Source organism: Geminisphaera colitermitum TAV2, assembly GCF_000171235.2.
Lineage (GTDB): Bacteria > Verrucomicrobiota > Verrucomicrobiia > Opitutales > Opitutaceae > Geminisphaera > Geminisphaera colitermitum.
Genome location: NZ_ABEA03000040.1, coordinates 1 through 57,671 on the forward strand (window position 1 = coordinate 1; position 57,671 = coordinate 57,671).

General features: G+C 60.0%; 43 protein-coding genes and 2 pseudogenes (1 of these 45 running past the window's edge). 17 read left to right on the top strand and 28 right to left on the bottom strand.

Annotation, left to right across the window (positions count from 1 at the left end):
- Positions 1-151: 151 nt before the first annotated feature.
- A complete protein-coding gene (locus tag OBACDRAFT_RS04130; protein ID WP_043583050.1) occupies positions 152-568 on the top strand; it encodes a VOC family protein in 417 nt (138 codons plus the stop codon).
- 7 nt (positions 569-575) lie between these two features.
- On the opposite strand, the gene OBACDRAFT_RS04135 is transcribed toward OBACDRAFT_RS04130, so the two are convergent.
- The 4 genes from OBACDRAFT_RS04135 to OBACDRAFT_RS04150 all read right to left on the bottom strand — a co-directional run bounded on the left by OBACDRAFT_RS04135 (position 576) and on the right by OBACDRAFT_RS04150 (position 4,771).
- Positions 576-1,415, bottom strand: coding sequence for an ABC transporter ATP-binding protein (locus tag OBACDRAFT_RS04135; protein ID WP_081721802.1), 840 nt, complete (start codon positions 1,413-1,415; stop codon positions 576-578).
- Positions 1,409-2,506, bottom strand: coding sequence for an ABC transporter permease (locus OBACDRAFT_RS04140; protein WP_052361075.1), 1,098 nt, complete (start codon positions 2,504-2,506; stop codon positions 1,409-1,411). The genes OBACDRAFT_RS04135 and OBACDRAFT_RS04140 overlap by 7 nt, the downstream gene beginning before the upstream one ends.
- On the bottom strand, positions 2,503-3,360 hold the full coding sequence (locus OBACDRAFT_RS04145) for an MBL fold metallo-hydrolase (RefSeq protein ID WP_052361076.1): 858 nt from the start codon (positions 3,358-3,360) through the stop codon (positions 2,503-2,505). The genes OBACDRAFT_RS04140 and OBACDRAFT_RS04145 overlap by 4 nt, the downstream gene beginning before the upstream one ends.
- Positions 3,361-3,586: 226 nt before the next feature.
- On the bottom strand, positions 3,587-4,771 hold the full coding sequence (locus OBACDRAFT_RS04150) for an ABC transporter substrate-binding protein (protein WP_052361079.1): 1,185 nt from the start codon (positions 4,769-4,771) through the stop codon (positions 3,587-3,589).
- A gap of 276 nt (positions 4,772-5,047) precedes the next feature.
- Here OBACDRAFT_RS04150 and OBACDRAFT_RS30530 point away from each other — a divergent pair, with 276 nt between their 5' ends.
- The 4 genes from OBACDRAFT_RS30530 (at position 5,048) to OBACDRAFT_RS04165 (ending at position 8,442) form a co-directional block, all read left to right on the top strand.
- Complete coding sequence (locus tag OBACDRAFT_RS30530) at positions 5,048-5,173, top strand: hypothetical protein (protein WP_269799051.1); 126 nt, start codon at positions 5,048-5,050, stop codon at positions 5,171-5,173.
- On the top strand, positions 5,173-6,057 hold the full coding sequence (gene argB, locus OBACDRAFT_RS04155; RefSeq protein ID WP_043583051.1) for an acetylglutamate kinase: 885 nt from the start codon (positions 5,173-5,175) through the stop codon (positions 6,055-6,057). The genes OBACDRAFT_RS30530 and argB overlap by 1 nt, the downstream gene beginning before the upstream one ends.
- 305 nt (positions 6,058-6,362) lie before the next feature.
- Positions 6,363-7,469, top strand: a complete 1,107-nt coding sequence (locus tag OBACDRAFT_RS04160; RefSeq protein ID WP_081721804.1) for an aspartate aminotransferase family protein — start codon at positions 6,363-6,365, stop codon at positions 7,467-7,469.
- 52 nt (positions 7,470-7,521) lie between these two features.
- Positions 7,522-8,442 (top strand): phosphoribosylaminoimidazolesuccinocarboxamide synthase, encoded by a 921-nt coding sequence (locus tag OBACDRAFT_RS04165; protein ID WP_043583052.1) that lies wholly within the window; start codon positions 7,522-7,524, stop codon positions 8,440-8,442.
- Between the two features lie 147 nt (positions 8,443-8,589).
- On the opposite strand, the gene OBACDRAFT_RS04170 is transcribed toward OBACDRAFT_RS04165, so the two are convergent.
- The 3 genes from OBACDRAFT_RS04170 to ychF form a co-directional block, all read right to left on the bottom strand.
- Positions 8,590-9,051, bottom strand: a complete 462-nt coding sequence (locus OBACDRAFT_RS04170; RefSeq protein WP_198529846.1) for a type 1 periplasmic-binding domain-containing protein — start codon at positions 9,049-9,051, stop codon at positions 8,590-8,592.
- Positions 9,023-9,786 (bottom strand): IS5 family transposase gene (locus tag OBACDRAFT_RS26185; protein ID WP_088179267.1). Its coding sequence is split into 2 segments (ribosomal slippage): positions 9,023-9,414 and positions 9,414-9,786, totalling 765 coding nucleotides; the frame shifts between segments, so codons are not numbered across the junction. Before OBACDRAFT_RS26185 ends, OBACDRAFT_RS04170 begins: the two co-directional genes overlap by 29 nt.
- Before the next feature lie 172 nt (positions 9,787-9,958).
- Positions 9,959-11,062, bottom strand: coding sequence for a redox-regulated ATPase YchF (ychF, locus tag OBACDRAFT_RS04185; protein ID WP_043583054.1), 1,104 nt, complete (start codon positions 11,060-11,062; stop codon positions 9,959-9,961).
- A gap of 371 nt (positions 11,063-11,433) precedes the next feature.
- Between ychF and OBACDRAFT_RS26190 the strand changes: the two are divergent.
- Together OBACDRAFT_RS26190 and OBACDRAFT_RS04195 are read left to right on the top strand one after the other, a co-directional pair.
- Positions 11,434-12,104, top strand: a pseudogene (locus OBACDRAFT_RS26190) (IS5 family transposase).
- Between the two features lie 107 nt (positions 12,105-12,211).
- Complete coding sequence (locus OBACDRAFT_RS04195; protein ID WP_043583132.1) at positions 12,212-13,324, top strand: LacI family DNA-binding transcriptional regulator; 1,113 nt, start codon at positions 12,212-12,214, stop codon at positions 13,322-13,324.
- Between the two features lie 16 nt (positions 13,325-13,340).
- Here the strand turns inward: OBACDRAFT_RS04195 and OBACDRAFT_RS04200 are convergent, their stop codons facing one another.
- The 5 genes from OBACDRAFT_RS04200 to OBACDRAFT_RS04220 form a co-directional block, all read right to left on the bottom strand.
- Positions 13,341-15,896 (bottom strand): hypothetical protein, encoded by a 2,556-nt coding sequence (locus OBACDRAFT_RS04200; protein WP_043583058.1) that lies wholly within the window; start codon positions 15,894-15,896, stop codon positions 13,341-13,343.
- Positions 15,893-18,580: a hypothetical protein gene (locus OBACDRAFT_RS04205; RefSeq protein ID WP_043583060.1), complete on the bottom strand. Its 2,688-nt coding sequence runs from the start codon at positions 18,578-18,580 to the stop codon at positions 15,893-15,895. The genes OBACDRAFT_RS04200 and OBACDRAFT_RS04205 overlap by 4 nt, the downstream gene beginning before the upstream one ends.
- Before the next feature lie 12 nt (positions 18,581-18,592).
- Positions 18,593-19,252 carry a hypothetical protein gene (locus tag OBACDRAFT_RS04210; protein ID WP_043583062.1) on the bottom strand — a complete coding sequence of 220 codons (660 nt, stop codon included), beginning with the start codon at positions 19,250-19,252 and terminating at the stop codon, positions 18,593-18,595.
- Positions 19,253-19,344: 92 nt separating this feature from the next.
- Complete coding sequence (locus tag OBACDRAFT_RS24950) at positions 19,345-20,001, bottom strand: type II secretion system protein (protein WP_081721806.1); 657 nt, start codon at positions 19,999-20,001, stop codon at positions 19,345-19,347.
- A 36-nt stretch (positions 20,002-20,037) separates the two neighbouring features.
- A complete protein-coding gene (locus tag OBACDRAFT_RS04220) occupies positions 20,038-21,006 on the bottom strand; it encodes a PEP-CTERM sorting domain-containing protein (RefSeq protein ID WP_043583064.1) in 969 nt (322 codons plus the stop codon).
- A gap of 404 nt (positions 21,007-21,410) precedes the next feature.
- On the opposite strand from OBACDRAFT_RS04220, the gene OBACDRAFT_RS04225 reads away from it, so the two are divergent.
- Entirely contained in the window at positions 21,411-22,523 is a 1,113-nt protein-coding gene (locus OBACDRAFT_RS04225) for a LacI family DNA-binding transcriptional regulator (protein WP_081721814.1), read from the top strand.
- A gap of 507 nt (positions 22,524-23,030) precedes the next feature.
- The gene (locus OBACDRAFT_RS04230) at positions 23,031-25,352 is read left to right on the top strand and encodes a hypothetical protein (RefSeq protein ID WP_052361130.1); all 2,322 of its coding nucleotides are present in this window, start codon (positions 23,031-23,033) and stop codon (positions 25,350-25,352) included.
- Between the two features lies 1 nt (position 25,353).
- Here the strand turns inward: OBACDRAFT_RS04230 and OBACDRAFT_RS24955 are convergent, their stop codons facing one another.
- Positions 25,354-27,474 carry an alpha-galactosidase gene (locus OBACDRAFT_RS24955; protein WP_052361100.1) on the bottom strand — a complete coding sequence of 707 codons (2,121 nt, stop codon included), beginning with the start codon at positions 27,472-27,474 and terminating at the stop codon, positions 25,354-25,356.
- A gap of 67 nt (positions 27,475-27,541) precedes the next feature.
- Between OBACDRAFT_RS24955 and OBACDRAFT_RS04240 the strand changes: the two genes are divergently transcribed.
- Positions 27,542-28,384 (top strand): TatD family hydrolase, encoded by an 843-nt coding sequence (locus tag OBACDRAFT_RS04240; RefSeq protein WP_043583071.1) that lies wholly within the window; start codon positions 27,542-27,544, stop codon positions 28,382-28,384.
- Between the two features lie 48 nt (positions 28,385-28,432).
- Here the strand turns inward: OBACDRAFT_RS04240 and OBACDRAFT_RS04245 are convergent, their stop codons facing one another.
- The 5 genes from OBACDRAFT_RS04245 to OBACDRAFT_RS04270 all read right to left on the bottom strand — a co-directional run bounded on the left by OBACDRAFT_RS04245 (position 28,433) and on the right by OBACDRAFT_RS04270 (position 37,012).
- Positions 28,433-29,581 (bottom strand): LacI family DNA-binding transcriptional regulator, encoded by a 1,149-nt coding sequence (locus OBACDRAFT_RS04245; protein WP_232766628.1) that lies wholly within the window; start codon positions 29,579-29,581, stop codon positions 28,433-28,435.
- 925 nt (positions 29,582-30,506) lie between these two features.
- Positions 30,507-32,468 (bottom strand): GH39 family glycosyl hydrolase, encoded by a 1,962-nt coding sequence (locus tag OBACDRAFT_RS04255; protein ID WP_043583073.1) that lies wholly within the window; start codon positions 32,466-32,468, stop codon positions 30,507-30,509.
- A gap of 43 nt (positions 32,469-32,511) precedes the next feature.
- Positions 32,512-33,978 (bottom strand): GH39 family glycosyl hydrolase, encoded by a 1,467-nt coding sequence (locus OBACDRAFT_RS04260; protein WP_232766630.1) that lies wholly within the window; start codon positions 33,976-33,978, stop codon positions 32,512-32,514.
- Between the two features lie 15 nt (positions 33,979-33,993).
- Positions 33,994-35,451 (bottom strand): GH39 family glycosyl hydrolase, encoded by a 1,458-nt coding sequence (locus OBACDRAFT_RS04265; RefSeq protein ID WP_232766631.1) that lies wholly within the window; start codon positions 35,449-35,451, stop codon positions 33,994-33,996.
- 19 nt (positions 35,452-35,470) lie between these two features.
- Positions 35,471-37,012 carry a beta strand repeat-containing protein gene (locus tag OBACDRAFT_RS04270; protein WP_232766632.1) on the bottom strand — a complete coding sequence of 514 codons (1,542 nt, stop codon included), beginning with the start codon at positions 37,010-37,012 and terminating at the stop codon, positions 35,471-35,473.
- A 415-nt stretch (positions 37,013-37,427) separates the two neighbouring features.
- On the opposite strand from OBACDRAFT_RS04270, the gene OBACDRAFT_RS26195 reads away from it, so the two are divergent.
- Genes OBACDRAFT_RS26195 through OBACDRAFT_RS04285 form a run of 3 tightly spaced genes read left to right on the top strand, consistent with a single transcriptional unit; the run spans position 37,428 to position 39,256 of the window.
- Positions 37,428-37,829 (top strand): nucleotidyltransferase family protein, encoded by a 402-nt coding sequence (locus OBACDRAFT_RS26195; protein WP_157836917.1) that lies wholly within the window; start codon positions 37,428-37,430, stop codon positions 37,827-37,829.
- Positions 37,830-37,845: 16 nt separating this feature from the next.
- On the top strand, positions 37,846-38,184 hold the full coding sequence (locus OBACDRAFT_RS04280) for a HepT-like ribonuclease domain-containing protein (RefSeq protein ID WP_052361107.1): 339 nt from the start codon (positions 37,846-37,848) through the stop codon (positions 38,182-38,184).
- A 16-nt stretch (positions 38,185-38,200) separates the two neighbouring features.
- Positions 38,201-39,256, top strand: coding sequence for a LacI family DNA-binding transcriptional regulator (locus OBACDRAFT_RS04285; protein WP_043583075.1), 1,056 nt, complete (start codon positions 38,201-38,203; stop codon positions 39,254-39,256).
- A gap of 49 nt (positions 39,257-39,305) precedes the next feature.
- Here OBACDRAFT_RS04285 and OBACDRAFT_RS04290 read toward each other — a convergent pair whose 3' ends face one another.
- The 3 genes from OBACDRAFT_RS04290 to OBACDRAFT_RS04300 form a co-directional block, all read right to left on the bottom strand.
- A complete protein-coding gene (locus tag OBACDRAFT_RS04290; RefSeq protein ID WP_081721815.1) occupies positions 39,306-40,094 on the bottom strand; it encodes a type II secretion system protein in 789 nt (262 codons plus the stop codon).
- Between the two features lie 464 nt (positions 40,095-40,558).
- Positions 40,559-42,595, bottom strand: a complete 2,037-nt coding sequence (locus OBACDRAFT_RS31040) for a polysaccharide deacetylase family protein (RefSeq protein WP_052361114.1) — start codon at positions 42,593-42,595, stop codon at positions 40,559-40,561.
- Between the two features lie 35 nt (positions 42,596-42,630).
- Positions 42,631-43,950 (bottom strand): hypothetical protein, encoded by a 1,320-nt coding sequence (locus OBACDRAFT_RS04300; protein WP_232766640.1) that lies wholly within the window; start codon positions 43,948-43,950, stop codon positions 42,631-42,633.
- A 166-nt stretch (positions 43,951-44,116) separates the two neighbouring features.
- Here OBACDRAFT_RS04300 and OBACDRAFT_RS04305 point away from each other — a divergent pair, with 166 nt between their 5' ends.
- Positions 44,117-46,315 (top strand): DNA gyrase/topoisomerase IV subunit A, encoded by a 2,199-nt coding sequence (locus tag OBACDRAFT_RS04305; RefSeq protein WP_052361116.1) that lies wholly within the window; start codon positions 44,117-44,119, stop codon positions 46,313-46,315.
- A 192-nt stretch (positions 46,316-46,507) separates the two neighbouring features.
- On the opposite strand, the gene lpxA is transcribed toward OBACDRAFT_RS04305, so the two are convergent.
- Both lpxA and OBACDRAFT_RS04315 read right to left on the bottom strand, forming a co-directional pair.
- On the bottom strand, positions 46,508-47,290 hold the full coding sequence (lpxA, locus tag OBACDRAFT_RS04310; protein WP_043583077.1) for an acyl-ACP--UDP-N-acetylglucosamine O-acyltransferase: 783 nt from the start codon (positions 47,288-47,290) through the stop codon (positions 46,508-46,510).
- Positions 47,291-47,350: 60 nt separating this feature from the next.
- A complete protein-coding gene (locus tag OBACDRAFT_RS04315) occupies positions 47,351-48,688 on the bottom strand; it encodes a bifunctional UDP-3-O-[3-hydroxymyristoyl] N-acetylglucosamine deacetylase/3-hydroxyacyl-ACP dehydratase (protein WP_043583078.1) in 1,338 nt (445 codons plus the stop codon).
- 236 nt (positions 48,689-48,924) lie between these two features.
- On the opposite strand from OBACDRAFT_RS04315, the pseudogene rpsR reads away from it, so the two are divergent.
- A pseudogene (rpsR, locus tag OBACDRAFT_RS04320) lies at positions 48,925-49,056 on the top strand (30S ribosomal protein S18); the annotation flags it as partial.
- 112 nt (positions 49,057-49,168) lie between these two features.
- Positions 49,169-50,290 carry an L-threonylcarbamoyladenylate synthase gene (locus OBACDRAFT_RS04325; RefSeq protein ID WP_081721809.1) on the top strand — a complete coding sequence of 374 codons (1,122 nt, stop codon included), beginning with the start codon at positions 49,169-49,171 and terminating at the stop codon, positions 50,288-50,290.
- Here the strand turns inward: OBACDRAFT_RS04325 and OBACDRAFT_RS04330 are convergent, their stop codons facing one another.
- The 4 genes from OBACDRAFT_RS04330 to OBACDRAFT_RS24960 form a co-directional block, all read right to left on the bottom strand.
- On the bottom strand, positions 50,291-52,543 hold the full coding sequence (locus tag OBACDRAFT_RS04330; RefSeq protein WP_043583082.1) for a GumC family protein: 2,253 nt from the start codon (positions 52,541-52,543) through the stop codon (positions 50,291-50,293).
- Between the two features lie 9 nt (positions 52,544-52,552).
- Positions 52,553-53,143 (bottom strand): polysaccharide biosynthesis/export family protein, encoded by a 591-nt coding sequence (locus tag OBACDRAFT_RS04335; RefSeq protein ID WP_043583084.1) that lies wholly within the window; start codon positions 53,141-53,143, stop codon positions 52,553-52,555.
- A gap of 90 nt (positions 53,144-53,233) precedes the next feature.
- Entirely contained in the window at positions 53,234-54,367 is a 1,134-nt protein-coding gene (locus OBACDRAFT_RS04340) for an outer membrane beta-barrel protein (RefSeq protein WP_043583085.1), read from the bottom strand.
- A gap of 49 nt (positions 54,368-54,416) precedes the next feature.
- Positions 54,417-55,385, bottom strand: a complete 969-nt coding sequence (locus tag OBACDRAFT_RS24960) for a hypothetical protein (protein ID WP_125069435.1) — start codon at positions 55,383-55,385, stop codon at positions 54,417-54,419.
- A 102-nt stretch (positions 55,386-55,487) separates the two neighbouring features.
- Between OBACDRAFT_RS24960 and OBACDRAFT_RS04350 the strand changes: the two genes are divergently transcribed.
- Entirely contained in the window at positions 55,488-57,188 is a 1,701-nt protein-coding gene (locus tag OBACDRAFT_RS04350) for a tetratricopeptide repeat protein (RefSeq protein ID WP_052361120.1), read from the top strand.
- Positions 57,189-57,217: 29 nt separating this feature from the next.
- Here OBACDRAFT_RS04350 and OBACDRAFT_RS26200 read toward each other — a convergent pair whose 3' ends face one another.
- A protein-coding gene (locus OBACDRAFT_RS26200) for an N-acetylglucosamine kinase (RefSeq protein ID WP_081721810.1) crosses the window boundary here: on the bottom strand, positions 57,218-57,671 show its 3' portion. 443 nt of this gene lie beyond the right edge of the window; only the last 454 of its 897 coding nucleotides appear in the window; its start codon lies beyond the right edge, outside the window; it ends in the stop codon at positions 57,218-57,220.

Sequence of the window (57,671 nt, forward strand, 5' to 3'; positions counted from 1 at the left end):
CTGACATTGGATGTTCGATGTTCAGTGTTGGATGTTCGATGTTCGCGCGCAGCGCGCCCCTCCCCCCCCCCCCCANACACACCGCCACAGCCACCGCCCCGCGAAACAAGTTTCGCCAACGCCACCGACATCATCACTAAATCGAGCCACCATGCCCATTACCACCCTCGCCCACGTCTGCCTCAAGACCACCGACCTCGAACGCACCCGCGCGTTTTACTGCGACGCCCTCGGTCTCGAAAAACAATTTGATTTCATCCGCAACGGCGTCCCCGTCGGCTACTACCTGCGCGCTGGCAACCGCACCTTCATCGAAGTATTTTTGTCCGACGCCATCGAGCCGCTCGGCAAGCAACCCATCCACCACCTCTGCCTCGAAACCGACGACCTTGCCGCCCTCCACCGCCGCCTCCTCGACCGCGGCCTCAAGCCCCGCGACATCAAAACCGGCTCCGACCACTCGCCCCAATTCTGGATCACCGACCCCAGCGGACTCGGCGTCGAGTTTCAGCAATACACCCCTCAAAGCGCCCAGCTTACCGGCCAGGATGTAGTGGTAAACTGGTGACGCACTCTCAGATCGACGGATCGCGGTCCTCCACCTGCGACGGCGCGAAGTGCAGCAACTCCAGCACGCGCGACCGCAGCGTCGTGAAATCCGGCGCGGTGCGGCTGCGCGGATGCGACCAGTTGACCGGAAACACATGCTCGATCCGGCCCGGCCTCGGTGAAAACACCAGAATGCGGTCGCTCAGATACAACGCCTCGTCGATATCGTGTGTCACCAGCAGCACAGTCGCGCCGCGCTGCTTCACCAAGCCCAGCAACTCATCCTGCATCGCCATGCGCGTGAACGCATCCAGCGCCCCCAGCGGCTCGTCGAGCAGAAGCACCTCGGGACTGTTCACCAGCGCCCGCGCCAGCGCCACGCGCTGCGCCATGCCGCCGGAAAGATGATGCGGCAGCGCATGGGCGAACCGGGCCAGCCCCACACGCTCGATCAGATCGTCCACCGCCTCCGGCAAATGCCGCCGCCCCGTGCGCAGACTGGGGCCAAAACCAATGTTGTCGCGCACGCTCAACCACGGAAAAAGATTCGGGTCCTGAAACACAAAACCCACGCGCGTATCCGGCCCCGTGACCTCGCGCTCTCCCAGCCGCACGCTGCCCGAAGTCGCGCGCTCCAGCCCGGCCACGATGCGCAGCAACGTCGATTTGCCGCAACCGCTCGGACCGACGAGCGACACAAATTCGCCCGGCCTCACCGACACATCCGCCGCGTGCAACGCCACCGTGCGCCCGCCGTCGAACGCCGGGAACACCTTGCCCACGCCGCTAATTTCGATCGCCGCTCCCGCCACTCCCGCGGGCGCGGCCTCCGTCGCCTGTATTTTATTTTCGATTACAGCTACCATTTGATCAATCCTTGCTGCCAGCGGAGCACGCGGTCGCGGAATTTAAAGAGTGCCGTCATGATACCCGAAAAAAACAACGACATGATGACGAGCGCCGCATAGACCTTGTAATACTCCATGTAATTTTGCGCCCAGGTGATATACCATCCCAGCCCCGCCTTCACCCCGACCATCTCGGCCACGACGAGCGTGAGAAACGACGCCGACAACCCCATGAAAAGTCCGACAAAAATCGTCGGCAACGCGGACGGAATCGCAATGCGCCAGATGAGCTGCCGTTGCGTTGCTCCGAGCATCCGGGCCACGTCGAGATGACTCTGCCGCACACTGGCGATGCCCGAACTCGTCAACACCGTCATCGGGAAAAAACTCGCCAGCGCCACGAGAAACGCACCCGCCGTGAAGCTCGTCGGGAAGAGCACCATCGCCAGCGGAATCCAGGCCGTGGCCGGGATCGGTCCCAGCGTTTTCAAGACCGGTTGCCCCCAGTAACGCACGTGCCTGCTCCATCCGAGCGAGAGCCCCGCGAGGAAGCCACTGAGCGCGCCGGCCACGTAGCCGATTACGAGCAGGCGAAACGAATGCCCCGCGCTCAACCCGATCAAAGGCAAATCATCACGAAACGTGGAAAGAATGCGATCGGGCCCCGGGAAATACGGCATGGGTAACACCCCCGCCTTGGCCGTGAGAATTTCCCAGATGACCACGAGCAGCGCGCCCGCCGAAAACAACGGACCGTAGTGAGAAACCCATGACTTCACTCCCGCGACCAAAACACCCGCCGCCAGGGCGCCGCCCCACGCCAGCAATGCCGCGAACAGCAGCCGTCCGTAGAGCGGATCGGGATCGGTGAATCCATCGGTCTCCCATAGAAAATGCACCGCCAGCGCCACGCCGAGGGCCGCCGGGAACAATGCCGCGCGCAACCACGCTTGCGCCGGAACGGCGGCCGCCTCCAATCCGCCGGACGAGGTGCTTTGTGTCCCGCCATTTTCACGCGCCGCCCGCCGTAACGCCCCAACTTGCGACGCCTCGCGTCGTCCGGCGGACTGAATGAGATCGCCGCTCCGTGCCTGTATCTGCGTGCTCATGATTTTTGCGCGTTTTCCGGCAACTCCCACCGGTAGGTCGAACCGACAAACGCCTGCTCCACTTTCACATGCTCCACGCCCGGCGGCAGCAATTCGTGCAACGGCCCCGTGCAATGGCACCCCGCAAGCAAACGCGGGCGCCGCGCCAGGAGTTTTTCGCCGACGAGACGCCGGTGCGACGCGCTCGTCCTCCACAGGTGCATGCCGCCGACAATCGCCGCGACAGGTTCGCCCGGAAACCGCGACGCGATGTAATCCACCGTGTTGACCACGCCCGCATGTGAGCAGCCGAGCAGGACAACCACGCCCTCCGCCGCCCGAAAGAACAGCGACTGGTCATCGATAATCGGGTCCACCGTGAGGCCGTCCGCATCGAGGAAAAACGCGCCTCCCGTCGTCTCGTAGTCGTTGGTGCGCGGCACCTCGCCGTTGGCGAAAAGACCGGGGACGATCTCCGTCACGCCCGTCGTCGGCACGACATTGGCGGCATGACGGCGCACCACCTCAAGGCTCGCATCCGGCGTGCTGTAGTTTCCGATACGACCTTCGAGTCGTTGAAATTTTTGATCGAACGCCCTCGGATGCGCCAGGATGCGCGCCGCCGGAGCCGCCGCAAGCACGGCGGGCAATCCTCCCGTGTGGTCAAAGTGCCCGTGGCTGAGCACCACGGCCTCGATCGCCGACAAGTCCCAGCCCAGCACCTGCGCGTTGCGCTCCAGCACCGCGGAGCTCTGCCCGGTGTCGAAGAGTATTTTGTGACCATTGAAGTCGATGCCGTAGGCCAGCCCGTGCTCGGCCAGAAGCCCGCGCCTCTGCACGGTGTTTTCGATGAGAAGTGTGATGGTGACGGACATGTGTGTCGCCCCGGATTGGGACGGAGTTGGATTGGACAAAAAAAGACGCCGCCAAGAGCCCTTGTCAGACGGGCCGGGTTTTAACCAAACCGGATCCATCCTGCGAAAATCGATCCGGAAACCCCTTGAGCCCCGGCATCGTCAGACCGACGGACTCCTGGCGGAGAAAATGGTAATTAAAAATCAATGACACATTGAGACGAAACGTGTTTCGAGTGCGTGCTCGTCAGCGCGAGTTCACCTCCGCCACCGTCGCGCCACCCTGCGCCGTCGCAGCGGTGATCCGCTGGTAGTCCGGGCCCAGCGCGCCGGTGTCGGGCACGCCGCACAGGTCCACCGCGGGCCCCGCCTGGTCGGGCGTGATCCCGAGCGTGGCGAGATAGGAGCGGAGTTGTGCGGGCGGCAGCGCGGCCACCTTTTCCACGCTCACGCCGTTCAGCCACGCATCCGTGACTCCGGGCAGATGGAGGAACGTTTTGTCGAGGAGCTTTTTGACATTCGTAGTGGGCAACAGAATACCCGCCTGCTGCATGGCGAGCGCGGCCGTCTCCACGGCGTCGGCCCCGCCCTGCACGGACGGGATGTAGTTGAGGTGCGTGAACACCTGCGAATTGACCTCCACCGACGCACCCACGTGTTTGCGCTCCACCGACACGATGGCGGCCTCCTGCGGGTTGGCGGCCACCCATTTCGACGCTTTGAGGATCGCGCGGGTGAGACGCGCCGCCGTGTCCTGATCGTCGCGGGCCACCTTGCCGTTGACCACCACCACGCAGCAATACTCGTCCTTGAACGGCTCGGTTTTGCCCTGGTCGAGGATCGTTTTCACGGTGCCGGTGTTGAGGATCACGCGTGCCGCCGGATCAAGCGTGGCAATCACGTCCACGTCACCGCGATCGAGCGCCAGCTTCAATTCGCCGGGCGGATACGCGCGCCACTCCACGCCGCTCTTCACGTCGATCCCCTCCGCCGCCACGGCGCGCGTGGCCAGAATCCACGGCGCGCTGCCGATGCCCGGCACGCCGATGCGTTTGCCCTTCAACTCCGCCACGCTTTTGAGCGGCGAATCCTTGGGCGCGAAAATGTAAATGCAGCCCTGGTGAATGCCCGCCGTGAAACGCACGTCCAGCCCCTGCTCAATGGGCTTGAGAAAATTCATGACGAGTCCCTGAGCCGCCTGGATTTTTCCAAAAGCCAGCCCCTCGCGCAGGAAGTTCCAGTCGCCAACGACGAAATCCACATCAAGCCCCTCTTCCGCGAAGAAGCCTTTTTCCTTGGCGACATAAACCGGTGCCTGGCACGAGGACCCGGTGTGACCGATGGTGATTTTTTTCAACGCCTGCTGGGCATGCGTGGTGGATGCAGCAAACAGGGCTGCAAAGCTGAACCCGAAAAGGATGATTCGTTTCATGATCTGAATTCTGAAGAAGGACGCTTAAGCGGTGGACCGCCTTGCTCGTCCGCAGTTGGATTGGACTGAGATGAGAGGGAAACGAACCGGTATATCCGGAATCTTTAGTAAATGGGGCTACTTACTCGCCTAGAGTCAAGCAATGGTTCAAATCTATCCAAAAATACAGATGACTGGCATTTGGACCCCGGCCCCTTGGCCAAAAACAGTTCGAAATATAAGATGGAAAAACCCGGCGCGACCGCTTTAGCCATTGACCGACTTTTTTCCTGAAACGTGAGCGTTTCCTTTTTCGCCGAACATCCTCCAGCCACGAAGCCCAGCTCTGCTGCCATCGGCGTCACCCTGTGCCCGCGTTGCCCCCCCCCCTCCCCCCCCCTTTCCCAGCTTTTCCTGACCTGATGAACGTCGCTGAAATCACCGCCAAGGCGAAGGTGCTCCTCGAAGCCCTTCCCTACATCCAAAATTTCCGAGGCTCCACCTTCGTAGTCAAATACGGCGGCAGCTTCATGGACGATCCCGATCCCACCGTGCGCAACCGCGTGGCGCACGACATCGCCCTCCTCGCCGCCTGCGGCATCAACGTCGTCGTCGTGCACGGCGGCGGCAAAGCCATCACCAAGGCCATGGCCGGCTCCGGCATCCAGGCCCAGTTTGCCCGCAACGGCATGCGCATCACCGACGAGGCCACCATCGCCATCGTCAAGCGCACCCTCGACGAAGTCGTCAACAAGGACGTTTGCGACGCCATCGCCCTCGCCAAGGCGCGCCCCAAGGGCCTGCCCGGCGACACCGTGCTCGTGTGCGAAAAACTCACCACCGACGACGACGGCAACCCCATCGAACTCGGCTACGTCGGCGAAGTCACCGAGGTGAAAGTCAAACTCATCAAAAAAGAAATCGCCGACGGCTTCGTCCCCATCATCTCGCCCGTTGCCGAGGGACTCGACGGCAAGCCCTACAACGTCAACGCCGACCTCGTCGCCGGTCGCGTCGCAGCCGCCATGCGCGCCCGCCGCCTCGTTTACATGAGCGACGTTCCCGGCCTCCTCGCCAACCCCTCCGATCCCGACTCCCTCATCTCCACGCTCAAAGTCGGCCAGGTCGATGAACTCAAGCGCAAGGGCGTCATCGACAAAGGCATGCGCCCCAAAGTCATGAGCGCCGTTCGTGCCCTCACCGAAGGCGTGCACCGCGTCCACTTCATCGACGGCCGCCTGCCGCATTCCCTGCTGCTCGAAATCTTCACCGACCGCGGCATCGGCACCGAAATCGTCCACGGTTAACCTCCCCCCCCCGCTGCCGCATCTGCGGCCATTCTCCAAACCAACATTCAACATTAAACGCTGAACATTTAACATTAAACACCGGACACCGAAACTCCCATGAACCCGAATCAACACCGCACCACCGGTTCCGACATTTAATGTTTAATGTTAAGCGTTAAGCGTTAAGTGTTTTCCGATTCCGTCACTGAACCTCCCCCCCCCACCCCCCGCATCATGTCCACCACCGTCGAAAACTACGCCGCACACGTCCTGAAAAACTACGGCCCCCCCCCCTCACGCTCGCCCGTGGACACGGCACGCGTGTGTGGGACGACACCGGACGCGAATACCTCGATTTCACCTCCGGCATCGCCGTCAACTCCCTCGGCCACTGCCACCCGCACTGGGTCGCCGCCGTGCAGCGCCAGGCCGCCGAACTCATTCACGTCAGCAACCTGTTCCGCAACGCCAACCAAGGCGAACTCGCCCGCCGCCTCGTCGGCTACGCCGGACCCGGCCGCGTCTTTTTCTGCAACAGCGGAGCCGAAGCCAACGAAGGACTCATCAAACTCTCGCGCCTCCACGGCATGAAAAAAGCCGGCGGCGAAGAAGGCAAAATCCACAAAATCATCTGCGCCCAAAACGCCTTTCACGGCCGCACCTTCGGCGGCATGAGCGCCACCCCGCAGGAGAAAATCCAAAAAGGCTTCCGTCCCCTCGTCCCCGGCTTCCTCTTCGGCGAACTCAACAACCTCGCCTCCTTCGAACGCCTCATCGACGACCAGACCGCCGCCATCTTTGTCGAGACCATCCAGGGCGAGAGCGGTATCAACTCTGCCACTACGGAATTCCTTCGCGGCCTGCGCGCCCTCTGCGACCGCCACGACCTCCTCCTCCTCCTCGACGAAGTCCAATGCGGCATCGGACGCACCGGTGCCTTCTACGCCTTCGAACACGCCAACATCCGCCCCGACGCCATTGGCATGGCCAAGGGCCTCGGCGGCGGCTTCCCCATCGGAGCCGTCTGGATCGGCGAAAAACACGCCGACCTCATCAAACCCGGCATGCACGGCACCACCTTTGGCGGCACCCCCCTTGCCTGCGCCGCCGCCCTCGCCGTGCTCGACGTCATCGAAAACGAAAAACTCCTCGATGCCATCAACCGCCAGTCCCCCCCCTGGCACGCCGCCCTCCGCCAACTCGTCACCGACTTCCCCCAAAAAGTCGCCTCCATCCGCGGACGCGGCTACCTCGTCGGAGTGCAACTTACGAGCGACCCCGCCCCCTTCGCCGCCGCCCTGCGCGAAGCCGGCCTCCTCGTTCCGCTTTCGGGCAACAACGTCTTCCGCCTCCTCCCGCCGCTCAACGCCACGCCCGAAGAACTCGCCCGCAGCGTCGAAATCATCCGCAACGTCCTGAAAAACACCTGAACCGCTGGCAAAAATCGCCCAATCCCCTTTCCTCTCCATTTTCCATTCACTCATGACCTCCGCTGAAATCTCCGCCGCCCTGCCCGCCCGCGCTGTCACCTCGATCGACGGCCTTCCCTTCCCCAAGATCGCCACCGGCAAAGTCCGTGAAAACTTCGATCTTGGCGACGCCCTCCTCATCGCCGCCACCGACCGCCTCTCCGCCTTCGACGTCATCCTCCCCGACGGCATCCCCGGCAAAGGCATCATTCTCACCCAAATCAGCAACTGGTGGTTCGCCCAGGCCGAACGCGCCGGCATCAGTCTTCCAAACCATCTCCTCCCCGACCAAGCCGGCGAATTCGCCCGCCGCGGCATCACCGACCGCGACATCCAACTCCGCTCGATGATCGTCCGCAAACTCAAGCCCCTTGCCATCGAGTGCATCGTTCGCGGCTACCTCGTCGGCAGCGGCTGGAGTTCCTACCAGAAAACCGGTGAAGTCTGCGGTCACCGCCTCCCCGCCGGACTCCGTCAGGCCGACCGCCTCCCCGCCCCCCTCTTCACGCCCACGACCAAAGCCCCCAAAGGCGAACACGACGCCCCCATCAACGACGCCCAGGGCGCCGCCATTGTCGGCCCCGCCCTCTACGAACAAGTCAAGGCCGCCAGCCTTGCCCTGTATTCACTCGGCCACGACAAAGCCGCGCGGGCCGGCATGATCCTTGCCGACACCAAGTTTGAATTTGGCACCGACGCCGCCGGCAACCTCGTCCTCATCGACGAAATCCTCACCCCCGACAGTTCCCGTTACTGGCCCGCCGGCCAATACGCCCCCGACCAATCTCCGCCCAGTTACGACAAGCAATACGTGCGCGACCACCTCCTTGCCATCAAGTGGGACCAAACCCCGCCCGCCCCCGCCCTCCCGCCGGACGTCATCCGCGCCACGCAGCAAAAATATCTCGCCGCCCTGAAAAACCTCCTCGGGTAAAACCGGGAGCCGTGAACAAGTGAAGGGAGGGCGGGTCTCCCGACCCGCCGACGGTGCGAAGCACCGCCCATCCGGAAGACGCGGCTACGCCACGTCTGGCGGGGATTGGCAATAAAAACCCGCCCTCCGTAAACATCAGTGACACATTCACTCTTCACCGACGCTCCGCACACTCGGCCCGGCGAACCAGTCGCCTGTGATGAGCACCGCCCGTGCGTGTTCCGGCATGCCAAATACGCTGCGGTTGATCTGGTCGATCACCAAGTGCGCCGCTGCCTGCCCCGCCTCGAAGTTGTTCTGTCGGATGCCGGCGAGGTGCTTCCATCCCGTATCCAGATCGAGATGCGCCACGCCGATGTCCTCCGGCAAGCGCCAGCCCGCGTCGCGCAAAAACTCCACCGGTTCGTTTTCCGCGATCACCAACGCATCCGGTTTGTAGCGATCCAGCCAATACAGGAACTCGTCTCGTTTCCATTCCCGCGGAAAAAACGGCGGAGGCATCCGTTTGCCGCTTCCCGCCCCGAGTCCCGCCTGACTCATCCAACCCGTGTAGGCCGACAACGCTTTGTAGAGCGTGTAGTCACGAGATTGAAGCCCAGAGGATGGCACACCTGAATTGGACGGCAGCGAGGAAAGAGGAGGCTCGTTTTGCGTATCGGGTTGCGATGCCGCGCCATTGCTTGAGTCGTAGGAATGCATTTTCTACCAGATGCCTGATCCGATAAAGATAAGGGTCATATTCGCGTTGTTCTATGCGATTGGTCTTTGGAGGAATCTGCGGGCAGATGCCTGCGGCCTGCGCCATTTCGATGATGGCGTTGGTGTCATATCCCTTGTCGGCGATCAGATGGTCTGCGGCAATGCCTTCAATCAACCTGCCAGCCTGTGTGCAATCAGCCGTGGAACCCGCTGTAACAATGACTCGCACCGGCATACCATGCGCATCCACGGCCAAATGTAGTTTGGTGTTTCGCCCCCTTTTGTCAGACCGATCGCCTCGTTTCCACCTCTGGCTCCCGCCGCATGCGGATGGATTTTGACATGACTGGCATCAATCATCAGCCACTCAAAATCGGGCTCGTTCATCAGTTCCGACAACAGGCGCTCCCAATGCCCCTTGTCTCTCCAGCGACAAAAACGCCTGTGCGTGTTGCCCCACCCTCCGTAATCCTCTGGAAGATCCCTCCAAGGCGCACCAGTGCGTAAAATCCACAGAACCGCGTTGAGGAACTTGCGGTTGTCCTCCGCCACCCCTCCCCACGCTCCTTTCCTTCCAGGTAGCAGCGGCTCCAGAACGCTCCAAACTCGGTCCGAAATGTCGTGACGGTGTTGATCTTTCGCCATGCTGACATTCTCCATCACGAAAAAAAACAGTCAACCTTATCTCGTGACTACACGCTCTACCGCATATACTCCAAACACATCGACATCCTCACGGTTGTCCATGTGAAGAGGAGTTTGTCGCTGGATGCGGTCGAGTGAGTTCTGTCGCTCTGGCAGCGGGATCGAAAGGGACTCAGTTGTTGAACCGGAACAGGGCCACGTCGCCGTCCTGGAAGACGTATTCTTTGCCTTCGAGGCGGTATTTGCCGGCTTCGCGGGCGGCGGCGGTGCTGCCGAGGCGGACGAGGTCTTCGTAGCTCACGACCTCGGCCTTGATGAAACCTTTCTCGAAATCCGTGTGGATCACGCCGGCGGCCTGCGGGGCTTTCCAGCCTTTCACGATGGTCCAGGCGCGGACTTCCTTCTCGCCGGCGGTGAAATAGGTTTGCAGGCCGAGGAGCGCATAAGTGGCGCGGATCAATGACGAAACGCCGGAGTCATCGACACCGAGATCCTTCAAAAACTCCTTCGCTTCCTCGGCACTGAGTTCGACAAGTTCGGATTCGATGCGCGCGCTGATGGGCACGTAGGCGGCGTCGTGATGCGTGCGCACAAACTCGGCGACTTGCTTCACGAATGGATTTTCCTCGGCGGTGGCGAGGTCGCCTTCGGCCACGTTGCAGGCGTAGAGCACGGGCTTGGCGCTGAGGAGTTGGAACAACTTCAACAGGCGCGCCTCCTCTTCGTTCACGGGAAGGATGTTGGCGGGTTTGTTCTGGTCGAGATGGGGGATGAGACGTTCGCAGAGGGCGGCTTCGGCCTGGGCTTCCTTGTCGCCGCTCTTGGCTTTTTTCTGGGTTTTTTCGAGGCGTTTCTGGACGGAGTCGAGATCGGCGAGGACGAGTTCGGTGGTGATGACTTCGATGTCACGCACGGGGTCAATGCTGCCCATCGTGTGCACGATGTCGCTGTCCTCAAAGCAGCGGACGACCTGCACGATGGCGTCCACTTCGCGGATGTTGGCGAGGAACTGGTTGCCGAGACCTTCGCCCTTGCTCGCGCCTTTGACGAGGCCGGCGATGTCCACCATTTCGATGGCGGCGGGGATGACGACTTGGGTCTTGGCGATTTTTTGGAGGACGTAGGCGCGTTCATCCGGCACGGTGACGACGCCGACGTTGGGGTCGATGGTGCAGAACGGATAATTGGCCGCCTCCGCCTTGCGGGAGCGGGTGAGCGCGTTGAAGAGGGTGGACTTGCCGACGTTGGGCAGACCGACGATGCCAGCTTTTAACATAAGCCGCCGAACTTCGCAGCGCCGCCAACCGGGGGCAAGGAGGGAAAAAGCTGAAAAGCTAGAGCAGTATAAGTTGAGATATAGCCGTTGTCTTAACGGTAGGGAGGCCTCTCCGAGGCCTCCGTCGTGCGTGGTGGGAGGATGCAAAACTCATCAGTGAATGGAGCGTGGTTTCGGAGGCCTCGGAGAGGCCTCCCTACCAGGTATCAAATGGCTACAGTTTAAGAGATTATCCCTAAATTACTCTTGATATTCAGGAGAAGAAAGAAGAGAGAGGAGCATGAGTCGAACGAAGCCATGGGAAGTGAGTGACGGATTGTGGGAGCGTTCTGGAGCCGCTGCTACCTGGAAGGAAAGGAGCGTGGGGAGGGGTGGCGGAGGACAACCGCAAGTTCCTCAACGCGGTTCTGTGGATTTTACGCACTGGTGCGCCTTGGAGGGATCTTCCAGAGGATTACGGAGGGTGGGGCAACACGCACAGGCGTTTTTGTCGCTGGAGAGACAAGGGGCATTGGGAGCGCCTGTTGTCGGAACTGATGAACGAGCCCGATTTTGAGTGGCTGATGATTGATGCCAGTCATGTCAAAATCCATCCGCATGCGGCGGGAGCCAGAGGTGGAAACGAGGCGATCGGTCTGACAAAAGGGGGCGAAACACCAAACTACATTTGGCCGTGGATGCGCATGGTATGCCGGTGCGAGTCATTGTTACAGCGGGTTCCACGGCTGATTGCACACAGGCTGGCAGGTTGATTGAAGGCATTGCCGCAGACCATCTGATCGCCGACAAGGGATATGACACCAACGCCATCATCGAAATGGCGCAGGCCGCAGGCATCTGCCCGCAGATTCCTCCAAAGACCAATCGCATAGAACAACGCGAATATGACCCTTATCTTTATCGGATCAGGCATCTGGTAGAAAATGCATTCCTACGACTCAAGCAATGGCGCGGCATCGCAACCCGATACGCAAAACGAGCCTCCTCTTTCCTCGCTGCCGTCCAATTCAGGTGTGCCATCCTCTGGGCTTCAATCTCGTGACTACACGCTCTAGCCAAAAGTGATACCAAATCGGAGAAATGGGTGAAACACTTGATTCTTACAATGATCCGCCGTATGAGCAAACGCCCCCCCCCCCCTCTCTCTCCATGCCAGCCCCTGACAACAAACTGCAAACCATCGCCGACCTTGCCGGAGTGTCGCGCATGACGGTGTCGCGGGCCCTGCGCAACCAGCCCAACGTCCGCGCCGAACTCCGTGAACGTATCCAAAAAATTGCTACCGAGATCGGTTACCGGCCCAATCCGCTGATCTCAACACTCATGGCCGACCTCAAACGCAACCGCAGCCGCCAGCGCGGACGCGGACAGGGAGCCGGCCCCGGCAACGAAGAACGTTCACCCGAAGTCATCGCCTTTCTCACCGCCGATCCTGAAGGACGCGACCAGTGGCGGCGTTCGGAAACGGTGGAACTCTTTCACACCGGTGCCGCGGAGCGCGCCGCGCAACTCGGTTACCGCCTCGAACACTTCTGGGCCAAGGAGGACGGCATGACCCCTGCGCGCCTCTCGCGCGTGCTCTGGTCGCGCGGCATCAGCGGCTTGCTCCTCGCGCCGTCGTGGATGTCATTCCAACACGACTACCCCGAGTTTGACTGGTCGCGTTTTTCCGCCGCCTGCCTCGGCTACACCATGTCGCAACCCGATTTGCACCGCGCCTGCAACAACCAATACCTCACCATGCGCGGCGCGTTGCGACGCCTGCGCAAACTCGGTTACCACCGCATCGGCCTTGCCATTAGCCGCTCGGACGACAACCGCGTGCTCAATCACTGGCAGGCCGCCTACCTCGCCGATCAGACCGCGCACGATGTAGCGGAATCCCGGATACCCGTTTTCCTGAGCGATCAAGTCATGGAGATGCCCGTCAACCGGCGTCCATTCCAAAACTGGGTAAAGCAACACATGCCCGACGTAGTCGTCTCCGTGCATCACGGTTTCCTGCGCGACTGGATGGAAGAGACCGGCTTGCGCGTGCCGGAGGACATCGGTTATGCCGACCTTGATTTATCGGGCGACATGTTTGGACGCGTCGCCGGCATGGATCAAAACAGCCGTTTTGTCGGCGCGGCGGCCATCGACTTGATTGTCGGGCAACACCACCGCAACGAACGCGGCATCCCCGCCATGCCCACCATTACCTCTGTCAACGGAAGCTGGCGCGACGGAGAAACAGTGTGCAAACAAGTCGCAAAAAATTGAGGAGCGAAAGCGGATTTCAAGGTGTCAGGTGGAAGCCTTGTCCCTCGCCGTAGTCGGCGCGACCTCGGGGATTTTCGAGCATTGGAAACGGCTTCGCAAGCACAGGCACGCCATCGCGAGTGCAAGTTTCGCGATGGGAGAGAAACAATTCGCCGTTGCGCGGAGCAACATAACGGACGCTCTCACCGTCCCCGCCAACAATGGTGATCTTCGCATCACGTAACGCGGTGCGAAATTGTTCAAACGAGCCGTAGTCGTCCCGGCTGCCCGCCTGTAAAATCCAGATATTTCGTTTTTCCCCGCACAACAACTCGCGGTCCTTCCAAGCGCCATCGTTGGTGGCGACGTATTTTTTAAGTGAATACACTCCAATGTAAGCGTCGCCCTTGCGACCGCACAACCAGCGTCCGGCCTCCGCAACCTCGTCAAAGTCGGAACGAGGGAAATAACAATGCGTCAGCCCGGAGACATCCGGGATGTCGTAAATGTAAGCGAGAATGTCGCCGCTAACGATGGTTTTGGGGACGCGGAATTGTCCCCCCCAGTAGGACGGACGCGCATCCGGACCGGGATTGTCGAAACAGGAGACAAAGACGGGGACGCCACCTTTGAGCGTAATCTGTCCGGCGTGGGCCTGCGCGTTAAAGGGACCAAGCCGAGCCTCGACCATGCCGGAAACCATGTAGTCGTCGCGGCGCTTGGTGAGACAGTTTATGCCACCCTTGGCTTCGGGATTCCAAACGAATGATCCCATGCGCGAACGTGTTGCCAGCGGTGCGGTGTCCATCGCCATTTCCAATACCGCCGGCGACGGAGCGTAAGCACCCGTGGCCAGCGCAACGGCACCGATGGAACAGCTTTGGTTGAGACTTTTTGGTTGACCGAAAAGCAGCCAGATGATTGGGCGCAAAGCCTCCAGTTCAGGATGGAGAATGCTTTGCTCGTAGGCGCGCCCGTGCGTCGTAGCGAGCGTCCCGTGGAAGTGGTGCGAGGCGAGGATGAACGTCAGCAAATCCAGCAATCCGCCCGCCAGTTTTTTGGTTTCGCTGCCATCGGGTGCGAACTGAAAGAGGTTTAGCATGGCGAGCAAATCCTCCTCGAAATACGTGTTTGAGAACCACTCCTCGAAGCCGTGTTTTGTCCGGTCGAACATCCATTCATTGGCGAGGCGCGCGCCCTTTTCGACGTGTTGCGCGCCACTCATTCCGTTGTTGGAAAACGTGGCATCGGGGAACAATTGCCCGGCGAGAAACTCCGCGCTGTGGAATAGGATTTGGTGATTTTCCGAGCGCGTGAACATCATCGTCGCGCCCGGTTCATCCTCCCAGTATTTGAAATTCAGGATGGTTTGTTTGAGGCGCGCTCGCGTGGTGTCCAGGAAATCCGGATTGTCGCGATGCAGATAAAAAAGGCGCAGCAATCCGTGCATCGAAAAATCCGCGCAGTCGAAACGGCGGTCTATGTAGTCAAGGGCCGCGTTGAAATTTTCTTGGTTCTGGTCCGGGAAATTACCGCCAGTGGCGAGACGGGAAAGTTCGATAAAAAACCATTCTCGAATGTTTTTCGTTGCGCTGGTGCGGGCGAGTTGCGCCGTACGCTGCAGGAGCCATGCCTTGCGCGCCACGATGTCGTTCGTGTCGGGCGTTGCATCCATGTTTGCCCGCCAAAAAACGAGTTGAGCGACATCGGCCAAACGATCGCCGGCGTCGCTCGTGTAATCGAAGGTCACCGTGCATTGCCCTCCGCGCGGCAGTTCTCCGGCCCGGATAAGAACGGTTTCCTCCGACGGAAAAAATTCTCGCGTCAGCAACACAGGATTTTCCAATTGGGCGGCGTTTTTCGCATAAAACCTTGCCGTCAGTTTTCCGTTTTTCGCAGAGTCCGGCGGCTTGTTTCCTCGCAGCGAAAGGACATCGCGGGCGGGGTCATTTGCGAGGAGCAGCGAGTCAGGGAAATGCAACGAGACGAACCATTTTTCGAGTGTTTCGCGCTCTGCGATTTTCGCCAGCGGCAGACGCGCCTCGACCCGCCCGCCTTGCCAGACCAGTTCAAAGCTGTTGACGGCGTGAACGTGTGCATTGGTCAACACGATGAGCAGGCGGTTGACGCCGACCTTGAGTCGTACCGTCACCGCGGATGTGGAGGCGACACGGCCAAGCGAGTGGTGCGAAAAGATTTTTTCGCCGTTGAGCCAGACATCCGCACTGCCGGTGAGTGCCAGCAAAAAATTCTCCATGCGTTCGGCGGGGGAGACGATTTCCGTGCAGGCGAAGGTTTGGAGTGTGCGGGCGAACGCACCACCGCCGGAAAGCATGAACTTGTTTTCGCCCGGTGCGAACCGCCGTAAGGTCCACGTTTTTTCAATGCTGCGAAAACGCAGTTCTTCCCCTTCGCGGAGGGTTTCGCTGGCGAGTTGTGCGACGGTCGCGTCCGCTGCGTCGAAGAATTGCTGATACGGCGACAGCGGCACGTCGTAACTGTCGGTGTAGAGATGCGAGACATCCGTCGAATAGGGGCCGGCAAACAGCCAGCACGTCAGCGCGGTGCCCTGCGTCAAAACCTGTGAGATCATGGCGCTGGTAGTTGAGTAAACATTACACAGGGGAGATTTTCTGTGGACTTGTTGAGCACGAGGCCGGGCGAGAGTTCAATGGCGTGGGCACGGACGGTTCCATCGTGGTCGTTGACGGCGATGTTGAAACGGAATCCGTCACGCAGGATCTCATCAGTGAGGCCAAGATCGGCGCGGGAGATGCGTGCCTCGTATATCCGGTCCTGGCTGGCGACCGCTGGCTTTGAGGTGGAGAGTCGGATTGCAGGCTGGCTGTCGCGCGCGCCAACCGGGCGATTCCAAATCATGGTGAGCGGGCCGCGTGTGTCGTGATCCGCCAACTCAATTTTCCAGGAGCCGTTCTGGCCAGGGACGTCGATCACGCATTGCACGCTGTCTTCCTTCCACAGGGCGTTGGGTTCCTGTGTCTGCTGATGATGGTTGTCGGTGACCGCGATCCGAAGAAGCAGAGATGTGGTGTCCGCACCGATCCACACGCGAGCGGACAGGTTTTCCGGACCGCGCCAGCGTTGGTGTTCCAGTTGCGGATCGGCTTCGATGAAGGAGTGAACCTGCTCCTTGCGGTCCAGCGTAATCTCGGGCGCGCGACGACTGGCGTTTGTTGTTGAGGAGGAGGCGGGCAACGCGGGCAGGGCGGGGTCGTTAACCACGATGGCGGCGTAGCGCACCGGGATGAGGAAGCGCCCGCTCCAAGGAGAATTGACGTAATCGTAATCGACACGAAGACGGGCAGTCTGGCCGAAACGATAGGCCGGCCCTTGGGGCACGCGCACGGTCACGGCGGAGGTGATCTTTGAATGCGGCGGCAACATCAGGGCGGAGGAGGACGGCGGCGTGAGCACTTGCATGGTGAGGGGTGTCGTCCATTTCGTATTCACGGAAAGGATACGATCTGTGGGGTTGGTGAATTCGCAGGCAACGGTGAGCGTCTGGCCGGGCGCGGCATAGTAGACTCGGGTCGCGCCAGCAAGGCGTCCGGCGAGGGTGATGTCGGTCGCGTTTTCGGCGAGGAGATAGAGCGGCGTAGAGGCGGTGTTCACGACAACGGATTCGTCGGCGAGAGCAAGCGGTGTTGCGTTGCCGTTGATGTCAAGGAGGGAGGCGCGCGTGGCACCGGGAAGGCGGAGCAGGAGTTGTTCGTTTTGCGAGGCTACGTCGTCGTTCCAGAAAACGAGGAGGCGAGAAGAGGAATGGGGGGGGGGGGGGGATGTGTTGCTGGCATCGGGAGCGTCACCGTGAAGGAAGAGCCAGCGAGACGGGCCGGCATCAAGCTGGCGCAGAAAGGGGCGCGGAATGGCAAGACGGGCGAGGGTGTTGTAGGTGGTGAATACGGGCTTCGGCTGAAAATCACGGGTAACGAGGCCGTAGTTGTGCTCACCGTTGCCGGGATCGGTGCCGTCGTTGCGGAGATCATACCAGAGATAGCCGACGGCTCCACGCGAACGAGCGAAGGTTGCTTTTTTGACGAGGGTGATGGCCTGGTGTTTTTCCGCATCGGAACCGCCGATGGCTGTGATGGCGGTTTCGTTGAAAAAGAGGGGAGGAACGGGTTTTGGCAGGCTGGCGCGAAGGGTGGCGTAGGGGCCGTCAACAAGCTGGGAAAAGATGTCAAAGGCGCTGTGTTCGTGAGCCGCGTGAAAGTCGAAGCGAGGGCCGAGGGTGCGCATGACGCGCTCGTGCATGTCGGGGTTGCGGAAGCGTCCGGCGTGCGGTTTGAGCGTGGCAAAACCCCCGCTCATGACTTTGGCGGCGGGGTCGGTGCGGCGGATTTCGTCGAGCGCGATGGTTGCAAGTTCGATGTATTGTTCGGTGGTGCCGCGCCAGAAGCCGAGGTCGGGTTCGTTCCACGGTTCCCAGAGCGGGATGCGGCCTTTGTAGCGTGTTGAAAATGTGGATACGAAGGTGCGCCATGCTTCGAGGTCGGGCGCGGAGCGGGTGATGTTGCGGTTGTTGTCTTTTTTGTCGGCAACGAGGGAAGGGTCCGCTGCCCATGCGGGTGTGTAGGCGAGGAGGACCTGACATTCGATGTTGAAGGCGTCAAAGGTGGCGAGCATGTCGTCCATCAATTCCCAGCGCCACTGGTCGCGCGCGGGCTGGATTTGTCCCCAAGAGGGATTGGAACGAATGGTCTTGGCTCCGACGAGTGCGGCGGCGGCGATTTCACGGTTGCGGAATGTGCGGTCGCGCTCGCGTTCGTGGTGGGCGACGACGCCGAGACGAAACGCGGGGCGCGCAGCGTTGGGGCCAGCGGGCTCCATGAAAGCGAATCGCTGGGTGCGGGTTTGCGGACGCGGGCGGGTTGTCGCGCTTGTCGCGGTTTCGGGGGTGAATTTCCACGCGATGCTCCAGACGCCGAGTTCCTTGCCGACGAGAGAATTGGGAAGCTGGGCACTGGCTCCGGGGGCAAGCGAGACCGGACTGTCAAGTTGTTGTTCGGGTTGACCGGAGGGAGGCGTGAGAGTGGCGGTGAAACGTCCTGTCTCCACGGCGTCGCCGGTGTTGGTCACCGTGAGGGCAAAGGTATCCGCTACAGACGGCGTGATGATAGAGAGTCCGTGGAGTTCGGGCGTGGTGACTTTGAGCGCGGCGAATGCAGGCAACACAAAGGTTGCTGAAAAAACAGCAAGGAGGGCAATGGCCGGATGGATGCGAGAGCGGCGAGTGAGGGAAGAGCGATAAAGCATGGTGGCGTGCAGTTATTTCTGGATACGGCTAATTTTTATCTGATCGACCCAGAGCGCACCGCCGCCGGTTTTCCACTTTGAGAAGGGCAATGCGAATCCACGCAGGCGGAGGGGGAGATCGAGGCGTTGGTTTTTGTCTCCGCTCCACGGTTTACCGAGGCCGGTGGAGGCGTCTGGCGTGATGGTGTCGAGAGTCCACGAGACGGTTGACCATCCCGGTTCGCCGGGGGTGAGCGGGGCGGTGAGTTGCCAGATTTCCCTGCCTTGATCGCTGAGGCGCAGGGAGAGGCGTGTGCATTCGGGGCCGAGTTGTTCGAGGCAGACGCGAGCGGTGATTTTGTATTTGCCGGGTTTGTCAATGAGGACATCGCCGGGAACCTGAAGGTGGCCTGCAATGTGTTTCCCTTCGTGCGCGGGCCATTCGAGTTTGAAAACCGCTTTGCCAACGGCTTGGGGCGCGGGAGAGATTTCGCACACGATGCCATCCGGTGCTTTTTGTTCGGCACCGACCGTCGGGTTGGCGGAAAAATCAAGCGTGGTTTCGGCGGCGCTTAATGTGCCTGCGAGAACGGTGGCGAGGGTGAACGTGAGGGCAAATAACATCGTCACGCGGCCGATGGCAGGGAGGACAACGGGATACGGGTTTCTGGTGTAGTTGAATTTTTGTGACATGGAATTGACAAAGGAGATATGGAATGGCCGGGGGGGGGAGGGACCAATGCCAAACGAAATGGGATGCGAATTTCTCGCGCCGCTGTTTTCTTTTATTGCGGTTTTACGATGACGATTTCCGCCGCCCGTTCGGGCGTCATGATTTCGACATGCAAATCGGCAAAGCCAAAGGTCGCCTTTCCCGAATGACGGTCATACGCCACACCGTCGGCCGAGAGGGGATTCAGGCTCCGGGCGGCCACCGTCCACACACCAGCGGCTTCGGTGTCGGTCAGTATCATGAACTTCGGCATGCCTTGGATTTCCGCCATTCTTCTGGGATGAGTATTGTTGTGTGTTTTGGTGAGGTAAAAATTGGTGCCGTATCCCCAGGCGTCCTTGAGTTTTTGGTTGTTGGGACACGAGAAGTCCCGGCGCAAGGTTGCGCGTTCGTTGTTGGCGACGCCTTTTACCAGATAGGGGGCGATTTCCTCCTGCCAGATTTTCTTTTCGTCGTCCGTTTTATCGTCGGCGTGCGTGGGTAGCAGGTCCTTGTTATCAACCGAATACTGATAAAACGAAAATGCCCATTGGCGCATGTTGCTCAGGCATTTCGTCTGCCGAGCCTTGTTGCGAACCGCGCCCACGGTTGGGACAAGGATCGCCGCCAGAATTCCGATAATGGCTATGACCGTCAGCAGTTCAACCAAGGTAAACCCCGGCTGGTTCCGACGGGGCTGGGCTCGGATGTAGTGGTAATGCCGTGACATGGGATTGGGGGAGGGAGGATTTTTGGTGATGCGGTTTCAGCGGCTGGCGCGACGGCGGATGATCGCAACGGCGAGGAATGCGCCCGCACCAAGGAACAGCGCGGTGGTCATGGGTTCAGGAACCACAGGCGCGTCAGCTTGCGAAACGGTGATGTGGTCGAGCGAATAGGCAAGCGATTCGGTGTTGTCGGCGGTGAGATCTTTGATGGCAAATTGCAACCACTGACCGGCGTTGTCGGCGGCGATACTCCGGTAGTCGAGCGTCAGGCCGGCTGTGACGGAATCATAGGTTGTCGAGCCGTTGTTAATGCTAACCGTCCATGTACGCGTCGCTGGGTCGGAAACCACCGTGAAGAAGTAGGTGACACCCGCCTCGGCTTTCATGGTGGTTTTAACCAGCGTGGAGGAGCCAGTGCCATTGCCATCCCCCAGTTCCCAGTAAGACGTGGAGTTTCCTGCCGTTGAAGTGGTCTGTATGAGCCAGGTGTTGCCGCTACCAGTGCTGGCCACTCCATTGGTGGAGGTATCGGCAAAAATGGCATACTGCGGGCCGCGATAGCTGCTGGCGGTGATGGTGCTTGGATCGTTTTCGAGGCGGAAATAAAAGCTGTAAGTGATGGTACGAGCGAGATCGATGACGTCCGTTTCCAGTTTGCGTATGGCGGCGGCGGAGCGGGAGCCGCTCGTAATCGCCGTCGTATCCATGACGAATTTCAGGTGATTTCCGCCGCCGGTGTAGAGCGGGGAGGTGTTGGAAACGCCGGTGGAGGCGAAGGTGGCGGAGCCGTCTGTGACCGCGTTTTTGATCGCCCACGCGTTTCGCCAGACGCCGCCGTTTTTGCCCGTCCATTGATCAACTGATGAGGTTCCTTCGCCATCGGCAAAATCAAGGGTGAGCGTGACGGCTTTGGCCAGAGTCGAGAAGGCAAACAGCCCAAGGGTAACGGCCAGCACGGAGACCGTGCGCGAACGAATGGCAATGATGTTGAGGAAACGAGATTTCATGGCGGTGGCGTATTGGTTGATTTCTATTTTGCCCGAAGCCGAGGCGTTCGGAACTAATGGGAGACAATAAGAGAATCACAGAATCCGTTCCTATTGGAGGGACATGCAATCCGGGCAGACTGTTACCCGTAACAATAAGCTTACAATGTACCCGCATAAATCGCGGTCTCGCGACCCAGTGCCACCAGACGGGATCTACGAAACATCCTCTGAGCCGCCGCAACATCTGCTCACACGGCAATCCGGTTGACGCGGCAGTTTGACTGCGGAAAATCCGCAACGTGATTGAGCGTTTTTCCAAGTTGTCTGTCCGAAATGGGGTTATGCAATTTTCTGCCATTAAAGAGCACCCTGATCCACCGATAACGGATCGGCGCCAACTGCGTTAACGAATGATCCGCCGTATGAGTAAACGCTCCCCCTCCCCCCCTCCCCCCCCTGCCGAACCTACGACAACCCGCGTAACGCTCGCTGACATCGCCGCCGCCGCCCGGTGTTCGCTCATGACGGTGTCGCGCGCACTGCGGTCGCATCCAAGCGTCGCCACGGCAACCCGGCAACGTATCCAAAAACTGGCGACGCAACTCGGCTACCGGCCCGACCCCGAAGTCGCCCGGCTCATGGGACGCCTCCGCACCAGCCGCCTCGCGGGAGCCGAAGTCATTGCGTGGATCACCGCCGAACCCACGCGCGACGGCTGGCGACGCTCGCCAGCCAGCGCCGCGATCTTCGCCGGGGCGGAGACGCAGGCGCGACGGCTCGGCTATCGCCTCGAACCATTCTGGCTGCGCGAACGCAACATGACGCCCGCCCGCCTTGGCGGGATATTGCGCAGCCGCGGCATTCGCGGCGTGCTCGTCGCCCCCATGCCCAAGTCCGGCACATGCATCGACGCCGATTTTGGCTGGGAACACTTTGCCGCCGCCTGCTGCGGATTCTCGCTCGCCCAACCACGCCTCCACCGCGCATGCAGCCAGCAATACCAGACGCTCGGCATCGCCTGGCGCGAACTCACCCAACGCGGATACACGCGCATCGGTTTTGTCCTCTCCATCGAATCCAACCAGCGCACCGACGGCATGTGGCTTGCCAGCTTCCTCGCCCGCCAGCACTCCCCTGCCCTTCCCACCACCGCATCCGCTGCCCCCGTATTCACGCCAGCCAACGTCCCGCCGCTCGTCATGGACGGATGGGAACCGGCCAAACTCCTTGCCTGGTTCCGCGAACACCAGCCCGATGCTCTCATTGGCGGAGCCGCCGATGCCGCCCTTTTGCGCGCCAACGGAATCCGCATTCCCGAAGACTGCGCCTTCGCGCACATTAACATCATCGGGCAACCCGCGCCCGTCGCGGGAGTAAATCACCACATGCCCGAACTCGGCGCCGCCGCCCTCGACCTCGTCATCGAACAACTCAACGCCAGCCAAACCGGTCTCCCCGCCGTTCCCAAAATGGTGATGGTCGATTGCGCTTGGAACGAGGGCCCCGGCGTTCCTCCAAAACCACTGAAAATTTAACCACAAAGACACCGCGGCACAGAGAATCTTAGAGCGGCAGAACCGCAACCGAAGCAAGCGAAGGAAGATTGACTCACGCAGAGACGCAAAGGCGCAGAGAAGAAACTGATTTTTGGGAGGTTCTAAAAATTCATTTTTGCACAGAAGAGAACCAAGAAAACGAAGATAAAGACAGGGAGCATAACTTGTTTAATTTATTTATTTTCAATAGGTTATTAAAAACAAAAATTCCATTTCAATTGATTGTCTTCGTTTTCTTCGTTACCTTCTGTGCAATTTTTAGAACCTCCCTTTTGTTGTTTGTTTTCTCTGCGCCTTTGCGTCTCTGCGTGAGATTTCTTCTGCCTCGTTCCATAGGAAAATCATGCTCTTCTGTGCACGATTTTTCAGGATAGTATCACAAAATTCTTACCCACGTGACTCTGTGGTGATTTTCCGTCCTCGTATTGTTACGCTAACAATCCGGTAACCTTGCCACTCCCCCCCCTCCTCCCCCTGCTTGCCTCCATGCCATCCCACACAACTCGTACAACCGCACCCGCCGACACCGCGCTTAAACTCCTTGCCCGCTGGGCACGCGCCGCCGAAACCGACTGGACCGACATCCCCACGCCCTCCGGACAACCCGCGCACGGCACCTACGGCACCGGTTACGACGGCTGGGGCGTGCAGACCCAGCAAAAATACGCCTCCGCCCTCGCCACACTCGCCACCCTTGGCGGTCGCATCCAATTTCCCGATACATCCTGGGCGCTCGACCACGCCCTCGCCGCGCTCCGCTACAACCTCGCCTCGCACAAAAGCGCCCCCGTCCACTGCACCGACAACTCCAAATGGGGCCACACCTGGATCAGCGCCCTCGGCGTCGAGCGCATGATGTTTGGCGTGCAACTCCTCCAACCCCACTTCACCGACGCCGATCATGCCGCGCTCCGTGCCATGCTATGCAGCGAAGCCGACTGGCTCCTCACCGACTACCACCGCGGCCCTGAAAAACGCATCACCGCCACCCGCTGGAATCACGAAGGCGGCAACGATCCCGAATCCAACATCTGGAACGGCGCCCTCCTCTGGCGCGCCTCCGTCATGTATCCCGATCACCCGCGCGCCGCCGACTGGCAGGAACGCGCCCACACCTTCCTGATGAACGGCGTCAGCGTCGCCACCGACGCCACCGACACCCGCATCGTTGCCGGAAAACCCGTCCGCGAACGCTACATCGGCCCCTGCTTCTTCCCCAACTACGCACTCGATCACCACGGGTATTTGAACGTCGGATACATGACCATCTGCGTAAGCAACGCCGCCATGCTTCACCTCGACCTGAAGGCCGCCGGACTTCCCTGCCCCGAATCGCTCCACCATCACCAGGCCGATCTCTGGGCCGTGCTCCGGCAAATGATCTTCGACGACGGCCGCCTCGCCCGCATCGGCGGCGACACCCGCGTGCGTTACGCCTATTGTCAGGAATACCTCATGCCTGCGCTCCTCTACGCCGCCGACCACCTCGGCGACCCTGCCGCGCTCGAAAAACTCCCGCCCCAACTCGCCCGCATCACCCGCGAAACCGACGCCGACCCAGCGACCACTCCCGACAACGCATATTTTTACGGTGCCCGCCTTGCCGCCCTCCGCCGCCAGAGTCCGCTCTACTACACGCGCCTCGAATCCGACCGCGCCTGCGCCCTCGGCATGATCGCCACCTACGCGCCCGCCGTAGGGGCTTCGCTTGCGAAGCCCGCGTCCGCGAACGATGCCGCAAACGCTCCTGTCGCCGTGTCCGTGAACGCGGGCGTCGCAAGCGACGCCCCTACGTGGTCCGAACCCGAGCACGGTGCCGCGCTTCACCGCAGCGCCACGCGTTTCGCCTCATTTTCCTGGCGCGCCTTCAACCTCGCGCAGGGCCTCTGCCTGCCGCCCGACGACGGCCACCTCGCCGAGTGGGAACACAACCTCGGCGGACTCGTCGAATTTTGCCACCACCCGCATCCCACGCACGGACAATGGAAGCTCCACCGTCGCGTCAACCGCTACCATGTGGACGCCATCGACGGCGGTTTTGTGACCTGTGGATCTGTTTACGAAGGCGTCGATCTCCTGCTTGCGGAAAGCTGGAGCGGCACCGACTCCGCCCTGCACCAAGTCGCCTTTGCCGCGCTGCCCGACAACCACACGGTCGTCGCCATGCACTACTGCCGCATGGGCAATCGCCGCGGTTACGTTGCCTCGATCAAGGGCCTGCACCTCAACGTCCCCAACGACCTGTTTAACGACTACCGCCGCCAACTCCACACCGCCGCTGGCGGACTCACGCTCACCGCGCCCGCCACGCAAGAGGAACTGCGTCCGCTCAACAGCCGCTGGGTCAACATCGACAACCGCATCGGAGCCGTGGGTATTTACGGACCGGATACGACTCAAAACACGCTTACCCTCCACCGCGCGCCACACCGCCGCGCCGGGGCCATGCGCTCGCTCCACGTCGAACACATTTGCTGGCCCTGCGAGTTCGGACCGAAAAAATTCGAGGCTGGCGAAGTGATCCTCGACGCTGGCTGGGCCTCGCTCGCCTCCGTGGACGCCGCGCAGACAGCCGCCTTTTCCCGTGCGCACGACGCCGCGGCCGCGCACATCCGTATCGACAATTCAACGACGACCATCCGCGCCCTCCGCGTCACCGGGCAGGACGGACGCGCATGGATATTCGCCGCCAACTTCGGCGGGCAACCCGCCACGCTGTCCGCCGCACAACTCGGTCTTGCGAACAAGACCGGTGGCATTCCGTCCATCGTCCTTGACGCCGGCCACGCCCGCCTGCTGGCGGCGTGAGTCACAACGCCACACGCCAGCGCACGAGGACGAACCGCTGTTTGTCCGCGATGCGCACCACCAGCGCGCGTCTGCCGCATCGGCCTTCGTCCTGATCGGCACCCGCGAGCTCCGCGCTCCCCTGCCCTGCCAGCGTTTCGGGCGCGGCGACTGTTTTCCATGCGGGCAATGTCGCGGGCAATGCAATCCGCGCCTCGTCGGCGGGAGCGAGTTCGCGGAACACGAGCGCATAAAGCCAGTCGCCGCCGTCGCCTTGCGCGAGAGCGGGTCCGTCGCACCACGACACGAAACCCGTCCACGAAAACCCATTGGGCGCCGCCCCCACAGGCAGCACCTGGCCGTGGTGGAACGCCTCACGATGCTCCTTCCACACCGCGATCAACGGCGCCCACGCACGCACGACGTCAGCGGGGATTTTTGAATTTTCAAACCACGCCAGCGGCGACGCCACCATCGTGACCGCGAAAAGATACTCCGCCGGATACGCCGACGGACGCAGCGGATCGTCGCCGTAACGCTCCACGTTGCGCGACGGGTTGAGAAACTCCAACCGCAGGCGCGACGGCAACACCCACGACGACAAACTCCACACCGCACGCAGCGTCTGGTGCGGATGATAATTGCCCCAATCCGTGTATCGGTTTTCCAAGAACAAAGTCCCGCCCGGAACGCGCCCCCAGTAAGTGGTGCGATGCTCCGCCGTCGCGTCGAAATCAAACAAGATGCGCCCGCCGCTCTCCTGCTGCACGCGCTCGCAAAACGCGTTCATCCGCTCCTCGCTCTCGCGCGAATGCAGTTTCATGGCGTCGAGTTTGAAGTGCTCCACGCCATGCGTCCGCCACAGATACAAAATCTGCGCGGCATCGCGCTCCCAGTTCTTCATGTTGTTCGACGAATCCGGCGCGTACCACAACCCGATGCGCACACCCGCCTCTCGCGCCGCCTGTATCACCGGCTCCAGACCGCGCGGAAAGCGCACCGGATGCGGTTTCCAAAACTCCGGGTCTGCCGCCCAAAAACCATTCCACACACCCTGATTGCGTTGCGCGGCGGTGTTGGACGTCGCACCCTTTTCCCAGCCATCGTCCAACTGCACGACCTCGACGCCCAGCGCCCGCGCCGCCGCGATTTCCTCCAACATAAATGCCTCGCTGATCCGATCGCCCCGCCCACGGTCGCCCCATGTATTGGACAACAGAATACCATCGCGCCCGGGAATCCACTCGTGCAAAGCCCGCTGGAACTCGTGCAACGCCGCCGTTGCCCCCGCCTGTCCGCCCGCATACGCCACCCGGGCCAGCGCGTATCCACCGGGAAATGCCGACGCGGTCAGCGCGCCGTTGTGAAATGCAAACGAGAAATCCGCCGCCGCGCTCCAGGCATCGCGCACATGGCGTAGTGGCGCGAGCAATACCCAGCAAAAACCTTCCGCGCCCGCGCCCATGTCCGTTGCAGGATCTTCGACGAGCACAAGATTGGTTTTCAGCGCGAGCGGACGTTCCGATGGATGCATCATCCATTCGCGCACGGCGGTGAAATTGGAGTAATGATCCGTCTGGTCCATGAACTGCACATCGCGCACCAACACATGCGAAGAACGCAAAGCCACCGGCGTCAGATTCCCCGCCTCCGTGCCTGCGCCTTTGTGCGAAGCGACACCATCGGCCTCGATGCCATCCGCCTTGGGTTCTGCGACCGACGATGCCTCCTCGGCCTTTGTCTGTGCTTCCGAGGAAGACACCTGCATCACCGCACCCGCCACGTTTGGGAATATCTGGAATTGATAACTCCGCCACGCATTCGCATCGGAGTTTTCCAAGCGCAGCCCGGCCAGCAACGCCTCCGTCTCACACGCACAGACTCGCCCCGGCGCGGATGTAAATTGCGCCCGCCACGACGAGGTCGCAGCATTCGGTGCATCCGGTGTATCCGTTTTTTCTGACACCTTCGCCGGTGCAATCCACCCCCCCCCCCCCCCCTCCCCGGTCGCGCCCTTGCGCTGGAACGACAACAGGCGCAAGCGTCCGTCGTTTTCGGACTGCCAGCTCTCGGTGAAGAGAGCATTGCCAATGGTGAGAACGCCGGCATCCCAGCGTGCAAAACAAGAGGAGAGAGGGTTCATGCGGAATAAACGGTAAAATCAGAGAACAGTGTTCACGGCGTGCCGTTCACTGTCCACAATCTACTTTATGTATTACGACGCGCACAATCACCTGCAGGACGACTGGCTTGCTCCGCACCTCGACCGCATTGAGACTGCGCTCGCAGCCCTGCCGCTCGGCTGTGCCGTCGTCAACGGCACCTGCGAAGCCGACTGGCCCCGCGTCGCCGCACTCGCCCGCCGTTACCCTTGGGTGCGTCCCAGTTACGGTCTGCACCCGTGGCACGCGGGCAACCGTTCGCCGGACTGGTTTCGCACGCTCAAAACCTTTCTCGACGCCGACCCGCGCGCCGTCGTGGGCGAGATCGGCATTGACCGCTGGATACTCGACAGCGCCCGTCCCGACGATCCCCGCCTTGCCGGACTGCGCCGCGCGCCGCTTGCCGAGCAGGGCGAGGTCATGCTCAAGCAACTCGCTCTCGCCTGCGATTGTGAACAAAATCGCCCCGTCACGATCCACTGTCTGCAAGCCTGGGGTGCGCTCGAAGGCGTGCTGCGCCACGTTGCCCTGCCTGCGTGCGGCTTCCTGCTCCACGCCTACGGCGGCCCCGCCGAGATGATCAAAACTTTCGCCGACCGCGGCGCATATTTTTCGTTCAACGGCTCTTTTCTCGATCCGCGCAAGGAACGCCAGCGCGCCGTCTTCAAGTCCGTGCCATTCGATCGCCTCCTCATCGAAACCGACGCTCCGGCCATGCCGATGCCGGTCTTGTGGCGCACGCACAAACTCCCCCATGCCGCCGATGGCACTCCGGTCAACCACCCCGCCAACATCGAAGCCACCTACGCCGGCCTCGCCGCCCTGCTCGGCATTCCGCTCGAAAAACTCGCTGCGCAGGTCCGCGAAAATTTTGAGCGATTGTTTGGCTGATCGGCCTTTCCCTCTCACATCAAAATCGTTGCGCCGTTGCGGGAAATTTCACGGTGGAGGTCCGAGGCTGGCGTGGGGGTGGAACTCAGGGAAAATTCTCACGGTTGTGCGCGTGATTTTGCGACCGGAAAGGCTGGCAAGAATGAGCCGGAAAACCGCCCTCGCCAATTTGTCCGGAGAACGATGGTAGCGGGCAGGTGCGGGCGTCACAAAATCGAGCGCCGCATCTTCATCGCGGCTGATGAGAGAAATATCCTGCGGGATGCGCAGCCCGCGGCTGTGCAAGTAGGTCAGGACCGCAACCGTGTGCAGGCCGCGACATGAAAAAATGCCGGTCGGTCGCGGTTCTAGCGCAAGCAAGTGATCCACGCTGGCGCGAATGCCATCAGGCGTGCTGTCGTGGCGGATGATATCAACTTGCACCGACGCTTGCTCGTGTTGCGCGACGACAGCGGCGGCGGGAGGGGGGGGGGGGGGAGGAGAGAAGGAGCCACTTGCATTGGCATTCATTGATCCTGCGCGAAAACCGTCTTCGGTCATGCTATCACCGGCGAGGCCAAGGCGAGGCATGAGGAGCGCGATGCGGCGGTGTCCAAGTCGGCGCAAGGTGTGCGCGGCGTGACGTGCGGTGGCGTGGTTGTCGAGATCGACCGAGAGACTGGCCTCGGCGTGGTAGGCGGAACCAAAAACGATGTGGGGAAGTTTTTGCGCGAGGAACCATTCTTGTATTGTCCGCGTGGATGACCACAGCAGCCACACGTCCGCAGCGACTTCGGCAGTGAGACGCGCGAGCGCACTAGCGACATCCTGCGCGTAACATGAGGGACGGACTTCGATGGAAAATGTCATGCCGCGTCGGGCGAGCAGCTCGCGCAAGCTCTCCAGTTGCAGCACGACGAAGGGGTCGATTTTTTCCACGGGTCGTGGCGAAATCATCACGACAACAGGTTGTCTCGCAGTGGTGCTGGAATGTGAACGGCGAGCGGGACGCGTCACGATTTCGCGTCGCAAGCCGTGCGCGGTGCGCAGGCGGCCTTGTTTTTCGAGTTCGGCGAGTGCGGCGCGAAGCGTGGGACGGCTGACTTGAAAAAGGGTTGCGAGCTGGCGTTCGCCTGGGAGCTGTTTCGTCCAGCGTCCGCACTGGAGTTCGTCGGAAATTTTTTGTGCGACGAGCGCAGCCAGTGACGCGCGATTCACAGCCAGCGAATTAGCGTTTGCCCCCCCCGGGGGGGGGGGGGGGGAGGAGGACTGTCTGGTTGCTCGCCGGGGCATGACTGCCATCGGTCTGGCTTTGCTGGCGTGGCGTCAATGCTGTTCAGCCAAGACCAACCGCGAAAGGTCGCAGATAAATCTAAAAACCGTAGTTGAAACCACGGATTTCACAGATGAACACCGATTACCAATGCATTGTGAATCTCCAGAGCATTTTCAAAAAATCGGTAGTCATACCTATCTGGTAGGGAGGCCTTTGTGCCCTCTGCCGAGGGCAGCCCTTCGGGCCATCGCCTTCGGCGATGCCATCTGCGCGCTGCTGCGCTCCGTCCGAGGCCTCCGCCGTGCGTGGTTTTTGGGTAACGAAACTCATAGGGGTGGTTCTAAAAATCAGAAATTACACAGAGGTCACAGAGAAGGCACAGAGTTTAGGGAGGACAAAACGACTTTGCTCCTTTTTTCGTAAAAATATTATTTTATTTATAATAAATGAATTACAGAGACATTCATGGTTCTTCGACGTTTTCGGTGGATAGACGAGAGGTGGCGCGGCAGCGCCCGTAGCGCAGGCATCTTGCCTGCAATCCAAATAGATTGCGCGAAGCGCGGTGACATTTGCTGCGTTTAGTTTTGGGAAGCAGCGCTTCGCGCCATCGACTCGATGGCAGGCAAGATGCCTGCGCTACGGGCGCTACCGCGCCAACTCCCGTTATATCAACTTATCGAGTTTCCACTGAAAACGTCGAAGAACCACATTCATTCGCGAGAAAAATGTCCTTCCACCGGACAGGCCTCCCCAAACTCTGTGCCTCCTCTGTGTAATTTTTAGAAGTTCCCATAGGTAGTTGGAGCGTGGTTACGGAGGACTCGGAGAGGCCTCCCTACCGTTAAGACAACGACGCGGTTGAGGTCACTGCCAATACACGTTGACCGAGTGCGGTTCCAGACGCAGGGGACGCGTTAAATCGGCAGGACGGGCGGCGTAATGGCCGGCTTCGTTGATCGTGGCATTTTGCCAGACTGCGGGAGGCACTGCCGAGGGCGAGTGGGCTTGCTGGAGTGTCACGGTTTGCACAGCGGCGGTGCGGTTGACGAGGATGAGGGTGCGTGGAGGGTTTGTTGTTTTTGTATCCGAAGCGTCGTTACGCGTGGCGAATGAAACGACGGCACGGGGGGCGCTTGTCTCGGTGGCGACGATGGTGCCGGTGAGGAGTGTATTGAAATAATGATACACGTGGGCGGCGGGACGAAGGCGGGATTGGTTGTCCATCTTGCCGTACACGCCATCGCGATCATTCCATGCGTTGGCCGCAGTCATGTCGGCGACTTGCGCAAAGGCGATCATCGCAAGGGCGTCAAACACGGCACCTTTGTGGTCGGTCATGCGAGTGTCCTTGATACGCCAGTTGTAACAGATGTTGTATTCGTTGAGATGGATTTCCAAGGGACGAGCGGGAGCTTTTCCGTTCGATGGAAAACGGGCGGGGAGGATTTTTTTGAGGCGGCGAATCACGTCGGCGGTGTCCTCTGCCATGACTGTGGTTTTGTCATAGATGACTTGGTCGGGATCGTCCGCGTTGCCAGAGGCGTAGTGGTGAAAGGAGAGGAAATCGAGTTGGTCGGCAGCGAGGCGGGCGAATTTGACAAGGGGTTCGGTGGGGAGCGGATTGCAGGCGGCGGGACCGCCGATTTTGATGGTGGGGTCCACGGCGCGCATGGCGGCAGCGGCGGCGTTGTAGAGGGTGGCAAGGGCAGCGACGTCGGGTTGCTTGCCCTCCGCTGGTTTGCGCCAGTAGGCGAAGTCTCTTTCGTTGGTTACTTCCCAATAGCGAACGGCGAATTTTTGGTCGATGTTGACGAAGCGCACGAGGTCGGCGCAGAGGCGGGCGAAACGGTCAATTTTGTCGGAGTCGAGGCGTCGGTCTTGGTCGGTGTCGTAGTCGGCGGGCCAGGAGTTGATGTTGATCATGCGATCGGTGCCGGGCGGCGGCACACCTGCGCGGAGTGAGGCGGCGATTTGTTCGTATTTCCAATCGTCGGTGGCGGGGTCGTACCAGGTGCGGACGAGTCCGGCGTTGTGAAGACGCAAGAGTCGGGGGGCCATGTAAGCCATGCCGTCGTGCCAGCGGGGATCGGATTGGGCGGCGAGGCTGCTGGCTCGGAAATTGTTGAGCGAAAAAAGGCGCGGTTCCACGGGTCCGCGCCTCTTGTTCCAGTCGATGCTGACGGTGGCTTCGCCGGGGTCGGTGGATTCGGGCGCGAGCGTCGCGCCAGTGGCGCGTGCAACCGCGGCGGCGGCATCGGGTGCGTCTGTGGTGAGGTCAGTTTTGGTGGCGGCAGCGCGGGGGGGGGGGGAGGAGGACGGGACGCCGGGCGGAGTCCAAGCTGCGTCGGTCGTGATGACAATGGCATCAAGGCCACTCTTTTCATCGAACTTGGTGTCGCATTGAAAGATCACGGTGGAGCCGAGTTGGGAGCGTTCAAATGTTCCTGCCTTGCGCCACGCGAATGCGGAGGGATTGCGGGTCCAGTTCCAAGGGAACTCCGTCATTTTGGCGGCGCCGTCCGGCTTGGTTTTCATCTGAATCGCCAGTCCCCGATAACGTATCCACACATGCAGCGTGTTGCCACCGGATGGAACGGCGGCGCGGGCCAAGACTTGGTAAGCTTTGGTGACTCCGACATAGCGACCCGTGATGGCCGTCGGGTCCTCCCGAATGACAGGAGCCTTGTCGATAACTGCCGCGCCGAAAACAGCCGTGGTGTCTTTGTCCGGCACCGAAGGGGGTTCAATGGCCTGGGCGCTTGCGGTTCCGCACAAAGCAATGGCTAGAAAACTCGTAATGGAAAATAGAATACGGATGGGGGACATGGCAAGAGTTGGGTTGGTTTTCAGGTGGAGAGGAATGGATGCGTTAATTGAGCCAATAAAAATTCACGCTGTGCGGAGCGAGCGTAACGGGAGCGGAGAAGGGCGAGGCGGGAGCGGGAGTGGCGGGAGCAGCGGGGCGGGGACCGCCGGCGTCGATGACGGCGACTTGCCAAGAGCCAGAGCCAGTCCGCGCAGGCGACTCGGTGAGCGTGACGGTTTGTTTTCCATTGGTGCGGTTGACCAACACGAAGGCGGGGCGGCCTTCGTTGCCGTCGGCAATGGCGAAGGGCACCACGGCTTTGTCCGCGCTTGAGGTGGCGGCGGCGGGGCGACCGGAAAGAAGTGTATTGAAATAATGATACACGTAGGCACCGGGGCGGAGGTTACCCAAGGCGTCCATCTTGCCATAGAAGGGTTCCATGGAATTCCAAGCGTTGGTGGCAGTGAGGCCGGGGACTCGTGTGTAGGCGATGAGGGAGAGGGCGTCGAAGACCGCGCCTTTGTGATTGATCATGCGGGGCTCGGGTTTGCGCCAGCTGTAGCAGATGTTGAATTCGTTGAGGTGAACTTCGAAGTCCTTGCCGGGGAGCGCGGCGTGCAGGCGGCGAATGAGTTCCCCGGCGTCGTCGGCCATGACGAGCGCTTTTTCGTAAATGACTTGGTCGGGATCGCTGCTGTTGCCGGTGGCGTAGTGGTGGAAGGAAAAGAAATCGAGATTGTCGCGGGTGAGCCGGGCGAACTCGACCAGCGGTTCCATAGGCAAGGGGCTGCAGGCAGCGGGGCCGCCGACTTTGACAGTAGGATCGACGGCACGGATTGCAGCGGCAGTCGTGTTGTGGATGCGGGCGAGAGCAGCGACGTCGGGCTTGTTGCCGTTGCGGGGTTTGCGCCAATAGGGCATGTCCTTCTCGTTGGTGATTTCCCAATAGTGGATGCCGACCTTCATCTCGATATTCACGAATCGAACGAGGTCGGCGTAGAGGCGGGCAAAGTCATCAACGCGGTCGGGGTCGAGGCGTCCGTCTCCGTCGGCGTCGTAGGAGGCGGGCCAGATGTTGACGTTGTGCATGCGAAGCGTGCCGGGGGGGGGACGGCTTGCCTCGAAGGTGGCGCGGACTTTTGCGTAATCCCAAGTGCCGGTGGATTCGTCGAACAAGTAACGAGCGAGGGAGGAGCTGTGGTGGCGGAGGAGCGGCGGCTTCATGAGGGCGATGCCAGCCGCCCAAGGGCGATCGTCGTCACGGCGTTTGTAACCGTTCATTGAATACAGGAGCGGGGGGACGCGTTCGCCGATGCGGTTCCAGTCGATCGAGACCGTGGCCTCGCCGGGTTCGGAGGTTTCCTCAATCACGGCGACTTTCGCACGCACGGTGGCGTTGGCGGCGTCGGGCTCGTCGGGATTGAGCTGCGGCTGCGACGCGACGGCGGGAGCGGCGGCGCGCAGGACCGAGGTCAGGAGGCAAAGGCCGACGAACGCGACCGTGTTACAGGGGAACGAAAAACGTGTCATGAGCAGGGAGCGGCGTCAGTCCAGCCAATAGAAATTCACGCTGTGCGGAGCGAGCGTGACGGGAGCAGAGAAGGGCGAGGCGGGAGCGGCGGGGTGGGGACCGCCAGCGTCGATGACGGCAACCTGCCAAGAACTAGAGCCGGTCCGCTCGGGCGATTCGGTGAGCGTGACGGTTTGTTTTCCATTGGTGCGATTGACCAGCACGAAGGCGGGGCGGCCTTCGTGTCCGTCGGCGATGGCGAAGGGCACCACGGCTTTGTCCGCGCTCGAGGTGGCGGCGGCGGGGCGTCCGGAAAGGAGTGTATTGAAATAATGATACACGTAGGCGCCGGGGCGGAGGTTGCCCCGCTGGTCCATCTTGCCATAGACGCGGTCCATGGCGGCCCAGGCGTTGGTGGCGGTGAGGCCGGGGACGCGTGTGTAGGCGATGAGGGAAAGGGCATCGAAAACCGCGCCTTTGTGGTCGCGCATGCGCAGTTCGGGCACACGCCAGCTATAGCAAATGTTGAATTCGTTGAGGTGATATTCGATGACCTTGCCCTGCATCACGGCGTCGATCCGGCGGATGAGATTTCTGGCGTCGTCGGCCATGACGAAGGCTTTTTCGTAGATGGTCTGGTCGGGTTCGTTGCTGTTGCCGGTGGCGTAGTGGTGGAAGGAGAAGAAATCGAGGTTGTCGCGGGTGAGCCGGGCGAACTCGACCAGCGGTCCCTTGGGCAGGGGACTGCAAGCGGCGGGGCCACCGATTTTGACGGTGGGATCGACGGCGCGGATGGCGGCGGCAGTCGTGTTGTGGATGCGGGCGAGAGCGGCGACGTCGGGCTTGTTTTCTTTGCGGGGTTTGCGCCAGTAGGGCATGTCTTTCTCGTTGGTGATTTCCCAATAGCGGATGCCTGCCTTCATCTCGATGTTCACGAAGCGAACGAGGTCGGCGTAGAGGCGGGCAAAGTCGTCAACGCGGTCGGGGTCGAGGCGACCGTCCTGGTCGGCGTCGTAGGAAACGGGCCAGATGTTGACGTTGTGCATGCGAAGCGTGCCGGGGGGGGGGCGGCTCGCCTCAACGAAGGCGCGCACTTTCGCGTAATCCCAAGTGACGCCCGTTGGGGTGTCGATGAACCAGGAGCGCGCGAGGGAGGAACTGTGGTGGCGGAGGAGCGGCGGCTTCATGAAGGCCATGCCGGCGTTCCACGCGGGGTCGGGCTGGCGTCGAAGGCCGTTGAGCGAATACAGGAGGGGGGAAACGCGTTCGCTGGTTTTGCTCCAGTTGATCGTGACTGTGGCCTCGCCGGGTTCGGAGGTCTCTTCGATCACGGCGATTTCCGCCCGCACGGTGGCATTCGCGGCGTCTGGTTCGTCGGCATTGAGCTGCGGCTGCGGCGCGGGTTGGGCGGGTTGGCGGGGGGGGGGGGAGGCGGTGGCGAGGCAGGCGAGCAGGCCTGCCGTCGCCGCGAGGAGGAGGCGGGGGAAGATCATGGGATCAATTAAGCCGGGTTTAGCGCGTGCGGCGGCGGAGGACAAGGCCGAGTGCGAACGCCAGAGAAGCCGCAAGGGCCGCGATGGCGGAGGGCTCCGGAATGGCGGCGGCGTAGAGTTCGCCGGTGGCGCTGTCGAACTGCGCCGCACCATAGCCGGAGAAGACCACGCGGGAGAGGGCGGTGGTGTCCCAGCCGGAACCATTGGTGAAGAAGATGGAGGCGTCGTCGCTCCAACCGGTAACGGTGAGTGTGCCGGTGATGGAGGAGAGGCTGGCGAAGGTGAGGGAGCCGGCTTTCCCGTCGAAGTCGATCGTGCCGCCGGCCGCGCCGACGGTGAGCGCACCGAGCGTCTCGGTGAATGCGCCCGCCTCGAACACGCCGCCGGCGAAGGCGAGCGCGGTGGCGTCGGCAATCTGGTTGGAGGCGGCGAGGCGGAGGGTGCCGGTCGTGTTGACGGTGACGGAGCCGCCACCGATGGCGTCGGTGCCCGCAGTCTTGGCGAGCACGAGCGTGCCGTCGATCGCGATGGGAGTCACGCTGGTGTTGGGTCCGGAGCCGGAGAAGCGGACGATGCCGGCGCCGTCGATCAGCACCTTGGTGCCGGTGGCGGAAACGTTGGAGTCGCTGATGATGCCGCTGAGAGCGAGGGTATTGCCAGCGGCGGCATAGAGGCGGTAGGTTTGGTTGGCGGTTGCTCCGTTCTCGTTGAGGAGAACCGAGCCACTATGGGTCGCGGTGCCCGTGCCGGCAAAATCCGCGCCGAAGGTCAGGGTCTTGCCGGTCACCCCGTCACCACGAAAGGTGAGTGCGGCACCCACGGTGAGTGCGGCTTTCGAGAGGTAGATTTCGCTGCCATTACCAAGAAGCTGGAGCTTGATGCCCGATCCCCCCGTGGCGCGATGGAGATTGATACGACCGCCGTTGGCTTGATAGTTGTTAGCGCCATTCTGGCTCGCCGTATCGTAGTTAATCGTGGCTCCCCCTGACGCGATCAAGTTGGTGAACAAGGTGAAATTGCTGAACGAACCGGTAAAGTTGACGACACCACCGCCTGTGACCGTAAGGTTGCCGCCGGTCGCGACGGTCTTGCCGATAGTGGATGCAAACGTGAGCGAACTGCCAGCACTCACATTGAGCATGGCGGAGCCGGCAAAGTTAACCCTCGTGGAAAAGGTCTGGAGGTTCCCCGACGAGTTGGAAATCGTCGCGCCGCCGGTGCTGATTCTGTTTAGCGTGAGTATCGCGCCGGAGAAGGTATAACTGCCCGCGCCTGCGACGAACTCCAAGCTGTCGAGGGTCGTGTCCGTGCCGATGGAGACGGCCTTGTTGATAACGTCGGCATTGAAGCGGGCAATGTCGGTGGTCGCCGTGCCGGGAGGCGTATCGGTGCCTGTCCAATTGGTGGCGGTAGCCCAGTTGCCATCGGTGGCACCGGTCCAGATGTGGGTATTTTGAGCGGAGGCGGTGACGGCGGCGAAGGCGAGCATCGTGCCGAAAATGACCAGAGACAGGACAGAGAAGTCATGCAGGCGGAAGGGTGTGTTTATGGTGGTCTTCATGATGTATGATTGTCGGGGAGTGTTTTTGGTTTTGCCTCGGGGCAACGTCGCCCGGAGAGAGAAATCGCATCAAACCGTAGCAGCGCACGATGGGACGTCCACCGCGCGTCTCCGCTCACTGGTGCGGAAAATAATGGCACGGTTTCGTGATGTCTTCGATTGAAGAGGCGAAGGTGCGTTTTTCTTGGGAGTGCGGTGATTCATCACCGCTTTGGGCGATGCGATTTATCGCGTCGCCTCATGGGGGGAGTGGGCGGGCCGTTAAAACGGCCCATCATAGCGGCGATGAATCGCCGCACTCCAAGGCTAACAGGGAGGGGGGGGGGGGGGGCGGCGGCGGCGGGGACGGAAGAACTTTGGACGGTTGACTCGGGGCAACAACGAGGGAGTGTTTTGTCTGTTTATCCGATTCGCCGTGAACACCGCGTCCGTCATGCGTTTATCGCCATCCCAAACCCGATCCCAGTCCCGCGTCCGGGGAAAGAGACTGAGCGCGCCGGTGTTGCAGGTGTCGGAGATCAGACGGCGGCTGGTTCCCTATTGTCAGACGCACGGAATTTTGAGGCTGGAACTGTTTGGTTCGGTGGCGCGCAATGAGGCGCGAAGCGGCAGCGATGTGGATTTGCTGGCGACGTTTTCTGAAAATCCCGGCCTGCATTTTTTCGTCATGGAGCAGGAGATGTCCCGCGAATTGGGCGCGCCTGTTCACCTGCTTTCACGGAGTTCGGTGGAGGAGATGACGAATCCCTTTCGCCGCGAATCCATTTTGTCAGACGCCCGCCCTCTCTACGATGCCAACGAGAAACGACAAGGTTGACACGTATTTGCACGACATGCTGGAGGCCGCGCGGTTGATCCTGCGGTATGTGGAGGGCGTGTCGTTCGATGAGTTTTGGGAGAACAGCGAGAAACGTGACGCTGTTTCATTGCGTCTGAGCGTGATCGGTGAATCAGCACACCGGATTCCTCCTGAGATTGAGGCGTTGTTGCCTGATGTCCCATTCAGGGAAATCCGTGGGTTGCGCAACCGGATCGCGCACGATTACGGGGCAATTGATTTTCGGATCGTCTGGAGTGTCACTCAACACGATCTCCGTCCGCTGGTGTCCGCGCTGGAACGGTATTTTGCCCGCGACACGCAATCGCCTCAGTCATCTTGTTCTCCGCGGTAATTGCGCGGATTCTGTCATGTCCTCCCCGATACCACCGCCCACGCTCCGTCAGGTCGCCGCAGCCGCAGGCGTGCATCACACAACGCTCAGCCGGGCCTTGCGCGGACACCCGGATGTGTCGAAGGCAAAGGCGGAGGAGTTGCGCGCGCTGGCCGCCCAGATGGGCTATGTGCCGGACCCGATGTTGCGCGCACTCGCAGCCTACCGCACGGGACGCAGGCCGGCGGCGTTTCACTCGGTGATCGCGTGGCTCAATCCGAGCATGACTCGGTCGGATTGGAAAGGGGTGCGGACTTACCGGTTGTATTTCGAGTCGGCGGCGCGGCGGGCCCGCGAGTTGGGGTTTCAACTGGAGGAGGTGACGTTGCCGAGCACAGACGCAAAAATGGTGCGGGTGACGTCGATGCTCAACGCGCGCAACATCACGGGCGTGATCGTGGGGCCGGTGCCGCGTCTGGAGGTGACGCTGGAGGCGATCGACTGGAGCCCGTTCTCCGCCGTACGCGTGGGTGAGTCGGTCAAGGTGCCGCGCTTGCACGCGATCACAGCGCACCATTCGCAGGGGATGCTGACGTTGATGCAGGAGTTGCGGATGCGCGGTTACCAGAGGCCGGGGTTGTTTTTGTCGAAGCACATGGACGAGCGCACGGGGCGGCGTTGGACAGGGTCGTTCTTGCGCGAGCAACTGCAACTGCCGGCAAAGAATCGGGTGCCGCCCCGCCTGTTCGAGAATGTGATGGCGGACATGGGGGAACTGACGGCGTGGCTCCAAAAGAACAGTCCGGATGTGTTAATCGCAATGGGTGAGCGAGCCTTGTTGCCGACGTTGCGGAGGCAGTGCGGATGGCGCGTGCCGGAGGATATCGGGCTGGCCGTGCTGGTGCAGCCGCCGGAGGAGGGCTTGCTCATGAGCGGCCTCGCGGAGAACAACATGGAGGTGGGCGCAGCGTCAGTGGATTTTCTGGTGGCGATGTTGAATCGTCAGGAACGGGGCGTGCCGAGGTTCCCGCAAACATTGCAAATCGACAATCAGTGGGTGGACGGGGGGACGTTGCGGGAACAGGTGCGCTGAAGGCGAGCGGGCGCGGGGGGGCAATGAGAACGATGAATTCAACGGCAAATCAGTAATTGTTCACGAGGTGTTTGTAACGGAGTTCGCCCACGGCGAAAGCCTTCGCATGTCCGTCAACAAACACAGCCTGCACCTTGCCGCCGTGCCGCCAGCTGAGGTGTGCGTTGCCTTGATCCCCTTCATCTTTCACGGCGGTCTCGGCCAGATTGATGCTGGAATTAACGGTTTGATCGTAGAAACCCCAGTCGCACACGCCGGGGTTGTTGGGGCCAGGGTTTACGGCACCATCGGCCACCATGATGACCTGCGAGGGACGTAACACACCAGTGACCTTAACTCGTTTGGTTGATCCGTCTGCTTTCTCCTGCGGCATGACTCTCGGATTGGCACTGTAATTAGTGCGTGTGGCCGTGGATGCATTGGGCTTCACGGATTCCTGCTGGCAAAAAAAGACGTCGTTGGAGCGTTTCTTTTCGGTAAGGGAGCGCGAAGCCAGATAGGAACTGATCTGATGCGACCAACGGCGATCCGCATTGTTTATATTAATGTAGCCGTAGGGATACTGATCTTTGTCATCCACGGCATAGAGTGTCACCGCCATGCCGATCTGGCGCAGGTTGCTCAAGCATTGTGCGGAGCGGGCGGACTGACGGACCTTGCCAACGGTGGGGAGGATGATCGCCGCCAGTATGCCGATGATGGCGATGACGGTGAGCAATTCGATCAGGGTGAAAGCGGAAGAAGCCGGACAGGCCGGGGATGGGATCTTAACAGGACTTTGTCCTGTTACCTGAGCTAGCTCAGGTCGCGCCAGATATTTTGGGGCTTTCGTTTTCATAGCGGGGGAAAAAGGGGGAGTCATAACTTTTCAGCAAAGGAACCTCGTTTACCCCAAACGTCCAGTGGCCTGTTCCGCTCACTGGTGCGCCCACCGCCCTGCCCTGTCTACATCCCCTGCCTACTCTATCGCTTCCTTCTCTTCCCTGACTCCCTCAACTCAATTGTAGCCATTCACCTAACTGGTAGGGAGGCCTCTCCGAGGCCTCCGTGAGCGTGGTGTGAGGAAGCGAGACTCATAGGTGGTTGGAGCGTGGTTTCGGAGGCCTCGGAGAGGCCTCCCTACCGTTAAGACAACGGCTACATCTCAACTAGGTAGGTCCGCTTCTTTGTGGGTCTGCCTGCATATGACCTGACCATTCCGGTAGTGTGCATGGACGAATCGAGCAAGCAACTGATTGGCGAGACGCCAGAATCAAACTCTTCCTCCTATACCCGAAATTATAACCTGATGGGACGCATCAGTTATAACGTTACAGGATACTGGGGCAGATCGGCGGGCAACGTCACGAGGCCGTCGGAGGCCGGGAGTTCCCGGGGAGCGGTGCCAGTTGCCTCAACGGTCACCTGTGTCACGTCCGCGGGCACCTGCACGGTGAGCGGCACTTGTTTTGCCAGCCAGCGGTCGAGTTCGGGCCAGCTCAGGGTGACGCGGACCTGGCCGTTGCGTGCGTCCGTGATGTTGTCGATGCGGACGTTGTCACGCAGCCAGCGCCAGAGAAACAACTGGCCTTGCGTCGCATACCAGGCGCCGGGCTGGCGTCCGTAACGGGCGAGGAAGGCGTCGAATTTTTGCCAGTCCGCCTCGGTGCGGATTTCGTAGGAGTGTCCCCAAAAATAGAATACGCCGCCGGGTTGCGACACGGCGCGCTGCCAGGCTTGTTCGAGACGGGCGGGCGAGGTGAGGAAATGCGCGTCGGTGACGAGGGCAAGCGGCTCGGCGTAGCCGGTGATGGTTTCGCCGCCGGTGCGCGTGGTGCGCCCGGAGAGGTAGCCGGCCTCGCGCACGCCGCGCAGCACGTAGTCGCCGCGCGCGTCGTAGGCAGGGACGTGGTTGAAGGGATACGCGAATGAAATCACGGGATGGCCGAGGGCGGCTTCCAGGCGCAGGCGCATTTGCAGGCACTCCGCGGCCCACTGCTCGGGGGCGAGGGTCCGGGCGTGCGGATGGTTGAGCGAATGCGAGGCGACTTCCATGCCGCGGCGTTCCAACTCGGCGAGAACGTCGGCTCGCCCGGACATTCCTCCAAACACAAAAAATGTCCCGCGGAAGCCATGTTTCTCCAGCGCGGCGGCGCAGCGTCGGTCATTGACCGCGCCATCGTCCCAACTGGTGACGACCGCGGTTTGCGCTCCACAAGGCAGGAGGGGAAGGGCAACTTGTCTTTTAATATCGGATACGCCGGCGTTGGTTGCAAAGGAGAGTGTGACGAGCGTCCGCCGGTCCGGGCTGGCAATGGTGAGCGGCGTGTTTTTGCGATCATACGGACGGCGGGGCTGGTAGGGGGGCACGGATTGCAAGACCGCCCCTTTGACGTTCATAGGGTTTATGTGGCCGACGCCGGGCGCGGCAGTGGAAGGGGGGGCATTGTCCGCAACGGAAGCGGGCCACTCAAGCGACACGGGGGCCTGATCAAGATAAACGTTCACGCGCCCGCGCCGGGACATGGTGGACATGGGCACGGTGATGCGTTCGCCGTCCGCGCCACTGAGGATCATCGCACCGGAAAGGGTGTCGTGAGCGGCGGAGGGAAAACGGAAGGCGGAGCTGATTTCCCAATTGCCGGGCGGCAGGCCGGGCGGCAACGCGGAGGTGGTCGTCTCCACGAGGAAGCCGAGCAGGCGCGGCGCGGTGGTGGCATCGGTGGTGGCATCAACCGGGGCGGATGCGACAGGTCCATCAATAGGTGTGAAGGTCACGCGGTGGATGGCGCGGATGGTCTCGGGCATGCGGCGTTGCGGACGCACTGCGAGCGGACGTACTTCGAGCGAGGCGAGCGGGGCTGCGCACCAGAGGCGCAGGCGAAACTGTCCGATGTCCTCCGCATTGGTGAGATTAAAGACCGGGGCGAGCTGAGTGCCGAAAATGAATCTTAGGCGAGCGGAGTCCTTGGGACGTTTGGCAAACTCGACTGTCATTTCCCACCAGCCAGGAGGGAGGGGGGCCGGCAGTTGCCATTTGTATCCGGTGTTTGGATCACTCGCCGACGACAGGCTGATGGCGCTGCGTCCGTCATCGAGCACAACTCTTTCCCCGCCGGTCGCACCGTCAGGTGTGAGCGTGATAGCCATGCCGGTCTGGCGCAGGTTGCTCAGGCCCTGCGCCGAGCGGGCGGACTGGCGCACGCGGCTGATGGCTGGAACAAGAATCGCCGCCAGAATGCCAGTGATGGCGATCACCATGAGCAATTCGATCAGCGTGAAGCCGGATGCCACTGGGGGGACATTCCGGCGGAAATCAGGTTGCTGGAGTGAAACGTTTTTTTTACGAGAAGAGTTCATGCGGGAGTGCGCGGGGGGGGGGGGGAGATGCGGGGTTATTTTTTCTTTTTCGGAGGGTTGGAGATGTTGATGGCTCTCGTGGACTGGCCGTATTCGTCCACTTCGACGGCATAGCCTCTTTCCATTTGCTGGAGCCAGTTCATGCGTCCGTTGTTGAAGTAGGCGGTGGCGGCTTCCTGACCGAGGGCGACGGTGACTTGGTTGCGCATGCTGGCGGCGAGGTTTTTGAGGGATTCTTTTTTTTGTTCGGCAGTCAGCGAGTCGTCGTTGGCGAGCTGTTTTGAGGAGGCAAGGGTGGAATCGCGCAGGTTGTAGAGTTGCGAGGCGGTGTTCTCAGGGAGGCCAAAGCGTTTGCTGGCGGCGACGAGTTGCCGGTAGTCGTTGTCTTGGGAACGCCGGTAATCGGTGTAACGGTCCTCGCCGAGCGTCTGGCGGATTTGCTCGTTGAGCTGTTTTTCCGCTTCCTGACGCTGCTTCCAGTAATCCTGATCGTGCCCGCGCGGACCGCTGCCGAACATGTCGTTGTCGCTGTAGCGTTCATCGAAGTTTTTCTGGAGGGAATAGATGGCGAGAAATTCGGATTCGCTGGCGTCGAATTGGGCCATTTTCCAGCGCAGTTGCTGGGTGGTTTGCGAATTGCGCAACTCGTATTGCTCGAATTCTTCCGGAGTGAGGAGCGCGGCGAGATCCTGCTTTTTGGAGTCCATGAGCATGCGCATGGCTTCGGCATCGGACGGAACTTGGAAGCTGCCAGTCTCGCGCCGGAGGTCGCTTATGAGTTCGTTGTAATCCTGCTCAACCTCCTGGATGGAGACGCGTTTTGCCTCGGGGAGGAAGGAGGTGCGGGGATCAACCCAGCCGCCATAGACGGCGGACTCGGGGTCTTTGCCGAGAAGGTTTTCGAGCGTGTCGCGGACCTCGCGTTGCAGGCGGCGGGCTTCGGCACGCTGCTCCTTGGTCTGGCGGTTGAACTGTGCTTCCCAAGGATTTTCCTTCCACCAGTTTTTGCTGAGGGTTTCGGGATCGGGCCGCGGCTGGAGCGTCTTCATGCGGTCGATGTAACGGCGCCAGACGATGCTGCTGACGATCATGCGCACGGTGCGGTCGTCAACGCCGGCGGCGCGAAAGACATCGCGCAGGGCCGCGGGATCGTCGCCGCGCAAGGCTTCGAGCACCGCGCTTTCGCTGATGGAAGCGGAGCCACCGGCACGGGCATTCGTGCTGGCTGCGGCGGAGCGGGCGGAACCGGCAACGCCGCCGGAAGGTTCACGGTGCGCCCGCCAGATGGAGCGGGCAATGAAAGCGGCATTGGCGGTGAGGGAAACGGCGAGAAAAATAACCGTGAGTTTCTTCATAAGGGGTGAAGGGCCAACGGCCACAATGCAGACGGGATGCTGCGGGACAAGAGGGGATTGGGCGGAAACGTCAGCCGGCCTTCCGGGATTTTTCTTTGGCTAGAAAACTTGCGCGCCCGCGGCAGGCGAATCTTGCTTGGTCCTTTTGCCGCATCCCTTTTCCAGAATGTCGAAACGCACACCGCCCAAAGACGAACAGCCCGAACTCCCTCTTGCCCAGAAGGCTGAGAACAGAAACCAAAACGCGAACCCAACAGCGCAAAACGACACGCCACACACACACGACATCGCCTTGCACACTCCCTCCCCCCCCCCCCCCCCCGGCGGCACCTCTCCGGACGACGCCGAAAACGTCGTTATCCCCGCCGCGCCCGAACCACCGAAAAACAACGACAACGCCCCGCTCGCCCACGCCTACAAAAACTGGTTTCTCGACTACGCCAGCTACGTCATTCTTGACCGCGCCGTGCCCCACATTGACGACGGCCTCAAGCCCGTGCAGCGCCGCATTCTGCACACGCTCTGGGAAAAGGACGACGGACGCTTCCACAAAGTCGCCAACATCGTCGGCGCCACCATGGCCTATCACCCCCACGGCGACGCCTCCATCGGCGCCGCCCTCGTTGCCATTGCCCAGCGCGGCTGGCTCATCGAACCGCAGGGCAACTTCGGCAACGCGCTCACCGGTGACGACGCAGCCGCGCCCCGTTACATCGAAGCCCGCCTCACGCCCTTCGCACGCGAAGTCCTCTTCAACCCCAAGACCACTCCCTGGCAACTCAGCTATGACGGACGCGCCAAGGAACCCGTGACGCTCCCCGCCAAGTTTCCCGTCTCGCTGCTCGAAGGCGCGGACGGCATCGCCGTGGGACTCGCCACCAAAATCCTGCCGCACAATTTCAACGACCTGTGTCGCGCGGCGATCAACCACCTCAACGGAAAAAAATTCCGCATCGTTCCCGATTTCGCCAGCGGCGGCATCGCCGACTTCTCCGAATACAACGACGGCGAACGCGGCGGAAAAATCAAAATTCGCGCCAAGATCGAGATCCGCTCCAAATACCTGCTCGCCATCACCGAACTGCCCTACGGCGCGACCACCGTGTCGCTCATCGAGTCGATCGTCTCCGCCAACAACAAGGGCAAGATCAAGATTCGCCACGTGGACGACAACACCGCCGACCAAGTCGAAATCCTCGTTCACCTCCCGCAAGGTTCCGACGCCGAGCAAGTCATCAACCAACTCTACGTTTTCACCGACTGCCAGATCTCAATCTCGCCCGCCGCCTGCGTCATCGAACAAGTCCCGGCCCGCACCGGCGACGACGGACGCGAAATCCCCGCGCAAGACCGGCCCATATTCACCGGCGTATCCGAAATCCTGCGACGCTCCGTGGACAAAACCGTGCAGCTCCTCAAACAGGAGCTCGAAATCAAACTCGGTGAGCTGGAGCAGCAATGGCATTGGGATTCGCTTGAACGCATTTTCATCGAGGAGCGCATTTATCGGCGTATCGAAAATTCAAAGACATGGGAAAACGTGCTTCAGGAAATCCGTGACGGCCTCAAGCCCTTCGTCAAAAAACTCCGCCGGGAAATCACCGAGGACGACATTACCCGCCTCACTGAAATCCGCATCAAGCGCATCTCCGCCTATAACCGATTCAAGGCCGACGAAGCCATCAAAGGCATCGAAGCCGACATCAAGCAGGTGAAGCACGACCTCGCCCACATCATCCCCTACACCATCGCCTGGTTCGAACGCCTCCAGGAAAAATACGGCAAGGGCCGCAAGCGCCGTACCACTTACGACGAGATCGAGCAGATCAGCGCCGCGCAGGTCGTGGCCGCCAACCAGCGTCTCTACGTCAACCGCGACGAGGGTTTTGTCGGGCTCAACTGGCGTCAGCACGAGTTCGTCACCGAGTGTACCATCCTCGACGACGTGCTCTGCATCATGGCCGACGGCACCATGAAAGTCGCCAAGGTGGCGGACAAGGTGTTCATGGGGCGCGACATCATTCACGTCGCGATCCTGCCCAAGGACGGCGACAAAAAATTCTACTCGCTGATTTATCAGGACAAGGAAAGCGGCAAGGCCTTTGCCAAGCGTTTCCAGATCGGCGGCGTGACGCGCGAGAAGCTGTATCCGCTGACCGCGAGCGAGGGTTCCAAAGTCGTGTTTCTGGACGTGGCCGACGACGAGGCATCGATGCCCGGTAGGGTGGAGATCATCCTCAGCGGCCGTTGTTCGGCGCGGGTAAAGGAATTTCCGTTCAACTTCGGCGAGTTGAAAGTAGGCAGTCGTAGTGCCAAAGGCATTACCGTCACCCAGTGGCCGGTGCGCGCAGTGAAAAAGGGGTAAGAAAACCGGAAGCTCACGCAGAGAGGAGAAGAAGCTCACGCAGAGACGCAGAGGCGCAGAGAAAAACAGAAAGACTCCGCCTCTGGCGTTTGCTCTCTGAGTTCTGTTTTTCTCTGCGCCTCTGCGTCTCTGCGTGAGCTTCTGTTTTTTCCGTGTTCCCGTGTCTCTGTGGTGAACTTCCGGCTTCCGGCCTCAAGCACTGCCCGGCGCCATGCCGCGGTCAGCGCTTCTGGCGGCAAACGTAAGGATGGTCTGTATTTCCACGCTGGCGGCTTCGGGGTGGTCCCGGAGTTTTTCGAGCGCCTGGGTCCGGTTGAGTCCCTCACGAAAGAGAATGCGATGGATCTGCTTGATTCGGTCGAGTTGCGCCGGGGTGAATCCGCGACGTTCCAAGCCCACTTTATTGATGGCGCGGACGACAGCCGGCGCGCCGTCGGTGATGAAGTAGGGAGGGGGATTTTGCACGACCTTGGCATAGCCGCCGATCATGGCGTGGGCTCCGACACGGCAAAATTGATGCACGCCGGAATGCGCGCCGCACACCACGTAATCCTCGACAATGACGTGACCGGCAAAGCCCGTGCCGTTGCTGGCTACGAGGTGGTTGCCGATCACACAATCGTGCGCGACATGGCAGGTGGCGAGCAGCACGTTGTCGTCACCCATGATCGTCATGTCGCCATCGTTGGTGGCGGCGTGGACGGTGACGTATTCACGAAACACGTTGCGCGCGCCGATGCGCACGCCCGGGTTGCCGCCCTTGAATTTCAGGTCCTGGGTCTTGCCGCCGATGTTCGCATACGGGAATACCTCGCACTGGGGGCCGAGGTGTGTGTTGCCCTCGACAGAGGCGTGGTGATGCAGGCGGCAGCCGTCGCCCAGGCGCACGCCGGCACCCACGTAGGCGAAGGGACCGATTTCGACCCCGGAGCCGAGTTCGGCGGACGGATCAACATAAGCGGACGGGTGAATCATGGCAGTGGTAGCAATTGAGAACGAGACTGACGCGTGTAATGTGTTTCCAACTACATCCTGTCAGCCGACCTCGCCTTCGTCGATGAGGGCAAACATGAGTTCGGCGGACGACACGACCTGGCCGTCCACGGTGCAGGTGCACTCGGCGGCGGCGAGTTTGTTGGCGCGGTATTTGGTAATCTTGGCGTTGATGATGAACTGGTCGCCGGGACGCACGGGGCGGCGAAATTTCACTTTGTCGGCGCTCATGAAGAGCGTCGCCTTGCCCTCCGCGCTGCCGGTGCGGCGGAGCATGAGGATGCCCGAGGCCTGCGCCATCGCTTCGAGTTGGAGCACGCCGGGCATCACGGGATTTCCGGGAAAGTGGCCTTGGAAATACGGCTCGTTGATCGTCACGTTTTTGATGGCCACGAGTTCATCCTCACCGATGAACTCCACCACGCGGTCCACCATGACGAAGGGGTAGCGATGAGGCAGCATGTCCAGGATGCGCCGGATGTTGAGCGAGGTTTCCGTGGGGAGGGGGGAGCCGACGGCTACGCGGGGTTTCTTTTTCGGGCCTTTTTTCTTTTCTTCGAGTTTTGCGAAGAGGGCTTTGGTGAGTTCGGCGTTGATGGCATGGCCGGGCACGGTGGCGATGATGTGAGCTTTGATCGGGGTGCCGAGGAGGGTGATGTCGCCAATGATATCGAGTATCTTGTGGCGCACGAACTCGTCTTTGAAGCGGAGTCCTTCCTTGGAGAGAATTTTGTCGCCTTTGATGACCACGGCACAGTCGAGCGAGCCGCCCTTGATTTTGCCCATTTTGAGGAGGGGCTCGATGTCTTCGTAGATTGTAAACGTGCGGGCGGCGGCAATCTGCGTGGCGTAGGAATCGGGCGTGATGTCCAGCGAGAGGTGTTGCGCATGGATGCCGCGGTCATCGGCCGAGGTGCAGGAGATTTTAAAATGGTCGCACGGCAGCGCGATGATGGAGCTGCGGTCGCGTTGCACGGAAACGGGTTCATCGAGCGTAAAATATTCGCGCTCGGCCTCCTGTTCCACCGGGTCGCCTTCCATGATGGCGTTGACGAATGGCTTGGCCGAACCGTCGAGGATGGGGGGTTCTGAGGCGTTCATCTCGATGAGGCAGTTGTCCACCCCGCAGCCGTGAAGGGCGCTCAGGACGTGCTCGACGGTGTGGATGCTGGCGTGGCCTTGCGTGATGGTCGTCTGGCGGACGAGATCGCCGACAAGACTGGCAAGGGGCTTGATCTCGGGCTGACCGTTGAGGTCAATGCGCTTGAACACGTAACCGTGGTTCGCGGGCGCGGGCCTGAGGGTAAGGGTAACGGTTTCGCCGGTGTGGAGGGCTTTGCCGTCAATGGTGACGGCGCGCGCAAGGGTGCGTTGTTTCATGGAGGTCGCGTAATGCGTTGGTCGGGAAAAAGGCGGGAGTGTGCAAAACGCAGGATGCGGAGCGCAAGTCCCTTCCCATGTCCGGCAGGACAGGGGAAAAACTTAACAAAACTCACCAGAGAGCATGGTTGACAACGCCTCCAGCCCCCGTGTTTAGTTCCCGTCTTTTTCAAATGAGCACCACCGAACAGACCCAACGCAGCCTCACTCCTCCGGAGTTTCCTTTCACCGCTCCGGAAATGATGAGCCGTTACGTGACCGACACGGGCAAGATCCTGCCCCGCAAATACACCGGTCTCTCCGCCAAACATCAGCGCGCGGTCACCACGACCCTGAAACGTTCGCGCAACCTGCTTCTCGCCCAATAAACGGCCAGGCCAGTTTCTGACAGCATTCCAAAGGCCGGAGGATTTCCTCCGGCTTTTTCTTTGCCTCTCATCGTCCGTCCCTCCAATTGCTCCGCCTCTTCCACTCGCACCAATGGCGCGTAAAAAAACAAAAACATCCTCCCCCCCCCCCCCCCTCCCCTCCTCCCAAGGCCAGGGTCGCCTTCGGACGAGAAAGCTCCCGGTGCAGACGCGAATATACCGTCCCACGCCCGCCAATCTGCGCCGCCTCGCCTCCGCGCTCGCACGCGGCGATCTTGTGGCGGTTCCCTCTGAAACCGTTTACGGACTCGCCGCAGATGCGCTCAATGTCGCCGCCTGCGAAGCGATTTTTGCGGCCAAAAGACGTCCCCACCATGATCCGCTCATCGTCCATATCGCCAGTCTGCGCCAACTGCATGAAATAGCCATGCCCTCCCCCGAGGCCCTGCTCCTCGCCAAAGCCTTCTGGCCCGGTCCACTCACCTTGGTCCTCCCCAAGCGGCCGCACGTTCCCGACCTCGTAACCGCAGGACTTCCCAGTGTCGCCGTACGAATGCCTGCCCACCCCTTGTTTCAGAAAATCATCCGCCTGAGCCAGCGGGCTCTCGCCGCTCCAAGCGCCAATCCATTCGGCTACGTCAGCCCCACCACCGCGCAACACGTCAAAGATAACCTGCAAAACCGGATTAAACACATCTTGGATGGCGGCCCCTGCAAAGTGGGAGTCGAGTCCACCATCATCGACTTGCGAGAGCCACTGCATCCCGTGCTCCTTCGTGCCGGCGGCCTTCCCGTGGAAGAAATCCAGCGAGTGCTTCAACGCCCCGTATCCCTCGCCCATCATGTCCCCCCCTCCCCCCCCCCCCCCCTCTCCCTCCGCTCGCACGCTACTCAAGGACAAACGGCCCCCGGTATGCTTGACCACCACTACAGTCCACGCACACCCGTCGCCCTGCTAACGAACCTCACACCCGATTTTATAAAAAACCTCCCTCCCGATGAAGCGCTGCTCTGTTTGCAGCCGCCGAAAAACCTTCGGCACCGCATGATCCACAATCTGTTTTACCTCAGCAAAACAGGCGACCTCAACGAAGCCGCCCGGCAACTCTTTGATCGACTCAGAATGCTGGACAATGGAGGGTGGAAAAAAATCCACGCTGAGTTACCCGGACAAAAAAAAGGGCTCGCGCCAGCGATCAGAGACCGACTGACACGAGCCGCAGCGAAACGCTGATCAAGATTTCGATCCCGGTGCCACCACATCCTCCTCCTCATTTGAGGCGGAGTTGTCGATGGCATCCTCCGCTCCAGCCATGACGTAATAGTCTTTGTAAGACTTGTCATAGTATTGAGCGTAATAATAGCCAGCCACCGCCAGATTCAAACCATTGAGCACGGCTCCAAACACAGGCACGTTGGACTCAAGAAGCTTGCGTGCCGCATGCTGTGCCGCCTTGCGGCGAACCTTGTTAAAGAAAATCGTGAAGATCGCGCCATTCGCCAGAGGCAGAATAATCAAAGCGTCACTCACCGCCGCCAGAGGCGGAGTATCGATAAAGATGCGATCGTAACGCTTGCGCAATTCGGCGATCATGATCTCGAAATTCTTACTATTGAGAATTTGAGTCGGACTCTTCGCACGTCCACCCGTGGCGATCACGTCAAGGTTGGGAGCGACATCCCGCATCACCACATCATCAATCGTCGCGGAACCTGCGCATACGTCGATGACCCCCTTCAGGTTCTCACGACGAAACGACTTATGAATGTTCGGTTTGCGCAAATCGCAGTCCACGATCACCACTTTGTCGCCATGCGCCGCAAACGTCAGCGCAAGATTTGTTGTAGTAAATGACTTGCCCTCACCCGGCACGGTGCTCGTTGTCAGGAAAGTCTGGGCATTCTTGCTATCATTTCTCAGACGCAAGCTGGAATGGAGGGTAAGAAATGCTTCGGACACCTGGCGGTCCGCATTATTGCTGACAACCTGTGCCTTGTCGGCTTGGTCCATCTTCTTGATCTGCGGAATCACACCGAGAAGAGGCAGACCCACCACTGACTCAATATCAAAGGAACTCTTAACACGATCATCAATAAACGCCACGACAAAGGCGAAGGCCAAACCGAAACCGATACCCAATACAAAACCCGCAGCCAGATTCAAAACGATCCGCGGCTCCACGTATTCGTCCTCACGTGGTTGCACCGCACGAGCGAGAGGCATCACTTGGACATTTTGCGCTTCAATCGTATTCGTAAGCTCAGTTTCCTTGATGCGCTCAACTGTTTTCAAAAACAATTGCTCATTCATCATGAAATCACGCTCAAGCATTTGATAAGCCACGCCTTCTTTATCAGTGGAAAGCGATTCCGTCTTGATCTGTTCCAAAATAGCGCGCGCTTCGGTATCCGCATTCTTGGCTGTCTCATACTCACTGATTACGGACGCGGCAGCCGAGTCAACCGCACGCTTAAGCTCCAACTCAGCCTGAGCGAGAGCATTATTGGCCTCGATCATCTTTGGATGTTTGTCCTTATAGCGATCACGCAATTGCTTGACCTCGATCTTCCGCATTGAAACCAGTTGACTGAGTTGGGCCACCAAGTGATTGGCTGCGATAAAAGGTAATTCAGTAAGATCGCCTCCCGCTTTTATACGAGCCTCCACTTGATTTTTCCGAACCTCTGCCTCGCCCAAGCGAGATTGCGTCTGAGTAAGAACGGAACCCTGCTCCACAAGTTTTTTTGTAAGAATGTCTTTCTTGGGATCCAGCGTTAACCCATATTTCTCGCGGTAAGCCTGCATCTGGAACTGTAACTCTTCGACCTTCTTCTTTTGGGTTTCGGCACGGAGCTTTAGATCCTCCAAAATAGTAAAAGTCTGATCAATGCGCTGGCGTGAGGTAAACGTGATAAATTCTTCAAGGAAAAGATTGGCGACCTTCGTTGCGATCAAACGGTCTGGATGGGTATATTCAACGCCAACGATCAAACTTAAACGCAAAGGTACAATCTTCCGATTTTGTCCTAAAACCTCAAGCGGGGTAAGCGGATCACCAAAACGCCCCTTTTCATAGGGCTCCATAAATTTCTTCAATTCTTCTCCGGTGATGCGCTCCGAAACTTTTTGGATGATGATCGAGCTTTCGAACACCTTCACCATCGTGTTGATATCCTCCGTGGAAAACATTGTGCTATCCAGCATCTCACGCGACTGTGAGAACATGGTGGCCGTTTTGCGCAGAATCTGGGCAGTGGCCATCGCCCGGTAAATTTTGGTCTGGCTAAACGTATAGACCAAGGCGGAAGAAAAGATTACAAGGAAAACGACAACGATGTACCAAATCCTCTCACGGAGAATCAGCAGGTAATCACCTAGTGTTCTATGCCCGGCGGCGTTCTCGTTGCCATAACCAGGATATTCTTGATAACCATACCCATACCTGCCATCATTCGGTTGGGTTTGTGCGGATTGCGACGGGTCCATGCTCAAAATTTAGAATATTTTCTCTTCAACGAAAATGACATCACCTACTTGTAAGGTCCAAGTAGCGGAGGTGCTTGCTTCAATCAGTTTTCTAACATCAATCACATAATTTTTTGCCACACCATCCTCGACACGGGTAAGGCGGACATTGCGAGGATTGCCCAAGCGATTGATTCCTCCAGCACGGGCAAGTGCTTCAACCAAAGTCAATGCTTTCTCCTGAGGGAATATAACCGGTCCTGGTTGATTGACCGCTCCCATCACACTTACAATGCGCTCTGCATATCGAAGCACAATGACTGAAACTTGTGGATTTTGCAAAAAATCCTTGGCATACAAATCCCGGATTAATTCCTCAACAGCCCGGACGGACTTGTGCTTCACATCGACATTGCCAATCAGGGGAAGCGAAATCGTATAATCCTGACTCACACTCACTTCACGGGTAAGATCATCTTCTTGATGCACCATCACTCGAAGGAGATCAGAAGGTATCAATTGGTAATCCTTGCTCGCTGCAGGTGCCTCCTCGGCCTGTTGAGCGAAAGCCACCGGGATAAATAAGAGGAAAAAAGCCGCTGATTGGAAAAATCGAAACATAGGAAAGAAAGAGAAAAAAAACGGAAGAAGATGAAATCTTCCTCCGTTTGAGAAACAATTCTACAGCGTTATCACGCGCAGAGGGCGCTTTTAATAACGGAAGGACAGAGAAACGGAAACAACATTGGCCTTAAAATCGCTCACATCCTGATTAGAATCATTCCATTGATAGTTATAGGCCGCGGTAAGGTTGAGATACTGGTTAATTACATACGTGCTGTAGATCGCGAGCACATAAAAATCATCCTTGCGAGCAGTGTTTTGATAGTCAATACGCTCATAGGAGACCGATGCACCAGCACCCAACTCCGTGGTGAACTGTGTTTGACCTCCCAAGGCGACGCGGAAGTTTTCCGTGCCTCCATTGCTCGAAGATGTGCCGAAATCATTACTCAAATCCAAGTTAAATTGAGTCTTGGGCGAGTAGGAGTAGGTCAAACCTGCATCGGCACCCACCTGTGATTCATCATCAAAGTTACTGTTATCATAGGTCTTCAAATTATAACCGATAGAGAAACGCCCCGCCAGCTTGGGAGTAAACTGACCACGGGATCCCACATTGAAGTAATAGGAATCAGAATCAGACCATCCATCGGAAACGGTGTGACGATAACGAACACCAGCACTCAAATCCACCTTGGGAGTAATCCCGTAGTAATAATTAAGAGGAACCGTGTAATCAGTACTATCCCTGTAACCATAGGAGGAACTCATCCGATAATGCGTATCGGCATAGCTGAAACCAGCTCCCAGTTTACTTTTCTGGGTCAGGAAATACTCCGCGCCAATACTGGCATTAGTCAGATCGCGGCGCACCAAGGTGTTGGTCTGAACAATGTCACGGCTGTTTTGAAACACCTGACGATACCCTGCGTTGCCAGTCACCTTCCAGCGAACACCATCGTAGCTGGTATTGAACAGGATCGTGGTCAGATGAGAATCAATGCCATCCGTATCGAAATACTCCGTCCACGTCTCGTAGGCACTGAGCGTGCCCTTCCAGAGAGAATTCTTGCCGAAGACGAGCTCCAACCCAGGGGCGGCGTAGAACGAAAAATCGTCCACCTTATTCGAATCCGTAAGGAAAACGTTGTCCTCATATTTGAACCCGGTTTGGGCCGTCACGAAAAGCTCGGCGTTGTCCCCGATGGAGAGGAACGGAGCTGCAGCGAGAGGTAGTGTCAAAAGAGTCGGAATAACAGCGATTCGCGTGAGTTGATTCATAGCTGGAATAAGCGTGTAGGTCGCAAATGATTGGTGTCAATGCCTCTTTTCAGGCAGATGGGCTGGTGATGGTAGGATCAGGAGGAGTGATAATTGGAGAACTCCGCACAGGCGGCCGGTCTTGCGACGGCTGGCTATTGCCATTATTTTGCGCTGCATTGTTTTGTGCAGTTGTCGCCGTAGCACTGGCCTCGATGGCAGTCGTAGCTGCAGCAGCGGCAGCGGCTTGAGCCGCAGGAGCTGCGGCGGCGGCATTAATGTCCGCAACGGATGCACCGGTGGCAGTCGAAATAGCAGTTGCGACCGCAGCAGCATCAACACCGCTTTTGCTCTGGGCAACATCGACGACGGCACCTGCTATTTCTACGACAGGGACCGATGGCTGGGCACTGCTGACCTGACTGACGATGCTTGCAATCTGCGCAGGAGTTGCGCCCGCAGGAAGAACAGCTACAACGGCCGCGGCTATGGCCGCACTTTGATCAGCAGGGGCAACAGCAGCCACGGCACCGGCAATGCTAGCACTTTGCGATGAGGGGGCAGCGGAGGCGACCGCAGCAGCGATGCCGGCGGGACTCGCAGAGGGTGCCGCTTGCGTAACGGCGGCAGCGATGGCGGACGCACTGGCAGATGGGACGGCAGCCACAACGTGAGCGGCGATGGAGGCAGCTTGGGAAGGGACAGCGGCGGCAGCAGCGGCGGCGATGGTCGCAGCACTTGCCGGGTTTGCCTGGGCAAGAGCGGCGGCGATCACTGCGGCATCGGCGGCGTTATTGCTAAAAATGGCGCTCAAAGCATCGGCATTGCCTGAGGACAGCGCCGCTTGCGCGTCGGCTACGGCCTGGCTGATGGATGAAGATTGTTCGTTGGCTGCAGCGGGAACATCCTGAGCGATGACCGACAATGGCGACAGCGCCAAAGCGGCAAGAAACGTAATCGTTCGTGCTTTCATGTGGTAATTTTTATTTTCCTGAGTTCTGATTGGTAGTTCTAACCTGCGCGGCATATCCAGATGCAACCAATCTGCCGGCGCAAGTGCATTTTTTGCTTTTTCCTCCTCTTGTTAATCAATTGACATAGCAGCCACAGGTCCAAGTTTTTATCTTTTCCCAATAAAACCATGAGCTCCGAACCCGCTAAACCCCAAGATTTTAAGAAAGCCTCCTCCTCACAGGCCTCCACCCGATCAAACACCTGGCTCCCGTTCCGACTCACCCGTTCAGGGGGAGCGCTCCATCTGCGCATCATGTGGAAAAATCTCCTCATCACCCTTGGCGTGCTTCTTGTCCTCGGATGGTTGAGCTTGGCCGGAGCTGCGTATTTATTTATCAAATACAAACGGGATTTCGCCGACATCCGTTACACCCAGGTGCTCTTCCTCTTCGTTCCCTCCGTCTATGCCGACTATCAGGTCGCGCGCGGCAACTACATGATCGAACAGGCCAAGAAGCTCATCAGCGAAGGCGATTACGGAGCCGCCATAGGCAATCTTCGCGTAGGCGTCTCGAAGGCACCCGCCAACCGCGAAGGCCGCCTCTTGCTGGCGCAATTCCAACTCCTCACCCGCCGCCCCGACAATGCGCAGGCGACACTCCTCGCCGGCATCAATCCCAACCACGTCACGGACGCTGACACCGACTACCTGAAAACCGTTTTCACCTTCCTGTTCCAACAGCAGCAGGACGACGCCGTCATCGCGCTCACCGACCAACTCCTCAAGGGCAATAAAGACGCCACTCCCACCAACCGCCTCATCGCTCTCGCCAAAGCCACCGCCGCGTATTACCGCGGCAACTACGATCTCGCGGAGGACGTTCTGGAAACTTACAATCTCAACCACATGCGCGACGGCGTGCTGCTCAACGCCCGCATCGCCTGGGAGCGCGGCCAGCGCGAACTTGCCCTCGCCACCCTCCGCGAACTCTCCCAGCAGGCTCCAACTGACGAGGAGATCTATGGTCAGCTCGTCACCTACCTGCGGGATGCCGGACTCGAATCCGAACTCCGCCAGACCAGCATCCTGCGCCAGCTCGCCTATCCCGACCGTCCACGTCCCCGCATCGATCTCCTCTACGTTTACGACAAGGAAAAAAACAACGCCCAAGTCCAGTCCACCATTGACGAAATCTTCCGCGACTTTCCCAAAAACTCCGAAACCCTGCTCGCCCTCGCTGACTTCGCCGCCAACACCGGACGCCCCGACCTTGCGCGACGGGTTTTTGATCACTGCAAGGCCAATAACCTCAACTGGGAAGGCGCCGCCCTCATGACCGTCGAAGCCTACGTCGTGGCCAAGGACTACCGCCGGGCACTCGACACCGCGCAGCAACTTCTCACGGAGCACCCCGACTGGGGCACCCCGACCCGTTATGCCTCGGTTTTCAACGGCTTGCGAGCCATCGCCAACTACGGCTTGGGCGATGCCGTCCCCGCCCACGGATTCCTCAAAAACTTCCTCGAACAATCCAACGTCCGCGCCGAAAACCTCGTCGCCGTTTCCAACCGCCTCCAAAGCGTGGGAGCCAAAACCGAGGCCCGCGATGTTCTCGCTCACGCCACCAAAAGCGACCCCCTCAACCAACCCGCCCTCTCCAGTCTCATCAAACTCGACATCGAACTCGGCCAGACCTCCGACCTCGCCGCCAACATGCGCAAGCTCCTCACCATGCGCAAACCCTCGCAAGCCCTCCTTCGCAGCGCCTTCGACACCCTCGGCAGCGACCGCTTCCTATTCGCGCCCGACCAAGCCATCGTCCTCGACGAGATCGCCCGTTACCTGACCCGCAACCGCGACTCCCTCGACGGCAACAGTTCCTCCTGACGCCGTTCTCTCCGCCGCGCCCTCCTCGCTCACCCACTGCGCAACCCGCGAAGCAGCAACCGCACACCCTCGATGGGCGGCAAAGAAATCGCCTCCAACCCGAAAGGCGAATGCACCCGCAGCACCTCCAGCGCCTCCGGGTGCGTCAACACAGGACCGCTCACCCCGCACCGCAATCCCGCCCTCTCCTCCTCCCGGAAAATCCGCTGCGCCACCGACACCGCCAGCGTCAGCAACTCGCAACACGACTCGCGCACCACCCACCGCGCCGTGTCGTCGCCCTCGCTGGCCAGCCGCAACAAAATCGGCGCCAGCGACGCGATCTGCCGGTTTGGCTCCGCATGCTGATAAAAATACCGCTTGATCGCCCCCTCCTCCATCAAGTGGCAGAAATCCCGCACGCACTGCGACAGCCGCGTCGGCACCGCCCACCCCTGCAACTCCAGCAACGCCCGCGTCAGCATCCGCCGCCCCAAATCGTAG

Coding starts and splice junctions, on each gene's coding strand:
- OBACDRAFT_RS04130 (WP_043583050.1), top strand. CDS start 152: ATGCCCATTACCACCCTCGCCCACGTCTGCCTCAAGACCACCGACCTC.
- OBACDRAFT_RS04135 (WP_081721802.1), bottom strand. CDS start 1,415: ATGGTAGCTGTAATCGAAAATAAAATACAGGCGACGGAGGCCGCGCCC.
- OBACDRAFT_RS04140 (WP_052361075.1), bottom strand. CDS start 2,506: ATGAGCACGCAGATACAGGCACGGAGCGGCGATCTCATTCAGTCCGCC.
- OBACDRAFT_RS04145 (WP_052361076.1), bottom strand. CDS start 3,360: ATGTCCGTCACCATCACACTTCTCATCGAAAACACCGTGCAGAGGCGC.
- OBACDRAFT_RS04150 (WP_052361079.1), bottom strand. CDS start 4,771: ATGAAACGAATCATCCTTTTCGGGTTCAGCTTTGCAGCCCTGTTTGCT.
- argB (WP_043583051.1), top strand. CDS start 5,173: ATGAACGTCGCTGAAATCACCGCCAAGGCGAAGGTGCTCCTCGAAGCC.
- OBACDRAFT_RS04165 (WP_043583052.1), top strand. CDS start 7,522: ATGACCTCCGCTGAAATCTCCGCCGCCCTGCCCGCCCGCGCTGTCACC.
- ychF (WP_043583054.1), bottom strand. CDS start 11,062: ATGTTAAAAGCTGGCATCGTCGGTCTGCCCAACGTCGGCAAGTCCACC.
- OBACDRAFT_RS04195 (WP_043583132.1), top strand. CDS start 12,212: ATGCCAGCCCCTGACAACAAACTGCAAACCATCGCCGACCTTGCCGGA.
- OBACDRAFT_RS04200 (WP_043583058.1), bottom strand. CDS start 15,896: ATGATCTCACAGGTTTTGACGCAGGGCACCGCGCTGACGTGCTGGCTG.
- OBACDRAFT_RS04205 (WP_043583060.1), bottom strand. CDS start 18,580: ATGCTTTATCGCTCTTCCCTCACTCGCCGCTCTCGCATCCATCCGGCC.
- OBACDRAFT_RS04210 (WP_043583062.1), bottom strand. CDS start 19,252: ATGTCACAAAAATTCAACTACACCAGAAACCCGTATCCCGTTGTCCTC.
- OBACDRAFT_RS24950 (WP_081721806.1), bottom strand. CDS start 20,001: ATGTCACGGCATTACCACTACATCCGAGCCCAGCCCCGTCGGAACCAG.
- OBACDRAFT_RS04220 (WP_043583064.1), bottom strand. CDS start 21,006: ATGAAATCTCGTTTCCTCAACATCATTGCCATTCGTTCGCGCACGGTC.
- OBACDRAFT_RS04225 (WP_081721814.1), top strand. CDS start 21,411: ATGAGTAAACGCTCCCCCTCCCCCCCTCCCCCCCCTGCCGAACCTACG.
- OBACDRAFT_RS04230 (WP_052361130.1), top strand. CDS start 23,031: ATGCCATCCCACACAACTCGTACAACCGCACCCGCCGACACCGCGCTT.
- OBACDRAFT_RS24955 (WP_052361100.1), bottom strand. CDS start 27,474: ATGAACCCTCTCTCCTCTTGTTTTGCACGCTGGGATGCCGGCGTTCTC.
- OBACDRAFT_RS04240 (WP_043583071.1), top strand. CDS start 27,542: ATGTATTACGACGCGCACAATCACCTGCAGGACGACTGGCTTGCTCCG.
- OBACDRAFT_RS04255 (WP_043583073.1), bottom strand. CDS start 32,468: ATGTCCCCCATCCGTATTCTATTTTCCATTACGAGTTTTCTAGCCATT.
- OBACDRAFT_RS04260 (WP_232766630.1), bottom strand. CDS start 33,978: ATGACACGTTTTTCGTTCCCCTGTAACACGGTCGCGTTCGTCGGCCTT.
- OBACDRAFT_RS04265 (WP_232766631.1), bottom strand. CDS start 35,451: ATGATCTTCCCCCGCCTCCTCCTCGCGGCGACGGCAGGCCTGCTCGCC.
- OBACDRAFT_RS04270 (WP_232766632.1), bottom strand. CDS start 37,012: ATGAAGACCACCATAAACACACCCTTCCGCCTGCATGACTTCTCTGTC.
- OBACDRAFT_RS04280 (WP_052361107.1), top strand. CDS start 37,846: ATGCTGGAGGCCGCGCGGTTGATCCTGCGGTATGTGGAGGGCGTGTCG.
- OBACDRAFT_RS04285 (WP_043583075.1), top strand. CDS start 38,201: ATGTCCTCCCCGATACCACCGCCCACGCTCCGTCAGGTCGCCGCAGCC.
- OBACDRAFT_RS04290 (WP_081721815.1), bottom strand. CDS start 40,094: ATGAAAACGAAAGCCCCAAAATATCTGGCGCGACCTGAGCTAGCTCAG.
- OBACDRAFT_RS31040 (WP_052361114.1), bottom strand. CDS start 42,595: ATGAACTCTTCTCGTAAAAAAAACGTTTCACTCCAGCAACCTGATTTC.
- OBACDRAFT_RS04300 (WP_232766640.1), bottom strand. CDS start 43,950: ATGAAGAAACTCACGGTTATTTTTCTCGCCGTTTCCCTCACCGCCAAT.
- OBACDRAFT_RS04305 (WP_052361116.1), top strand. CDS start 44,117: ATGTCGAAACGCACACCGCCCAAAGACGAACAGCCCGAACTCCCTCTT.
- lpxA (WP_043583077.1), bottom strand. CDS start 47,290: ATGATTCACCCGTCCGCTTATGTTGATCCGTCCGCCGAACTCGGCTCC.
- OBACDRAFT_RS04315 (WP_043583078.1), bottom strand. CDS start 48,688: ATGAAACAACGCACCCTTGCGCGCGCCGTCACCATTGACGGCAAAGCC.
- OBACDRAFT_RS04325 (WP_081721809.1), top strand. CDS start 49,169: ATGGCGCGTAAAAAAACAAAAACATCCTCCCCCCCCCCCCCCCTCCCC.
- OBACDRAFT_RS04330 (WP_043583082.1), bottom strand. CDS start 52,543: ATGGACCCGTCGCAATCCGCACAAACCCAACCGAATGATGGCAGGTAT.
- OBACDRAFT_RS04335 (WP_043583084.1), bottom strand. CDS start 53,143: ATGTTTCGATTTTTCCAATCAGCGGCTTTTTTCCTCTTATTTATCCCG.
- OBACDRAFT_RS04340 (WP_043583085.1), bottom strand. CDS start 54,367: ATGAATCAACTCACGCGAATCGCTGTTATTCCGACTCTTTTGACACTA.
- OBACDRAFT_RS04350 (WP_052361120.1), top strand. CDS start 55,488: ATGAGCTCCGAACCCGCTAAACCCCAAGATTTTAAGAAAGCCTCCTCC.